The sequence below is a fragment of the Brucella lupini genome, assembly GCF_002252535.1.
Taxonomy (GTDB): domain Bacteria; phylum Pseudomonadota; class Alphaproteobacteria; order Rhizobiales; family Rhizobiaceae; genus Brucella; species Brucella anthropi.
This window is the reverse complement of record NZ_NNRN01000019.1, coordinates 1-50,266: the sequence shown is the minus strand read 5'-3', so window position 1 is coordinate 50,266 and position 50,266 is coordinate 1. Positions and strand designations below refer to the sequence as shown.

Below are 50,266 nucleotides of genomic sequence, written 5' to 3'. Positions count from 1 at the left end.
CGATTTAATGAAATCGCTGTCCGCGAATTCTGAAATACGCAGACGGCGTCGAATCCCATGTCGATCGTGGCGGCAACATCTTCCATGATGCCACGGTTCCAACCGATGAGCCGCACCTCATTCTTCCGCTCCAGCATCTCGTGCAGGGTAGCGAGCTCTTCCCCGCCCATTGCCGGGATGCCGGGTTCGACCCAGCCAACTCCCGCCTCGATAAGCTTGTCGAGAATTTTGAGTTTGGTTTCTTTGGAGAAGGCTACGCCTGGGGCCTGTTCCCCGTCGCGCAACGTCGTGTCCTCAAGAATAATATCATGCCGGATCATTTGAGTGCCTCGCCTCGTTGTGTCATGAAACTGTCACAAACGTTACGTGTGCAGATTTTCCTAGGAAAACGATGAATCCGAACTTCTTAAGTTCCGGAAGGGCTAGAACATTGATAAATCGAGAAAGGTCTAAGGTATTTTTCAATTTTAACGCGTAAGTGATCTCGTTCGTCTCGCTCATATTATCAATCGAGAAGGATAACTTGCGAATTCAAAAACATCTGCCAGCACTATTGTCAGATTGTTGATTGCCACTGAGAACTGACCCGTCGCAGCCGCCGGGTCAGTTCTCAGTGGCAATCAACACTATGGGGACATCCAAGGGGAACCAGACTTGCGGGCCGCGATCGTTGCGCATCTGGCTGTGTCGCGCGGTGTACGGTGCACGGACGAGCAGTTGTTCATTACCGCTGGAACGCAGCAGGCCCTCGATCTCGCCTTTCGCATTCTGGCTTCGCCCGGCGATACCGTCATTGTCGAAGACCCTTGCTACCCACCCGCCCGACAATGTCTCGCGCTCAATGGCGCGAAAAACATCGGTTTGCCGGTAGATCGCGATGGCATCATGACCGAAAGCCTATCGGACAACCAACTGGAGCCGCCGGCGCTGTTTTACCTTACACCCTCAAACCACTTTCCGGTCGGCTCCGTTCTTTCCCTGCCGCGTCGGCTGGAGCTTCTTGCCTATGCGCGCGAGAACGACTGCTGGATCGTCGAAGACGATTACGATAGCGAGTTTCGTTACGAGGGGCATCCGATCGCATCGCTACAAGGGCTCGATCAGGCCAATCGTGTCCTATACACGGGCACGTTCAGCAAGGCGCTACTGCAGAGCCTGCGCCTCGGTTACCTCGTCGTTCCGGTCGAGATTGTGCCGGTGTTCAGAGCAACCCGGCCAGCGCTCGATCGCTGCCCACCGACATTCCAGCGACGTGTCGTCGCCGATTTTCTGAACGAGGGATATTTTCCTGCGCATCTGCGGCGGTTGAGGGAGCGGCTCCGCGCTTCTCGCGATCTGCTTGCCGAACTGCTGAAGGATCGCGTCAACGAGTATCTCGACGTCGCAATACCAGACCAGGGAATTAACCTGACGGCTCGCAGCACAGGCACATGGACGAGCGATACCGCCATCTCACAGGCCGCCTTGAGCAAGGGCGTGGTCGTTATGCCGCTTTCCCGGATGAACGTCACGTCGTCTGATACGTCGCGATTGATGTTCGGCTTCTCCGGACTTTCAGTACAGGAAGCCGACAGGGGAACGCGGCTTCTGGCCGAAGCTTTCAAGATGTAGGGATTCGCAAAAGTCCCAATTAAAGTTTGATTTTTGCTACTGGGTTTTGCGCCGTTGCAGAATATCGATTTTTGCGACAAATCCACATGCGAACGCACCGCCGACTGCTTTATAGGTAAAATGTCCTGTATCATGCCTGCCGTCGTTCTCATGGTCGCCTTCGGTGGAGACCCTTAAGAATAGGACGCTTGACGCAGTCCGTTGGATCTTAGTAGCTGGCTACGTCGATACCTTCTCCACCGCCTTCAGTCGGGCACATCTGATTGCAGATCAATCTCGAGCCCGCGTTCGCCATCGTCCGGTTCCTCGCTGATTGCGATTGGAATATCGCCAGCAATCAGCTTCTCCTTACTGAGGAGACCCGCATCCTCAAGCGCCTCCCTGTCCGGCAGGTCGTGCAGGCTCTGAAGCCCGAACTGGGACAGGAACGTCTTCGTGGTCACCAAGGTGTAGGGCGCGCCCGGTTGCGGACTTCTAGGCCCCGACGCCACAAGCTCCAGCGAGCGCAGATGAGCGATCGTATCGCGGCTGACTTCCTTGCCGGTCATCGTGGAGATTTCGCCGCGGGTGATCGGCTGATGATAGGCAATGATCGATAGCACCAGAAGATCGCCCTGCGACAGCGACCGCCCCATAGGTTCGACCCCCGTAAAGCTTCGGATCGCGGCTGCGAACCTGGGACGCGTGCGGTGCTGCCAGCCGCCAGCGACCGATACCAGATCGTAGGGCCGGTCGCGCAGTTCATCGCGGATGTCATCAATCAAAAGATCGATACTGCAGTCGCGCCCGACGAGCACAGCGAGTGTCTCGCGGGTCACGGGTTCTGCCGTCGCAAAGATCAGCGCCTCGACACGCCCCATCCATTCGCGCCAACGCAGTTCAGGTGGCAGGTCGGAAAGCTCCGCGTCAAGAAGCGGCTCCTGGCGTTTGGTTCGACTCATAATACCCAGTCTGGAATGCAAGCGCCCATTCGTTGTTCTTCCGCGCTCGGTTGATAATTGACGGACCGGATCTGCTGCGGGTGTCGAGCGAGCGCCAAAGCGTGTTGCCTGGCAAACGGAGACGAGAGTTCCGTCCCGCTCTGCAGCCGTTGCGGCGATAGATCGCCAGCGTCCTGCGAAACGAAAGTCGAGACCGTCTCACTGCCACAGGCTAATGCCCGGCTGAAGTCAGCGACACTCGAGGGCTGGGTTATCAATGCAGCGCAGACTATAAACCCGAGAAGTTCCAACCGCTCCCGGCCTGAAGATCGCGACCATCGTTGAGCAATCCGGTCGACGAAGTCCGGCCATGTCATGCCCGTGCGATCCAGGTGCTTGGACTGAGCTGTTCCTCGATTGGCATATTGTTTCTTCATCGCAGTTCCCTCCCTTATCCAAGGTGGTGTGGGTTACAATCCATAAAGCCGGAACGTCGGACGTCCCGTCAGTTCGCGCACGCCTCCGAGTGCAACCAGCCGCTCGAACAGGCGCCGGCTCGAGCGGTCGCTTACTGTCCGGCCGGTCTGAGCTGCCTGTGCATCTTCGCTGATCAGGATCGCCACCATGGCGTCGGCATCCTTGCTGCGCAATTGCGGTGCCAGGGCCAGCAGTCGGTGCGCGCGCCGTGCCAGATCAGCGTAGAGATCGAAAGCCGCTGTCGCCCCTCGCCCGTAGGCAAAGGCACAGGCGGTCTGCCACCGTTGCGGATCGGCACGCGGACCGCCGGCGAAACGCAAGTCATCCCGCTTCAGATGCGCGGCCAGCAGCGGCACGGGAACTGGCCAGTTCAGACGCCGGGCAAGTACCGCATCGGCGAGCCAGAGCGCCAGCGGGCGGCTGTCAGGACGCAGAGTCAGGCTGGTTGCGACCGTCGCGCTCGCCGCCTCGATCGGGTTCCTGGTTCCGACGCTCGCCGCCAGGGCATTGTCGATGGCCTCCTGCGCCGGTGCGTCGATAGTGAGCGACAACAGATCGGCGAAGATCACCAGCCATTCGGCGTTGAGTGATACTGGCCCAAGTGACGATCCCCGTCCCAGCGCCCGCCAGGCCTGCAGGATCCGGCCGGCGGGACCGGGATCGTCGCCGGGCCGGGTCAGGTAGAGATGATCGCGCAGCGCCGCCGCATCTTCCGTGCGGCCCTGCAGGCGGACGACCGCTTCCGCCGATTGAAGCGCCAGACGCTGGCGCCAAAGCTGGCCCAGGGGATGGTGGCCACGGGCGATCTGGTGAATGCTGCCAAGCGCAGCACCGGCGAAAAGCTCGGCGTCTCCGGCGGCTTGGCGGGCGCCGGCGGCGCGCGCCCAGTCCGGCACGGGTGGGAAGGTCGGTGGCAAATCGGGTAAGGTACGGGGTCGTGAAGCCATGTCACACGCTAACTTCAAACGGCGCTTTTGACAACACAGAACTATATAAACCGCCGTGCCCGTCGTCACATAAAAACGTCCGATAATCTTGCATTATCGGACGTTCATGTCATTATAGAGAAATGGCGCAAATCATCGAGCAAAATGCCAATATCCACGTCGAGGAGAGCCCAGCGACGTCTGACAGGACGGCGGCTTCGAATGATATTACGGGGGCGTCGCTGTCGGCCGAACCCGCAGCGCTTGGTGACGCCGACCTGCCCGATATCGTCGATCTCGTGATCGCGATGGGCAAGATGCCGGAAGAGCCTACCCCCTCCCCTCTCTCGGGCTTGGCCACTCCCCGCCTGCCAGCGCATCTCGAGGCCCTCGCCGATCGCGCGCGCGATTATGTCGAGGCGGCGAGTTCCGCCAACACTCGCAAAGCCTACGCTTCCGACTGGAAGCATTATGCTGCCTGGTGCCGGCGGTCCAACCTGGCACCCCTCCCCCCACATCCACAGACCGTTGGCCTGTATATCACGGCGTGCGCCTCCGGAACTGCTGAACGAGGCGCGAAGCCAAACTCCGTTTCGACGATCGAACGCCGCCTCTCCTCGCTTTCGTGGAACTATACGCAACGCGGGCTGACCCTTGATCGCAAGGATCGTACGATCTCCACCGTGATGGCCGGCATCCGCAACAGTCATGCGCGGCCGCCGGTGCAGAAGGAAGCCGTGCTCGCAGAGGATATCATTGCGATGGTGGAAACACTCGACCGCGGATCGCTCCGCGGCCTGCGCGATCGTGCCATGCTGCTGATCGGGTATGCCGGCGGTCTGCGCCGCTCGGAGATCGTCGGCCTTGATCTCAAAGCAGATCAGACGGAAGACGGGCGCGGTTGGATCGAGATCCTCGACAAGGGCATGCTCGTCACCCTGCGCGGCAAGACCGGCTGGCGCGAGGTCGAGATCGGCCGCGGTTCGTCCGACGCCACCTGCCCTGTCCTTGCCGTCGAGACGTGGATCAGGTTCACCAGGCTTGCGCATGGTCCCCTCTTCCGCCGTGTGACGGGGCAAGGCAAAGCTGTTGGGCCTGACCGGCTGAATGACAAGGAAGTGGCGAGGCTGGTGAAACGCGCTGCAATGGCCGCCGGCGTTCGCGGCGATCTTAGCGAGATCGAGCGGGCTTTCAAATTTTCGGGCCACTCACTACGGGCGGGACTCGCCTCATCCGCCGAGATCGATGAGCGCTACATCCAAAAACATCTGGGCCACACTTCCGCCGAGATGACGCGACGGTACCAGCGGCGACGGGACCGATTTCGAGTGAATCTCACCAAAGCAGCAGGGCTCTGATATCGGGAATGGAACATCATTCGCTACCTGTTGCAAAAACCAGGTTTCTGCGCCGTCGCAGAAGTCAGACGCAAAATCGAAGCGCTGGGGATTTTCACTAACGCTGAAAGACATGCGATGTGATGCCTGACGGACATAATCGGTCGACTCCATTTTCCTTTGCAAACCTGTCCCGCTGTCGTGCGTTCGCATGACAAGTCGGGGTGCCCCTCCATGCGAAGCTGCGTGGATGAAGCACCGGGACAGGAGAGAAATCGTGGACATCTACAGTCTCGCCATCACACACATTCGAGCCGAGACTCGACCAGCGTGCATGATTGCTTTGGGCGAGGATCGCTATTACTCAAACCACACGGGCCTGCGCTTCAAAGCAGGGCTGCTTGGGTCGATCGCCACGGCAGCCGCCATGATCGCGATCCTTGGCATCACCCTGCCCTGAGCGGCCCCGTGGAATATGGTTCCGACCGTGCTATGCAAATGCCTGGCATTTTGCGGAGATCATGGATGGACGAACGCGAGGCTGAAAAAGACGCGATCCTGGCAGTGCTCCGCAGCGAGACCGAGGCATGGTTGCAGCGGGACTTCGAAACATTGGCGAACCACTGGGTACAGTCGCCGCAGACGCGGCGAATGGAATATTACGCCTCACTTGGGGTGCGGGTCGATGAAGGCTGGGACGTAATTGCCGCTCGACTTAAGACGATCGTGGAGCGTTTCCCGCAGAGGCGCGCTTTTTCGGAGCATGTTCGGTGGGACAAGATCAACGTCATCGTTGCTGAGAGCATGGCGTGGGTCACTTACGACCAAATCGGGATCGACGGCGGCGATGACCTTAAACGCGAGCTAAAAATTCTGCACAGGATCGATGGGGTCTGGAAGATCAGTTGCGTGGTGATGATGGAAAGTACCATCAAGCAGGCGAACTTCCCGATGATCGAGGTTGACGCAGATATGCGCATTCTGTGGACGAACCGTCTGGCGCAGGAGCGGATACAGGGCCATCAGGGGCTCGCCATCGCTGCTGGTCGACTCCGCGCCAAGCGAAGCGAACACGCCTCCGTGCTCCGTGAAGCTGTCCGCTTGGCTTTTCGTGAGTTGCAGGGGCAGACACGACTAACCTTATCGCCGAAGCAGGCTTGGCCGGTGATCCTTGGCGAGGATGCGGCGGGGGTGCCGATGCACTGCTGGGTCCATCTTGAAGATGGCAAGGCGCTAGTATCATTCGATGATGCGCAGACGATCGCGCGCCGGATTGACCAGGCGCAGGAAATCTATGGTTTGTCGCCGGCGCAGATCAGGCTCGCCCGTCTCATCGTCGATGGACACGATCTGGCGGCCGCCGCCGAACGCCTGAGAGTCAGCACTAATACGCTACGCACTCAACTCCAGCGTATTTTTGACAAAACTGGCGTGCGTAGTCAGGCCGCGTTGGTGCGTTCACTGCTCAGCGTTGAGGCACCCAACAATTGACCGAACCTTGGGGTTGCTTCATTGCTCACTTTCCAACCGCAGACGAGATAGCTGTCGTCGAAATCCTGATTTTTCACGGACGAGGCAGCTCTTCATGCTTGTGTCGCCGGTCTTGGTATGGTGCTCGTGCCGCCGATCCTCACGGCCAGGGAAACACGATCCGGCGCGTTGGTGGCCCCGTCTGGATATGAGCCGGTTGAAATTGGATCACCGGTCAGAACCGAGAGCAGTGCGCAGTTCTGTAGCTGGATGGTCGCCGAAGCCCGCGGCCTCGGATAAGGTGCTGTCGCAGGTCTCGAGAATTTCGCGATAGGAATGGAAACAATATTGGCAATTCGTGTCGAAATAGAACGCCTTCCAAGTGACGATGTGCAACGCTTAATCGACGAGGGTTTGGACATCTTCAACGCGGAAAAGGTGGGCCCGGATAACGCAGAAGATTTGTGGGTTATCGCGCGCGACGGCAATGGAGGCGTTCAAGGAGGCCTGAAGGGACGCACATTTTACTCTTGGCTCTTTATTGACTGGTTATGGTTGTCTCCGGCGGCAAGAGGGCAACATGTAGGGATACAGCTCCTAGGCCGAGCGGAGATGGCAGCGCAGGCACGGGGTTGCATCGGTTCTTACGTCGATACATTCAGCTTTCAAGCCCCCAACTTCTATCGCAAAAACGGCTACGAAGAATTCGGGCGGATCGAGGGCCTTCCTCCTGGCCATGCTTGCATCTGGCTCAAAAAGACATTCGAAGAGCCGCAAAAATCCTAATACTTGCAGCAAGATCGCCAGCTCTGAATTCCCAAGGAAATTTCTATCGCAGATAGCAGGCGCAAGAGTCAGCCCCGCACGACTGAGTTTTGCGATAGACCGAGCGAAGTGCGCGGCTTGCTGAAAACAGCGATTGCGGAACAGACGCCGAGGAACTGCATGGCTACCCCGATTGCTTCGGCTAGCGTTGGGAAGCGCCCCTCGAACGCAAAGCCGTAGGCGAGGCCAAAGACCGTTTCGGCAACGATAAGCTGGGCAGCGAGAGCCAGCGGCAGGCGGCGGGACGCGATCACCCAGCACCACGTCGCAAACCACGAGCCGGCCAGCCCCATCACCAACGCCCATGCGATGAACCGGAAGGTTTCCGCTGTGGATGCCGTATTTCCGAGATCGAACGAAACCAGTGGCAATAGGAGGAGACTCCCGACCGCCGCCCCGATGCCTTGCAATCCCGTCCATTGCAGACCGTCCGGTGCGTCCGTTGACCGCATGACCCCCGCATTCACCAGACCGTAGGCGATCCAGATCGCCAACGCCGCGGAACTGGCGAGAGCACCGAGCAAAATTGACCCTGTATCCGCAACGTCGGCCGCGCCTATCGTCGCGACGTTCACACTTGCCACGCCGATAGCAATTAGCGCCAAGGGCGGCGCGAGAGCCTTCCATGGTGCGCAGCGGTCTCGGATATTGGCGATAATCGCCAGGAACACCGGCATGGTGCCAATGATGACAGGCGGAACGGCTGCCCCGGCGAGTTGGACTGCAAAGGCCGCACTGATGAAGTACCCGACGTATCCGGCGCCGCCGAGTAGCAGCCCGATCAAAAGCCGCGATGGCGCAATACCAGTGGGCCGGAAGCGTCGATCGGCCATCAACAGCAGGCAGGCCAGACCGAAGATGCCATAGCGCGCAATCGTCAAATCCCAAGCCGTGAACGGCCCGATGGCGCGCGGGGCGATGAAAGTCAGTCCCCATAGGGCGCAAGTGGTGAGGCCGGCGATGATCCCGAGCAGCATGGTTTTCTCCTGTTGGAGCAATCATGCAATGCGGTTTGGCTATTTTATATGGAACTTTGAAAGCTGTTTCGGTAAATTAACTACCATGTCGAAAGCAAAGACACCTGAAAACCTTCATATTGGAAAGTCGACGCTGGACGCGACCGACGCGCGGATTCTCTCCGCACTCGATTCCGATGCCCGCTTGTCGATGAGCGAGCTTTCCCGCCTTGTGGGTATGTCCGCGCCGAGCGTATCGGAACGCGTTCGCCGCCTTGAGGCCGCTGGCGTCATCAACGGCTTTACGGTCGATGTCGACACGCGCGCCATCGGGTACCAGATCAGGGCAATGGTGAGGATCAGGCCGCTGCCCGGCAAGCTCCACTTTGTTGAACGGCTCATTCAGGAGCGCCCGGAAGTTGTCGAATGCGACAAGATCACCGGTGATGATCCCTTCTTGGCCCGTCTCGTCGTTCATACGATCGAGCAGATGGACGATGTTCTCGAAGCGCTCTCGGAACACGCCGTCACGAGCACGGCCGTCATAAAGGGAACATCCGTCAAACGACGCTTGCCGCCTCTGTAACAAACGTCAGGGATATCGCGTCCCAAGTCTTCGCTCGGGCAAAAACACGGCCTCAGAACGTTCACACATGTTCCTGTCGATGCCGATCTCGTCGCTCTGGCGACGCAGGCCTGGCTGACCTACGGCAAGGGCCGCCACCCGGCATCCCTAAGTCTTGCTCTTTATGGGCAACGACTTTTCGCAAACCGATATCAAGGCGGCGTGATGCGAAGCGGTGCTCATCTCGACAACGATCGACGCGGTAAACCCACTTCCCCGCCTCGCCACCGGCGGCGCTAGTTCCCGGTCTACCTCCGCAGTTTCAACCGCACGGATCGGGCCCGCACCTATATCGAGGCAGCGAGTTCCGCCGCCACCCGCAAAGCTTTCTCCAGCGAGTGGTACCATTTGGACGCGTGGTGCCGTCGCTCCGGGGCATCTCCCCTCCCCATCCAACCCACACACCACCGGCCTCTACATTACCGCATGTGCCTCCGGCACGGCCGAGCGAAGCGCGCAAAGGCCAATTCCGAGTCGACCATCGAGCGCCGGTCTGTCTTCACTCTTCTGAAGCTTCGCCAGTCCCGCCAATGGAGAACGAAGCGGTAATGGCTGCCGATATCGTCGCTATTGATCGGCCACGCCGGCGGGCTACGGCAGAAACGTCATTTGCGATCGCTTTTGGACGGCTCGATCGGGACCAAGTCCAACTCGACAACGGTATCCTCACAGGTGAAGGTTTGAAAGATGTCATCAATCAATGCGCCAAGACCCGGTTACTCGACACCCCTCAGCCAGCGCTATTTCGGTGTGCAAAAAGTTGCCAGCCGGAAACTTTTCTTACTCGTGGCTATTTATCTCTTTATTTCAATACGTTACCGGAAATTTGCATAATCCGCTTCTTTGAGAAACGGGCGAGGGGGCGGTTCAGCTTACGCCTGATCCCGACCCCGGGCCGCGTTCGTCGCGCGGGGCTATGGGTAGGCTCGGGCTTAAGCAATTACAAAGGTTGAGTGCACGGTCGTCCGGAGGACGTGATCGATGATTTCGTTCCGGCAAAGACAGTCAGTAGCCGTGCCTGCAGAATTAATTCGTTGATACTCTTGCAGGTTCGCTCTGGAGCACGGACAGGATTGGCGCAAGTAGCCTGAACAAAACCATGCCCTCGCTCAAAGTCATTGCGTTGACATTCTCTCCCGCACTCGCCATTCGTCACGTCATCAGCACGAGCATGAGGATTGCAGAATGACCTTCGACGACGAATTCGGAGTCCGTGAGGTAGAATTTGCTGTTCACGCGGCACAGGCCGAAAGGCTCTTCGTCCGGGGCGCGAATGCTCTCAACGACCGGTACTTCGATAATCAGGCGAAGGAGAACCACATCTATGGTGTAAACAACGCACTGAACCAGCTTTTGGGAGACGCGGCCGTATTGGTCGAGGGAGGCGGGCTCTCAAAGACTGCAGAATATTTCATGCGGTTTGGCGTACTGCGGCGCCTCAGGATGCTGATAGCTTCATTTCGCAGCTTCCAAAGTATCATAATGCCCGATCGTGCTGCCCCACTAACACTCGAACAGTCTGACGAAGCGTGCCGCGACCTCAACGCGATCTACATCAACATTCTCGGCCTACTCGATAACTATGCGTGGACGATTGTCCATCAGGCAGGCAGTGCCGGCACGCAAGCCGCAAGACCACTCTCCATCAGTCTTTTCAAGCCTGCCTTCGCTGCAGATCCGAAACTACAACACCTTGCCACCACATTATCTCCGTTTTCTACCTGGGAAGAAGATGTAAAGAAACGGAGAAACCCCGCGGCACACCGCATGCCGTTGTATGTTCCTCCAGCAGCTTATGACTCTGAGGCAGCAGCAGCTCTTGAGGAATACGACAGGCAGATCTCTACAGCGTTAAGGGCTCAGGAGTATGGAACGATGCAAGAGCTGCATCGAAGGCGGGAGCAGCTCGGCATATTCGTTCCAGTTTTTCTCCACGACCCTGAAGAGGAAATATGCGAAATCTATCCTACTTTGCCCCAGGATATTGGACAGATGATCAAGATTGGCCGGGTCTGCCAGTCGTTCATACGGGCAAACCTCCTAACACCTGGCGCGCTCTTTCCTGCTGGCTGACACGAATGCAAAAAGATGGCTGGTCGCTCGACATTGTGAGCTCTCAATCTCGAGGTAGAAGACCCGCGTTTCGAACTGGCTCCTCTAAAGCTTTCTGTTCGTATCCCGCGCCTTGATAAGAGAGCAGCTCAGTGTTTGATGTCGCTATTCTAATATCGCCAGCTCTCACGATTTCAGCAGCCTGTCTTGGAGCGACGGAACCTGGCCTGAATTCCGCAAGATCCTTTTCATTCCCCAGGACCGCAAAACCGTCCGGGAAAATTGCCCCGCCAGCCTGCTTGGCCGCTTCAACGATATCATCACCGAATTCAGGAAGGTTCTCCAGAGAATGTGCTTCGGGCGCTTCCGCTTCGATGTAGGCGAACACGCGCTTTGCGATCTCCAGGTCAATTGCCAGGCCATTGAACCAGCGGAACGTTGTTTGTTTAAACGCGACCCTTCCATCCTTGCCAACCACGAAAGATTCCGGCGCAATTTCTTCACCAAGGATCCAGGTGCGGTCGAGCCAGACAACAGTCGAAAAACTCTGCTCGGACGGACGCCACGCACGCGCGCGCGCAGCCTCTCCAACTTCCGGTCCGAAAAGAAGGGTTAGCACGCCGCAGTAGCTTCCGAACCGCACTCCGGTGGGATCAGATCGCTCTTCGGCAGCTGACCCTTCGACAGTTGTCGGATCGGCTGCATCCGTATGGTGGACGAAGATTTCTGCCCCTTTTACCGGTGTCATCCAGCTTCCGACAGAAAAGCCGTGAGAGGCAATCCAGCTGCCGATCTTGCGACCTAGATAAGGCTCAACCTGATTTTTGTAACCGTCCTCAACGCGTTCATTGAACGCCTTCTTCGAGGTACCCTTTGTTGCCTTGGATTCGGCCAGTGCCACAAAGAAATCATTGCTGCGGCTGAAAATGAAATCGGGAGATCGAGCTGTCGGCTTCTTTCCGTGCACCACATGGCTTTCAAAATGATCGACCCATCGATATCCGTCGCGGGCCATATGAAGATAAGCGATGCCGTCTCCCACCAGCCCCGTCATTGCCTTCCTGACATAGTCTTTCAGATCTCGAGATGAGTCCAGAAGTGCGAAGCGTTCCCCTTTTTCATCAACGTGGCGAGCGATCAGATGCCTGCAAAATGCTACATGAGCTCGCGCTGCTTGCTGGTCCATTCGGCGCCGACTCGAGCATTGGGCCATCGCCCCATACAGTTCTGCTGGCGTAAACGACAACTCCATGCTTCCAGGCTCCCGGCCCATGATCAATCGCGAAGACGTCGGCCGGTGTGCACTGACCTGTTTCACGCTCAAGAGTTTACGCTTTGCTCGCCACATGGAGTGCCCTCGTTAAATTCTCCGGTTCGGCCTTAAGCTGTTGCGATGCATCTTGACCAAGGATCGAAAAGTTGTCAGCCGGAAACTTTCACAATCTATCGCATTTAATGGTTTATAATCAACGGATTAGTCCCCCGCGGCGTTATGATGTCGCTCTCAAGGACTGGTTGTTCGCCCTTAGCAGCGCAAACAGCATCGGGCCAAGCGAAAATTCCCCTCGCCGCGCCTTCGACGTCAAGTCTCGGAGATAACCGCCGGCCGAGTTTATATGTCCTGCACGTTCATAAATGCAGGCGATAGCAATCGCTGCCGCCGCTTGCCCCATGACTTCGCAGGCCTCCTCATATGCCGACGGACTGACGCCGAGCGTCGAACGAGCAGTTACGGCCGCGGCCATCAACTCCCGCCAATTCCCGATCGATCCTCCGGGGCCGAAGTTCCCAATTTCGGGGCATGCCCTCAGAACCATCGACAACGGGAAGGTCTGCGGCTCGTCTTTCAGCTTAGGCCGGCTGTTTGGCTCAGGTCTTTCCCCCGGCTTCTTTTCGAAGCGAGGTTCAAGTTCATGGATAGAGTCGGTATTTGAATTCTGTATGTGGCAACCAGATGCGATGTCATTGCCATCGGTTTTTTTGGATTCTTCTCGTGTTTCCAACATCCTGGACACTTCCTCGTGCAGAAGCGTCATTTCGTCGAGGCTCGATTCCAGGTCGCCAAGCGTTGGCCTCCTCTTAAACCGCCCTACGATGTTGATAAAGGCGTCTTCCGCAGCATGCCAGTCGCCAGCAACGCCTTCCGTTAAGCCGACGGTGATAAGCTTTCGAACATCTCGCCGCACGATCGTCAGCCGATCTTTCACTAAGCGGTAGCGGCGCTGCTCGGCCGCAACCTCCTGGGCCAGCGCAGCGAATTCAGCGGCGCGGCTTACAAGAGGGGCAAGGTTAAACCCATAGGCATCTTCAATTCTGCCCTCATCGTCTTTGCGAGCATATCGCTTTCCATTCGGGCTGTCCTTGCGGATGATGATGCCCGCCTCGACCAAGGCCAAAAGGCATTTACGCAATGTGGTTCCGGCTATGCCGTTTGCGCGCGCGGAGAGCTGGGCGTTGGATGGAAAAACGACGAGGCTGCGATCGGCGCTTAATTCGGTGGCTGGAAAGAACGACAAGAGAGCGTTCAAAACAGCGAGCGCGCGATCATGAATGCCGAGCCTAGAACGAGCGTCCCCGACGTCCCGAAAGACACGCCACTTATCCACCGAGGCTTCCGCCGGGGCCTGTTCAGTTGCCTGTTGACGCCGCACCAGGGCAAGCGTCATCGGCCGCCGCCCAAAGGGCGTCGTTAAATAACCAGTTTCCATGTCCTTCACCTTTCACAAGGCAAAGAAAAGGCTACGCCGGATCGACGTTGACTCTTGACTGTGATTCCAGGAAGTGCGATTCTCTAAGCGACCAAACTGAGAGAGGCCTTCTGGAACACCGTTTCGGAGGGCTTTTTCTTTGCGCTACGGATACCTTTCTTTGTTTCGCTTCATCTACTGCCTCGTCTTTTTGAACGATGCATAGATTTCGGGCAGGGCCGACATCAGGTACTCGCCGAATTCCGGCGCCGCCTTCTTGTCGATCATCAGGGTCAGTGTCTTTTTATCCTGTCTGAAGCTGGCAGCCTTGACGCCATCGTCGGCCTGCCAGACTTCCGTTTTAAACTTAGCGCTTTTCGTTTTCTTCGGCGCCACCGCATCAAAAATACGGGCAAAACGTTCGTCCGAGGCCATGGACATGATTGCTTTGTCAGAAAGCAGTGCACGCGCCGTTTCAAGTGCTCCATCTGCGCTCAGTCGTGAGGACAATTCGTACCAGCGATCACGCCCTGTTTTCGGAGCGGCACCGATGAGGCGAATGACGTCGGCTGGCAACTGGGTCGCCGCTTGGATAAGCCGCGACAGGTTGCTCTTATCAACTGCAAGCGCGGCCATGATAACGGAGCGCTGATATCCATTTGCCTCAAGCTGCGCGGCATAAAGTGCCCGCTCGATGAAGGAGAGATCTTGGCGTGCGCTGTTTTCCTGACCCTGAGCCAGGACAAGCTCGTCGTCCGTCAGAGACCTGATCGCGGCTGTGATCTTGACGCCTGCCGCCTTGACTGCGCGCAAGCGGCGGCGGCCATATGCAATCTGATAACGGCCCTCTATCGTCGGATGAGGGCGGACAAGAATTGGAACCTGCTGCCCGTTCTCACGAATGTTGCGAGCAAACTCTTCGAATTGATCGTCATCTTCGTCGAGCCGATCCGTAACGGCCGGCGCATCGATCAAATCAGGATCGATCTCGGTCAAACCCTGAGACTTCAGAGCCTCAATCGAACGAGATACCGCCCCGATTGCACCCCTTGGGGCGTAATGGGGCGGAGCCGCGACTGTAGAGGTTGACTCACCCGTGTGGTCCGTCGAAGTCAATGAAGCCTTGAGCTCCGAGAGAAGATGTTTTCTAGCCATCAACTTTCCTCTCGCGTTTGGCACAATTGATTGTCTCCGCGCGCCCTAGAAGGGGAGGGGGGGACGAGTTTCCGGCTGGCAACTTGCCGCGAAGGATCGATTTTGCGGTCGGGGCGGGCCTCATTTGCGACCCCACGATGACTGGATAAGCTGCTCAATCTCGCTGTTGACGTTGTCGAGCGACTCCATTGCTCGATCGTAGGTCGCCCTCGTAAACTGATCGCGGCTCACTTCGTAAAGTGTCTGCTTGGTGATGCCAGCGTCAGAAACGGCCGTGCTCTTCAGCATAGGGTGATTTAAGACATGATCGCCGAACATGGTTCGCATAAACGACACCATCTGATTTTGCGGTCCATCACCCGGCTCATACCGGGTGACCAGGTAACGCATCCAGTCATAATTCATGCTGCCCCCGGCATCTGCGACCACGCTTAGAAGCTCGGAGGTCATCAGGAGGAACTGGCACATCGACATGACATCGAGCATCTGCGGATGGACAGTAACAAGAACCGCCGTCGCCGCGCAAAGAGCCGAAATGGTCAGGAAGCCGAGCTGCGGAGGGCAATCAACGACAACGACGTCGTAGTCATCAGCCACGGACGCAATCGCGTCATCCATTCTCGTAAAGAAGATATTCTTCCGATCATTGGAGCTTAGTACCTTTGCGGTATCGTGTTCGAACTCCATCAGCTCGAGATTGCCGGGGACAAGATCCAGATTCGGGAAGTAGGTCTTCTTGACGACGTCCCTCATAGGTCGACGTTCTTCATCATAGCGAACGGCCCCGTAGAGCGTCTCATTGTCCTTGACGTCGAACTCTGGCTGGAACCCGTGAAGCGCGGACATACTCGCCTGCGGATCGAGGTCTATTGCCAAGACCCGATAGCCATTCAGAGCAAGATATTGAGCGAGGTGCGCGGCCGTCGTCGTCTTGCCGCTACCACCCTTGAAATTGACTGCCGTGATAACCTGAAGATGCTCACTACCGGAGCGCCTTGGCGAATAACGGCGGTCACCCTTGCCGTTCTCGTCGAGATACTCGCGCAGCGCCTGAATGGTGTCGACGGAGTAGGAACGGCGATTGTTATTGCCGATCTCAGGCTGAGGCCCTTTTCCTTCGATTGAAAGATGGCGGAGATACCCGTCGTTTACTCCAATGAGCTTCGCCGCCTCGGTTGACGAAAAAGACCGGAGCGTCTTGCGTGCCTCCGGCGGGTACAGCTTGATGCGATGCTCGTGCAATGCGCCAGAGAGGTCTCGCGCGTGGGCCGCTATCAGTTTATGAATAGCTTTTTGAAGCTGGGCGGGATTTTCCACGTCGTCCTCTCGTACACACGGTAATTTTCGTAAACACACCTTTTTGCCGTCGATAGGACAACCCATTCCACCGCGTTTTGCAAGAATTTTAAAGTTAACAAAGTCTTAACGCGATTTGCTGGTTTCGAACGTCTCCCGGACTCATTGTTAGATTCCAGCGGGTTACCGCAAGAAGCGAAGAGTTAACTCTGCAGATCTTTCCTGTGACTCAATCGCCACCGTCCAGCGAAAATAGAGTGTCAGGGGCCGAATCGCAGCAAGCCTGACGGAATCACTTGCACACTACGAGATGCAAATTTGCACCTCGACAATCTGCGATCTTCACGGTCTGTCTCTTCACACACTCAAACGAGGAGACGGTTTCCCCCATGCTTCAATCGCACTCCCGCCTTGTCCGCAAATTGCAGGATGCACTTGGTGAGCGGCTTTGCATTGCCCTTGACGATCCGACCGTCGTTGAAATCATGCTCAATCCGGACGGCAAACTCTTCATCGAACGCCTGGGCCACGGCGTAGCTCCGGCTGGCGAGATGGCCGCGACAGCTGCCGAAACGGTCATTGGTTCGGTGGCGCACGCCCTCCAGTCGGAGGCCGACAGTGACCGCCCGATCATTTCGGGTGAGCTTCCCATCGGAGGTCACCGGTTCGAGGGATTGCTTCCACCAGTGGTCGGCGCGCCGACGTTCACCATCCGTCGTCGCGCGTCGCAGCTCATCCCCCTCGAGGACTATGTGAACACAAAGATCATGACGGACGCGCAAGCAGCGATCATCCGCAGCGCTATCGCCAACCGGCTCAATATCGTTATCGCCGGCGGAACCGGATCTGGGAAAACGACACTTGCAAATGCCGTGATTGCTGAAGTCGTGACCGCCGCACCGGAGGATCGGATTGTGATCCTTGAAGACACCTCCGAAATCCAGTGTGCCGCAGAAAATGCCGTCAGCCTCCACACGAGCGATACCGTCGATATGGCCCGGCTTCTCAAGAGCACAATGCGCCTGCGACCAGATCGCATCATCGTTGGAGAAGTCAGAGATGGTGCAGCTTTGACTTTGCTAAAAGCGTGGAACACCGGCCACCCGGGCGGCGTGACGACAATCCACTCAAACACCGCGATGTCGGCGCTCCGGCGCCTCGAGCAACTGACAGCAGAGGCAAGCCAGCAGCCGATGCAAGCGGTCATCGGCGAAGCGGTCGATCTGGTGATTTCGATCGAGCGCGCCGGCCGGGGGAGGCGGGTGCGGGAGGTCCTTCATGTCGAGGGTTTCAGCGGATCCCGTTATCAGACAGAGCACTATCCGCAAATCGATGAGGACAGCCATGCCGCATAATCGCTCCCTTCGTTTGGGAATAGCCGCCGCGTTCATTTGCGCATCGATTGCCGCTCCGGCGTTTGCGGGTTCAGGAGGGAGCCTCCCGTGGGAGGGCCCACTCGAACAGATCCAGGAATCAATCACCGGGCCGGTCGCGGGCTATATCGCGCTGGCCGCCGTCGCGATCGCTGGTGGCATGTTGATCTTCGGCGGCGAGCTCAATGATTTCGCACGGCGGCTGATGTATGTCGTCCTTGTCGCCGGCATCCTTCTCGGTGCCACCACGATTGTCGGCCTCTTCGGTTCGACGGGCGCCTCGATCGGGATTGGGCAATTCGCAGGCCAACCCACAACGCCGCCCACCAGCGCGGAAGGGGAGGGGGGCAATGGCTGAGCCAAGGGTCAATCTCCACCGCAATCGGGTCCACCGCGCTCTTTCGCGCCCAAACCTCTTGATGGGTGCTGACCGGGAGCTTGTGCTCCTGACCGGGCTTGCGGCGGTGATTTTGATTTTCGTCGTGCTCACAGTCTACTCGGCGCTCTTCGGGATATTGATCTGGATTGTTATCGTCGGCGTCCTGCAAATGATGGCAAAAGCCGACCCAATGATGCGGCAGGTTTATGTGCGCCACATGCGATATCGGCCGCATTACCTGCCAACGTCTTCGCCCTGGCGACAGTTCTGAGGGTTTATGATGGTTGCTTTGCGCTCATTTCGCTCCGCCGGCCCATCGTTCTCGGAACTCGTCCCTTATGCGGGGATCGTCGATAACGGAATAATTCTTCTCAAGGACGGCAGTCTGATGGCGGGTTGGTACTTTGCTGGCCCGGACTCTGAAAGTGCAACCGACTTTGAACGCAATGAGCTGTCCCGGCAGATCAACGCGACCCTGTCGCGGCTGGGTTCGGGCTGGATGATCCAGGTCGAGGCGGTCCGCTTCCCGACTATCGACTATCCTTCGGCTGACCGAAGCCATTTTCCCGACGCCGTTACGCGCATGATCGATGACGAGCGACGCAACCACTTCGCGCGGGAGCAAGGGCATTTCGAAAGCCGGCACGCCCTGATCATGACGTATCGACCGCCGGAACGACGCCGCTCCGGCCTGACCCGCTACATATACTCGGACACCGAAAGCCGCACGGCGAGCTATGCCGATACCGTGCTGGAGACGTTTCGGCGGTCGATTCGCGAGATCGAGCAATACCTTGGAAATTCGGTTTCGATTCAACGCATGCTCACCCGCGAGGTGCCGGAGCGTGGCGGCGCCAGGGTTGCCCGCTATGACGATCTTTTTCAGTTCATCCGTTTCACGATCACTGGCGAAAATCATCCCATTCGGCTGCCTGAAATCCCCATGTATCTCGACTGGCTGGTAACAGCGGAGATGGAGCACGGCCTCACTCCGCGGGTTGAGAATCGTTTCCTCGGCGTCGTGGCGATTGATGGACTACCGGCGGAGAGCTGGCCGGGTATCCTCAACAGCCTCGACCTGATGCCTCTGACCTATAGGTGGTCGTCACGCTTCATCTTCCTCGACGCCGAAGAAGCAAAGCAGCGGCTGGAGCGCACGCGCAAGAAATGGCAGCAGAAGGTTCGACCGTTTTTTGACCAGTTATTCCAAACGCAGTCCCGCTCGATTGATCAGGACGCAATGGCGATGGTCATGGAAACAGAGGACGCGATTGCCGAAGCGTCCTCACAGCTCGTGGCGTACGGCTACTATACGCCAGTGGTCATTCTCTTCGACGAGAGACTGGAGGCTCTGCAGGAGAAGGCTGAAGCTGTCCGCCGCCTCATCCAGGCCGAAGGATTTGGTGCGCGCATCGAAACCCTGAACGCGACCGACGCCTTTCTCGGAAGCCTGCCGGGGAACTGGTACTGCAACATTCGGGAGCCCTTGATCAACACCCGTAATCTGGCAGACCTCATCCCACTCAACTCGGTCTGGTCGGGAAGTCCGACGGCGCCATGCCCGTTTTATCCGCACGATGCGCCGCCGCTGATGCAGGTAGCGTCTGGTTCGACGCCGTTTCGGCTGAACCTGCATGTCAACGACGTCGGCCACAGTCTGATTTTCGGTCCGACCGGCTCGGGCAAGTCCACCCTTCTTGCGCTGATCGCAGCGCAGTTTTGCCGCTATGAGCAAGCCCAGGTCTTCGCCTTTGACAAGGGTAACTCAATGCTGCCTCTAACGCTCGCTGTCGAGGGCGACCACTACGCGATCGGCGCCGAGGACGGGGAGGGTGCTAAACTCGCCTTCTGCCCGCTTTCGGATCTGTCGAGCGATGGGGATCGCGCCTGGGCATCCGAGTGGATCGAAACTCTCGTGGCCTTGCAGGGTGTTACGATCAATCCGGACCATCGCAACGCCATTTCCAGGCAGATCGGCTTGATGGCCGCAGCGCCCGGCCGATCGCTTTCCGATTTCGTCAGTGGCGTCCAGGCGCGCGACATCAAGGACGCGCTTCATCACTATACGGTCGACGGGCCAATGGGACAGCTGCTCGACGCAGAGCATGATGGCCTGGCGCTCGGCCGCTTCCAATGTTTCGAGATCGAACAGCTTATGAACATGGGTGAGCGAAACCTCGTGCCGGTCCTGACCTATCTGTTCCGCCGCATCGAGAAGCGCCTGGACGGTTCGCCGAGCCTGATCATCCTCGATGAGGCTTGGCTGATGCTGGGTCATCCGGTTTTCCGGGACAAGATCAGGGAGTGGCTCAAGGTTCTGAGAAAGGCCAATTGCGCCGTCATTCTCGCGACGCAATCGATCTCAGACGCCGAGCGTTCAGGCATTATCGACGTCCTGAAGGAATCCTGCCCGACCAAGATTTGCCTCCCAAATGGTGCTGCCCGGGAAACCGGTACACGGGAGTTTTATGAGCGGATCGGCTTCAACGAACGGCAGATCGACATCGTCGCGAACGCCATCCCCAAGCGGGAATATTATGTGACCTCGCCAGACGGCCGCCGGCTTTTCGACATGTCACTTGGTCCGGTTACGCTGTCTTTCGTCGGCGCGTCCGGGAAATCCGACCTTGCCCGCATCCGGGCGCTTCAATCCGCCCATGGCAAGGAGTGGCCGGGGCAATGGCTCATCGAAAGGGGGATCAATCGCTATGCGTAATGGCAGCCGGTTTCAAAAAACGCTTAGGGCAATCGCCACTGTCTCCATAAACCTCGGCCTCGCATTGTCACCGACTCTATCCTTCGCCGGCTCCGCGGCCGGCGGCGCTACAGAGTGGACGCAGCTTCTCAATAATGGCGAGCTGATCTCGCTGGTCGGCCAATCCGGTACCCAGATCGAAAACCAGATCAAGCAGATCACCCAGCTTGCCGAGCAGATTCAGAACCAGCTCAACATTTACCAGAACATGCTGCAGAACACTGCGCAGCTTCCAAACCATATCTGGGGAGAGGTCGAGAACGACCTCGATCAGCTGCGAGACCTCGTAGATCAAGGTCAAGGCATCGCGTTTCAAATGAGTAACGCGGACGACCTGCTGAAGCAGCGGTTCAAAAGCTACGCTGATCTAAAGACGAGCCTGCCTAATGCTGAGAGCTTCTCGTCGACCTATCAAACCTGGTCGACCACGAACCGGGATACGATTTCGAGTACTCTCAAAGCCGCAAGCCTGACCGCTGATCAGTTTGACAGCGAAGAAGAGACGATGAGCGCGTTGCGCTCAATGTCGCAATCGGCCGACGGCCAGATGAAGGCCCTGCAGGTTGGCCATCAGATTGCTGCCCAACAGGTGGCCCAAATGCAGAAGCTTCGGGGGATTGTCTCGCAGCAGACGACAATGATGGGAACCTGGCTGCAAAGCGAACAGACCGACAAGGATCTTGCCCAGGCTCGCCGCGAGAATTTCTTCAATGCCGATGTCCAGTCGGTCCCGACCGGGCAAAAAATGGAGCCGCGCTGGTGACCAGAACCGTTCTGATCGTTTCCGTCCTTGCAGGCGGCTGCGCCCTCGTCGCTGTATCTGCCGTAATCTTTGCCCAAAACAGGACCACCGCTGCGCCTGAGATGAGCGGAGAGCAGCGCGCCGCACGTGAGAAGTTCTTCGGGACAGGCAAGGATCTGTCCCCGATTGAAAAGGGGCAGGAGATGCGGCCGAGATGGTGAGGCGTGATTTGACGCGGATCTTCCTGCTTGCCGGCGCGACCTGCATTTTCTTGGCGGCACCGGCCATTGCACAGCAAGGTCAAGTCCTCACGGAATTGGAGAACCAGGTTTCCACGGCCGCAAAAGGCTGGGAAACCACCATTATGGATGCAGCACAGTCGCTGTTCTGGATCCTCGCCGGGATCGAAGTTGGCATCGCGGCGGTGTGGCTCGCGACGCAGGCCGCCTCTCTCGACAGCTGGTTTGCCGAACTTGTCCGCCGCATCATGTTCATCGGCTTCTTCGCGTTCGTCCTGACCCAGGGGCCAACCTTTGCCAAGGCGGTTGTCGATAGCCTCTTTCAGATCGGCGCTGGCGGCGGATCCGCATCGCCCGCCGAAGTCTTCGACGCCGGGATCCGCGTTGCATCCCAGATGTCGGAGCAGGCGAAATTCGGGGTCTTCGAAGACAATGCGCTTGCAATCGCAGCTGTGCTCGCGATGGGCATCGTCGTTATCTGCTTCTCGCTCGTGGCTGCGATTTTCGTATCCGTTATGGTCGAGATGTATGTGGGGCTTCTCGCCGGCATGATCATGCTTGGACTGGGTGGATCGTCGTTCACCAAGGACTTCGCCATTCGGTATCTTGTCTATGCCTTTGGCGTCGGCATGAAGCTGATGGCGCTCGTGATGATCGCCAAGATCGGCTCAAATGTTCTTCTTGGTCTCGCGCAGGCACCGACGGCCGAATCCGATCAATTCATCACAACGCTGGCGATTGCCGGAATCTCCGTCGTTGTTTTCATAATCGCTCTGTATGTTCCCAACATCATTCAGGGCGTGGTGCAGGGGGCCTCCGTGTCCGGTGGGATGGAGACGATCCGCCACGGCGGCCAGGCCGCTTCGTTTGCGGCGGGCGGAGCCTTCCTCGGTGCTGGTGCCGTCGGAGCAGGGTTTGCGGCGGCGCAGGCTGCGAGGGCCGGAGGGGCCTCCGCATCGGGCGCGGCTCTTCGAGGCATGGGAGCCGGCTTCACATCCGGCGCAATGGCGGCCGGATCAGCAGCTAAGGATAAGGCGATCGGCTCTCCCGGCGCTTATGCCGGATCGATCTTGGGCCTCGCGAACGCCAAGCTTGATCAGGCTCGCGGCAAATCATCGTCCTCCACTCCGCCGCCAGAACGGCCGGATAAATCTTAACAATCAGACAGGAAACGAGCATGGCAGCGCAACGCGCACCGGATAATCCATATCTTGCGGCGAGACAGGAATGGTCTGAGCGGTATGGCTCCTACGTGAGAGCCGCCTCTGCATGGAGGGCTGTCGGAATCTTGAGCCTGGCTATGGCCGTCATAGGTTTCGGCTATGCGCTGTATCTGAGCACGCAAGTGAAACTTGTGCCCTACATCGTCGAGGTCGACAAGCTCGGCAACACAGTGTCGGGAGGTTTCCCGCAACAGATCGAATATGCCGACGCCCGGGTCGTGCGCGCCACGCTGGGGAATTTCGTTGCAAGCTTTCGCTCCATTACACCCGATGCGGTGGTTCAAAAGCAATATATCGACCGCACTTACGCACTGCTGCGGACAAGTGATCCCTCGACGCAAAAGGTCAATGCCTGGTTCCGCGGAAACTCGCCTTTTGAAAAGGCCGTGAATGCGACCATTGCGATTGAGGTGAACAACATCGTCGCACTCTCCAACCAGACTTATCAGATCGACTGGACAGAATACGAGCGTGACCGGAAGGGCAAGGAAGTCGCAACTCGCCGGTTCCGCGGCATCGCCACCGTCGCGATCACTTCACCGCAGGACGAAGCAACAATCCGGCTCAACCCGATCGGGGTGTACGTGACCGACTTCGACTGGACCGCACAACTCTAAGGGCAGGGAAATGCAATGGGGACCCTATACGGATATGCAGCGGTTGGCTGCTTGCTTGCACTGGGCGTAACGGCCGGCGCACCGACGCCGGCGCTTTCGCAAAGCCTGACCAACAACGAGGTGAAAGGCACCAATCTGTCCGGAAAATGGCGCGGTCAGGCGGGATTGGTCACGCGCGGCCCAGATGGGAAGGTGATCTTCCTCTTCGGCGAGACCCAACCGTCTGTCGTATGTTCACCTCTTCAAGTCTGCGATATCGAGCTACAAGGTGGGGAGATCGTCCGCGATGTTCTGGTTGGCGATACTGTTCGATGGAAGGTCGAGCCGGCTACATCGGGCGCCGCGACCGGGCAAGCAATCCATCTGATCGTCAAGCCCTCCGAACCCGGCCTGGTAACCTCGATGGTCGTCACGACATCTCGGCGGACGTATCATATCCAGCTGAAATCGCATCCCAGCCAATACATGGCACGCGTCGGCTTCGAATATCCGGAGGATGCGTCGACCAAGCTTTCGGACATCAATGCCAGGATCCAGTCGATGAGTGGACCGGGCGGCGGCGTACCGCCGGAACAGCTGGCGTTTTCCTACTCATTGAGCGGCAGCGCGCCTTGGCGACCAAAGCGGGTCTATTCCGATGGCCAGAAGACCTACATCCAGTTCCCGCGCGCAATTTCCGGTCAGGACGCGCCCGTTCTCTTCGTCGTTTCGGGAGGACAAAACCGCATCGTCAACTACCGGCTGAAGAATGACATGATGATCGTCGACTACAATATCGACAAGGCCGTGCTGTTATCGGGAGTTGGCTGGAGGCAGCAGAAAATCACCATCCGGCGGGGAGGCTGAAACATGTTGCGTCGCTGCCTTCTGCCGATTGCCTTTTGCCTGAGCCTTGCGGGTTGTCAAAGCGCAACCGACGGTCTGACCACAAGCGCCGCCTCCGTTGACGTTACGGAGCCGGCAGCGAGCGCGATTGCCGGTGATATGGCGGGGCGCTTTGCCGAGCAGGCCGGATCGACCGCTACGCCGATCAGGCTCAAGAAGGATAGTTCCGATTTTGCCGTCTCACTGGAATCTGCGCTGAAGGGATGGGGGTTCTCCATCATTGGCGACGAAAAGGCCACAAGCGCGAAAGACGGGCCCAAGCCTGTCGAGGTGGCTTATTCGATTGTCGCCTCCGATGGACAGGTCCTCGTCAGGTTGTCGACGGACACGCTTGAGCTCGGGCGTGCGTACTCCGTCACCAACGGCGTCGCGACGCCTGCAAGCCCGCTTTCTTTGATGAAGCGCAACTGAGGCGGAAACGATCATGGTCCAATCTCTTCAGTTGGGAACAAACGGCTCTGCCGACACCCAGGGGATGAAGCGCCTCAATCGCGTCCCACTCTTTCTCGGTATCGGCATCGCGGTCGTTTTTCTTGCAGTGCTCGTGTACGGGCTCTCCTCCCGTGGGCTTCGCTTCGGTCATGACCTTCCGAATGAAGCCGGATCGAATAGTCCGGCGTCCAGTTTTGCGGAACAGATGAAGCGGGGTGTGAAGGATGGTATTATCGGTGATCAGGAGGAACAGCCTGTCTTCCAGCCCACCCCCGACACGAGCAGGACGGTCGTCAACCAACCTGTTGAAGCCGAAGCTAAAGAGGAACCTCGCGACACCCGACGGCCACGCATGGAATCGGATGAGGAATGGAACGCCCGCATGCTGCGCGAGCAGCGAGAACAGATCGCGCGCGAGCAGCAGCGACAGCGCATGGCGAGCCTTCAGGCAAAAGGCGCCGCCATCGACTCGCCGTTGAAGGTCGACATATCGGACATTGCCGCAAAGGGAGGCCATGCCGACAGCACGACTGAGCGCACACAGGGAACGACGGGTCCAAGCGGTGCCTCAGATCTTTATGCTGCAGCGTTGAGAGGGGGCATAGCTGGACAAGCCGGGGATCCCAACGGCCAGGCTTCGAAAGAGGATTTCTTCAATGCTGACATCAAAGAGCTTGGCTACCTGCCCAATCAGGTCGTGCTGCAGCAGTCTCGATACGAATTGAAGCGTGGCTCAGTCATTCCCGCTACCTTGATCACCGGCATCAATTCGGACCTACCTGGCCGGATCACTGCCCAGGTGAGCCAGAATGTCTATGACAGCGCGACGGGTCACTTCCTGCTGGTGCCGCAGGGGACGAAACTCTTTGGACGCTATGACAGCAAGGTTTCCTTTGGCCAGAGTCGAGTCCTCGTGGTCTGGACCGACATCATCTTCCCGAATGGGTCTACGCTGCAGATCGGCGGCATGGCAGGGACCGACTCTGAGGGGTATAGCGGCTTCCGCGATAAGGTGGACAATCATTATCTGCGGACATTCGGCTCCGCTGCGCTCGTCGCTCTCATCGGGACAGGCATCGACATGGCGGTACCGGAAAGCTCGACACTTGCCACTCAGGATACGGCGTCGGATGCAGCCCGGCGAAATTTCGCGGAAACTTTTGGTCGGGTTGCCGAGCAAACGATCTCTAAAAACCTGAATGTGCAGCCGACGATCAACATTAGGCCGGGCTACCGGTTCAACGTGATCGTAGATCAGGACGTCATTTTCCCGAACCTTTATTCGAACTAAAAATGACTGGCCAGCCTCCGGCCTCGTTGCGCTTCACTCAATTTACCGAGTCAAATGGGAACCGTGTTAATTGAGGTGCAGATTTTGGTACGGCTGCCAAATCATTACCTTTGATATTGTCGTTCGCTCCAGGATTCATAAATGCTTGACTTGCGCATAAACCTGTTGCCAAATTGTGATTGGCAACAGGTTTATGTAGCAGAACATGTTAATCGGCTACGCGCGGATTTCGAAGAACGACGGCCAGGAGGCGGCAACCCAGATAGAGGCGCTCTGGGAAGCCGGTTGCGAACGTGTATTTGATGAAAAGGCATCAGGTGCTCGATGGGATCGGCCTGAGCTTCATCGGTTGCTTGACCAGCTGCGCGACGGAGACACCCTCGTCGTCTGGAAACTCGACCGACTCTCCCGTTCGCTGAAGGATCTTCTCCATATCCTGGACAAGGTGGAAGCAGCCGGCGCCAGCTTCCGGTCGTTGACCGAAGCCGTGGACACTTCGGGCCCGGCGGGTCGCATGATGATGAAGATGCTCGGGGCATTTGCCGAATTCGAGCGCGCCATGGTACGCGAAAGAACTCGCGCGGGATTGAATTCTGCTCGTGAACAAGGCCGCGTTGGAGGCCGACCGCCGAAATTCAATGATGAACAGCGCGCAGAAATCATCGACATGCTCGAGGCCGGCCGGAAACCGGCCGATGTGGCACGGCTGTTTCGTGTGCATCGAGCAACCATTGCGCGGCTGACGGCAGCGATGAAGTTTGAACAGGATGAAGATTCGGACGAGGCGCGTACGGTCGGGGTTTCCTTGCTGTCGCCCAAATCCAGCGCGGACAGGAGACCTCCCCATGTTAAATGAGCGAGCCAGCATCGAAGAAATCAGAGGGTTTTATGCCCGCCTCATGGCGGCGGCCAGCAGATCGTCTGATCCGCGGCTTGAGAGAGCTTTCGAGGCTGTCCCTCGCGAAGCTTTTTTCCCTCCCGGCCCTTGGAAAGTCATGGTTAACCTCCGGTACTTTGAGACGCCGAGCGCTGATCCAGTCTACCTCTATCAAAATGCCCTCGTGGCGCTGGATGCACAAAAGGGGATCAATAACGGCGAACCTTCGCTTCATGCGGCATGGATAGGAGCGGTAGCGCCACAGCGCGGGGAGGCCGTCACGCATGTCGGCGCAGGAACCGGGTATTACACCGCGATCCTGTCAATGCTCGTCTTGCCCACAGGCAAGGTTACCGCATTCGAAATCGACGGGAACCTGGCCGGAGAGGCCACGCAGAACCTCGAACCGTTTGAAGGCGTAGATGTCATCACGGGTGATGCTACGAGGAAGCGGTTGCCGCTGTCGGACGTGATCTACGTGAACGCCGGCGTGGCCGCACCGCCGACCGAGTGGTTAAGGGCGCTGAAGCCCGGCGGACGGATGATCTTTCCGTGGCGACCGAGCGAGGAGGTCGCGCTGACATTGCTGGTGCGGGCAGAAAACGGGGGCTTTAGCGTCACACCCCTGATGCCTGCCTGGTTTATTCCATGCGTGGGCGCGTCGAGGGAGGTCACTGCTTCCATGTTGCCAGCCAGTTTTCCGGAAGCTCGGTCCATTCGCTCGCTGTGGAGAACGGCCGATCGCGCCCCTGACGAAAGCGCGATAGCCATCTATCCCGACGTTTGGTTCTCCACCGAGCCTGCCAGTGCGATCCATTGAAGTTAACTTTGGCAATCTCCTGGAGCCAACTTGGGAAATGACCCTCGCCCGGTGGGTAATGCGCTGCGCAAAGTTCCGGAAGATATCCTCGCGGGTATTTTTCCGTCCCGAAATCGTCGCGGTCGCTATCATCTTGCGCTAATAGCACCGATACCATTTCACATCCTTCCGTGAAACCGAGCCTTGCGGCCGATCCTCCATCATCTGGCAGCAATCGGCCCGGCCTCGTGTCGTTTCGCTTTCTTCGGCGAGTTCCTCGTAGGATGACACTAACCGGGATGGCTCCCCTCGTCTTCGCTGGTCTGATCCACGTTTTCCCGGAATGTCTGGTCGCAGCCTTCGCGATCTGTTGGCAAAGTTTACCACTCGCTGCCAGTGAGAGTTCATCCGTTGCAATTCTGTAGTGGCGTGGTAGAGCCGCAAGCGCTATAAGCCCTCTCGAGGTAGTACGCGCTATCTCGCGGGCTTAGTAACCCGAGCATGTCGGTTTGGCGTCCGCCGTTAGGACGTCGAATTCCTCGACCTATGGTCGGGGAGCCATGGACTCATGTCCAGGTTCCTCGGAACTAAAGGTCCATGGGCCGGCACATGCTCGGTTACTAACTCCCCGATCGCCAGGGGTCAGGAACAATGCGGGGGCGTACCGCGCATTCGTTTGGGAGGAGCCATGTCCAAAGAGGAAAATGGCACGATTGAAGACGTAGACCTTCGTCCACTCGTCGGGTTGCTGGCAGGTGTACCTGAACGGATAATAGAGGGACTAACCGTCGAAGCGATCAAAAAGCACCGTGATCTGGTGGAAAAGGCTGAGATACTGTTTCAGAACTTACCGACTAACGCGCAAGGCGGCATCGACGGGAATGACGCGGCTCAGATTGACTATTTCGCAGCGGCCATCGAAATGCACGCCCAGATGTCCGCTCTGACGACACTCTTGAAGATCCTCGGTCGGACACCGAAAGTCTGACCGCACCTGATCAAATCAACCCACGGCGTATCGCCAAGGCAACCAGTTGCGTGTTATTGCACAGATCGTAACGTCGCCGCGCGTCCGCCAGGGCTATCCGAACGGTGTTGTACTTGACGTTCTCGATATCTGCCGCGTCTTCAACCGTTTTACCCTGTTCAAGCCACCGGACGTAAGTGGCCTCTTTCGGGCTAAGGTAGACAGTTTCCTCGATCGAGGGCTGCACTTTAAGCTGGTCAATACGAGCGTGTAATTGCGCTACCGCTGAAGCGGCCACTATCGCATCAATGTCGTTCTCAGTAGACAGGTTGGCCTTGGAAGACGCAAAAGTGAGCATTGAAATCGCACCGTTGGGTGTCGCCACCGGGATCGAGACGCCGGACCGGATATCATATTCGCTCGCATCTGCGAAAAATCGCCGCTCCTCTTTGCTCAGCGAGGCCTTTTCTGATTCTCCGGACCACGCGAACGCGCGACGCCATTTCTGGGCCTGGCGCACGACCGGGTCCAGGTGCCTGAAATTTTCCTGGTAATATCGCTCTTGCCATTCCGCCTGATAGTTTGAAACTGCAAAAGAATGACCGGGTCGGAGGTTGACGAACGCATATCCGGAGAAGTCGAACCGATCGGCAAGCTGCGAGAGTGCCGCTTCGAGGGTACTTTGATCTCGAGCGATCGCAGTAATGTCCAATAGTCTTTCGAGCCAATGGGCCATCGACAACCTCACTGTATTTTTAGCACTGCAACCCCACTTCGCCCGACCGCGAAGCGCTGGCTTGCAGCGCGCGCTAACAGTGATGAGCGACCAGGCGGCGCATCGCAAGTTGCATTGAGTGACCGATTATCAGATACAATGAGACGGTTGTAGCGCGAGAATGTACGATTGCAAAGATTTAAAATGGCGTCCTGCTAGGCGAAATTCTATACGCTTATCTGCCACGAGCAGCTGGTCTATTGGCCGTCCCAGAACGCCGGATATGCGATTATTTCTGTCCGCCGATTCGCGACAGGTCAATTCTGATCCCAGCGTCGGCCGCGCTAGCGGGGTTGGATGTCGACGCAGCTGTCTGACCACCAGGATCGGACTCAGGCTCGTCCGGCGGGCGGCCGGTTTTGGGGATTGCTTCGAAGAAGGTAGGACCGCCAGGGTCATCTGCCCTGAACACATTGCTCCCTTCAAAACTGCCGGTCCTCCAGGCATAGATGGCGTCATCCAGCATTTGCGGTAGAAGTTCCGTGTTGGTCGGGTGCCCATACCATTTGGTAACGATCCGGGCAATTTTTGCAAACATGGCCGTGCCGGTCCGAAGGTTCTCGCAGGTGTCGAAGATGATCGCCCTTAGTTGCGACGCATCGCTTGCTCCGATCCCCGCCGGAAACTGCGTCAGGCCGACCCGCACGACTGCATGACCCACATATTCCTTCACGACTTCGAGCGCCTCGTCCGCCGAGCGAGGCCTCGGTATCAGTACGAGACGGCCGTTCTCTTTGACGGTGATAGCAAGTGGATCGTCGCTCCCGACAGCCGCCACAAACTGCTCGACAATCGCCGGGGGGAGGGCAGGATCCGCACACGTATCGATGAAACCGGCATCCATGGTTTGCTCCAAATCACGTGTTGAAAGACATCACGAGCGGCTTGCCGAACAAGCGAGCCCAAGCCTCAGCGCTGGCGCGTTGGATTGAGACGATACTTGTCCCCTTGGTCCACCATCCGTTTCCGACCGCGACTATGAGGTCGGGATCGTGCAACATCGACTGGAGAACGGGCCAAACGATCAGCTGCTCGTAGCAAATGAGCGGTGCAACCCGATATCCGAGCACCTCGGCCACCGGATTTGCGAAGAAATGTGCCCGGGCGCCGCTGCCTTTGCCGATCAGCGGAAGCCACGGCTGCCACATCGAGCCTGGGACCGGCATTCGCTCACGATAGAGAATTTCGCTGCTCTCGGCCGAGATCCGTACGAGGATATTGTCGTATCCTTCGGCGTTGATCATCGCTGCGCCTGCGACGACTGTAAGGCCGGTTCCCGATAGCTGCTGGCGCCACAAACGATCCACCGAGGATGTCCATAAGCCTAGTGCGCTCTCGGGCAACACCACGATGGAACGGCCGGAAACGTGTTGATCGAAGACTGTCGCGGCGAGATCACGATGGCGAGAAAGACTTCCATCCCGGCCGAGACTGCTACCGAGCTGCAGGTCGACTGCTTGCCAGCTTTTGGGCCAATCTTCCCGGTCTGTCGCCAATGCAGCCGGTCCAAGCCATAGGCCTGCGAAGGCGAAGGCCGCAGCTGGCCAGCATCGTGTCGACATAATCACGAGGCCGGCCGCCATTGACACAAGCCCGCCCCAGCCCCACCCGGGGAACAGGATGCCTGCGGCCGTGATCGGATGGGCCCATCCGACGATGCCGAAAGGGGGCACAGCCATCAGCAATATGGCCGCGAAGTACCGTAGGGCCCTCCGCCACCCAGCGTGTGGCGTCCACACGACTGTATGGACAAACACGAACCCGGTGGAAGCGGCAATCCAAAGGATCAAACCCGGCCAGAGATCCGACTGGTAGAATGCGGCGACGCCCTGTGGCAGTCCGCGCGATGCGGCGAGGAAGTAGGCTGTGGATACAGCTGCCGCGCAATGCCGTCTTGGCGCCAATGACCAGATTAGCGGAAAGGCCGCTGACAAAGGAAGTGCCGAGGCCTGGCCGCTCCAGGCGATGAAACCGACAGCTCCTGACGCAACGATGAGGGCGAGAGCGAGCTGGCATTCATGGCGCAAAGGTCAGCACCTCGCTCGCCAGACCGAGAATGCCCTCTTCGGGAATCGGCCCGAAATATCGCGAGTCCCAGGACCCTGAGAAAGCCGAATGGAGAAAGATCGAGCGGGCCGGAACCACGCCGCCTTCATACGGTCGTAGCGGACGGCCTCGACCGTCGCGGGCTAGAGGTCGCGACGAGGGAATGACGCGTCCATCCACGCTCACGCCGGAGGCGACATCAACCTGCTGGCCGCCAACAGCTATGATGGTTTTGATCAGCGGGCCGAAGCCACCCGGACATAGCCCTGGTCGCAGATAGCCTCTGGTCTTCCCGTCCATGACGGTTGCGGTTGTGGGAAGGCAAACGAATACGGTGTCGCCGACCTGAGCGGCACGATCAAGCAACACGATTCGCCAGATTCCAAGCGGCTCGCTTGGCGTGGTGTTAACCCGCAGCCGGCCGGCGAGCCCGCCCACAGACACGATGAGTATGAAGCCCGCGAACGCAGCAAGGAGGAGGAGAGCCCCACGTTGTTGACGTTGGTAAGTCGTGGTTTCGATCATTTCAGCGACAGCCCCTTTGACTGGGTCTGGCGAAGCGTTTCCGCATGCTTCAAGGCGACGGCCGATCGCTCGTGGGCGGCGAGTTGCTGAACCGTCCGCATTGTGTCCCAGGCTGATCTAAGCTCGCTCTTTTGCGCTTGCTGCATCCCCACGGACAAAGATTTGAACGCTTTTCCGTCAGCGGTCTTGGCAGCAAGAGGAAGGAAGGCTCGCTCCCCAAAGCGCTCCGCCACGATCTTGGCGAACCCTTCCAGTTCAGCTTTTACCATTTTATCGGCAAGGGCGTATTCGAGGCCGGCTGGCAGGTCGTTTCGATCGATTGCATCGCGCACCCGCTCGAGAACCTGGTGCGCCGAGGCAGACAAGGCAGGAATATCGAGCGAGAGCTTGCTGCGAAGAGCCCGTTCCTCGGCTTCGTATCGGGTTGCGGCTTCCGACCGCTTTGAAATAAAACTCTCAAGATCGCGGGCAAGCGCGGGAGCATTGATGAGGGCGTTGTCTCGCGCCTGTCGATCGGCGCGGCCGGCAAACAAGCCGGTCTTTCCTTTCAGCGATCCGAAGCTTTCAGGCTGCTCGGCGATCTTGATGATCGTTGCCTTCGCGGCGGCCCCATCGACCAGCATGGCGTCGACGTTGACTGCTTTGAACGCTGCCTGCGGGTCGGCATAGATATGATGGAAGCGCGCGGAGACCTCTTGCCAATCCGCCTTCAGGGCAGGGTCGGCTGAAAGCTTGTCTTCGATCGCCTGACCGATCGAATGCGGGAAGATCGTCGTACCGGACACCATGGGCTTTCCCTCCTTGATCGCGGCTGAGGTGGATGGGTCGAGCTTTGTTGTCCCCAAACCGAGTTTGGCGGCCACAGCAGCAAGACGAACGCCAAGCTCGGCGAGCCTCGACGATTGGCGAATGGTCCATCGGAGCTGGTCGTGCGCGATCGTGCGGGCGATATTGACGAGGTGGAGACCGCGGGCTTCGGCAAAGCGAAGCGCCTGGGCGTAGAACCGGCCAGCGGCATAGTCCAGCGTCGTTTCCTTCGCATTGGAGCGGGACAGGATCGGCACGAGACCGCCAGCCTTGGCGAAGGATCTCCGCCCATAATAGACTGCGAGATCCTCGCGGTGGCGCGTCATCGCCACATAGGTCAGATGACGATCAAGCGAGAGGGAAGCTAGCACCTTGACGTGATCGACGGTGGCGCCCTGGCTTTTGTGGACGGTCGTGGCATAGCCATGATCGATGTTGTTGTAGAAGCGCTGCTCGACGGTGACCAGCCGAGGGTTTCCAGCACCACCGATCTGCACGACGAGGCGACCCGGGGCGGCATCCACGACTTTCGCCAACATGCCATTCTTGACGCCAAGCGAACCCTCATTCTTGAGGAATACGACCTGATCACCGGCGGCAAAATTTCGGTTCCCGTCCGCAGTTTTGAACGAGTGGCCGATATCAATAATCCCCCTGTCGACCAGTTTCCCCCGTGCCAGCTGGTTCAGCATCCGGATATCGCGACGCAGATGGGCAAGGATTAGTGAAGACTTGGTCGGATCGTAATCGCGGCTCCAGTCGGAGATCAAATTGATGACGGCATCCGTCTTCAGCTCTGAGCCCATCAGCTTTCCATTGGCGCGATAGGCATCGACCGCTTTTCCGACCCTGCCTCGGGCGAGATCGAGTGACGCGTCGCGCATCCATCGCTCGCGCTGGCGATAGATGGTCTCCAGTTCGGCGTAACCGATGCGGTCGGCGATCGCGCGGAAGGCCGCACCCGCTTCGATCGGCTGGAGCTGTTCTGGATCTCCGACCAGGACAAGCTTCGCGCCGGCCTTTGTTGCAACTTCAACGAAGAGCGCCATCTGCCGGGACGAAACCATTCCGGCCTCGTCGAGGACGAAGACGGTTCTGTCGTCGAGTTGGCTGCGACCTTGGCTCCAGCGCAATTGCCAGGACGATAAGGTGCGCGAGGCAATCCCCGCTTCGCTCGAAAGTCCTTCGGCCGCCTTTCCGGCGAGGGCACCGCCGACGACGCGATAACCGGCGCTTTCCCAGGCCTCGCGGGCCGCCTTCATCATCGTCGTCTTGCCCGCACCTGCGCGACCGATCACAGCCGCGATCCTCTCGTGTCCTGCCACATGCTCGATCGCTGTTCTCTGCTCGTCCGACAGGCGCTCATGGCGGGCGAAGACGGACTTGAGAACCAGGTCCCTGACGCGGTGAGACGAGCGCTGCGACAGCCAGATCGCCCGGTTTGCCATCTCGGCTTCGATCCGGATCAGCTCGCGCGTCGTGTATTTTGCCGGTGCTTTCACACCCGTCACGAGGTCCATGCGCTCGCGATCCAGCCGGAGCGTCTGCGGGCTTTGCAGGATCCGCACCATCAGGGTTTGAAAAAGCGCGACATCGTCGATATAGCGATAGAGGATCTTGGCGATATCGCGTTCGTCGAAGACGCTTTTTTCTCGTGTGACCAGGTCGAGCACGATCTCTGGATGGCGTTGAATCCGCCGGGCGTTCTGCGCCCGCCGCTCCTCCTGCAGCTCAAGCCGTTCCAAGGCAAGGCCGATCTTGGCATCCTGCGCTTTCCGTTCGATCGCTTTGGTTCCGACGCCGAGATGAATCGTCGGCGTGAGCTCGATACCCTGCTTTTCGAAGGAGCGCCCGTCTATGCGGATGTCCATTCCGGCAAGCGCCAGATGCCGGTTATGGCAGGCGAACCATCCGTCCCGAAACACGTTGAAATCGTCGGCACTGCCGGCCCAAAGTTCGTAAACGATCTTGCCGGCGTCGTTTCGAACCGGCTTGCCATCCGGCCCGATAACCGCCACCTTTTTAGCTCCGAAACCATCTTCCGTCAGGGGCCGCAGTGTTGTCATCAGGTGGATATGCGGATTGCCGGGCGCGTCGTGGAAAACCCAGTCGGCGACCATGCCCTTGGCGGTGACATGCCGTTCGACGAAATCGCGGACAAGGGCGATGTTCTGGTCCGCGGTAAGTTCGATCGGGAGAGCGATCGTGACGTCCTTGGCGAGCTGCGCATCAGCACGTTTCTCAAAAGCCTCGACCTTGTTCCAGAACACTTCGGAGGCGCCCGATATCGATCGGTCCGCAATCATCGCCCGCACCCATGCTGGAGCATCCTCGGGAATGACGAACTCCTCGTGGATGAGGCCAAGCTTGCGGGTGTAGTCGATCGTCCGTGCTTCGCGCTCGAACTCCATCTTGGCGCAGTGCCGATAAGCCGCCGACAGCACGGCACTGCGGCCCGAGCCGCGTGCGACGATGCTGACTGAGAAATGCGGAACGGCCACGGCGCGAAGTCCTTTTTATCGCGAGTAAAATCAAGGCGTTCTCTCAGAGGCGCGGCCCCGCCGGGGCATCTTCAACAGCACGTCGCGGCAGCGACGTATAATTGCGCCCTTTGATCCGCTCCTTCGGAACGGCGGGATCATTCGCCAAAAGCTGACGCTTTGGCGAGGTGCAAAATTGCACCTTTCCAGCGGAAGAAGACTTGGTGCAGGCTTCGGCCTCATCAGACCAGCAGTTGAGAGGAAGCGAACGCCTATGAAAAAGCCTACAGCGAAAATCCGTGAAGAAATCGCGCGCCTGCAGGAGCAGCTCAAGCTGGCAGAAACGCGCGACGCCGAACGCATCGGCCGTATCGCCTTGCGCGCGGGCCTTGGCGAGATCGAGGTCGAGGAGGGGGAGCTTGTTGCAGCGCTCGAAGAGGTAGCGGCGCGGTTTCGGCGCGAGACGAAATCCGCTCACGGGCGAAAAGGTCCCGCCACGCCGCCGAACGGCACTGGCGATGCTGCGGGCCAGTCTTCTGAGGGCTGAACGGATGCAGCGGATGACCACAGTCGAAGCCCGAAAAAAAGACGCGCGGGAGAAGATCGAGCTTGGCGGACTGATCGTCAAGGCGGGCTTGCGATACGAGAAGAGAGCGCTTCTGCTTGGCCTGTTGATCGACGCTGGCCAACGGATCAAGGCGGACGAGGGGGAGCGGTCTCGCCTGACGGAGATCGGAGCAAAGGCTTTCACTGATGACGCCTAAAAAGATCTTCCTCGCCGCCGCTCCCGCCGTCGCGATGCTTGCTGTTGTCTTCGCAGTACCAGGTATCGAGCACTGGGTTGCGGGTTTCGGCACGACCAGCGAGGGGCAGGTAATGCTTGGCCGGATCGGACTTGCGCTACCTTATGCGCTCGCGGCTGCTTGCGGTGTCATCTTCTTGTTCGGAGCGAGGGGATCGATCGACATCAGGACCGCAGGATGGAGCGTGGCCACCGGGGGGCTGGGCGTCGTTCTTGTCGGGGCGTTCAGGGAGGGAGCGCGGCTGCTGAGCTTTGCAAGTCAGGTGCCCGCAGGACAGTCAGCGATGTCCTATGCGGACCCGTCGACAGTCCTGGGCGGGGGGCTTGCGATCCTCGCAACATTCTTTGCGCTGCGCGTCGTCAGAATGGGGAACGCCGCTTTTGCGCGGAGCGAACCGAAGCGCATTCGGGGGAGACGCGCGCTCCATGGGGAGGCTGACTGGATGTCGATGCAGGAAGCGGAAAAACTGCTTCCTGAAACGGGTGGCATCGTCATCGGCGAACGATATCGCGTTGACCGCGATAGTCCGGCCGCCGTCTCTTTCCGTGCGGCCGAGCCGGCCACCTGGGGCAGAGGCGGGTCGGCGCCTCTTCTGTGCTTCGACGGTTCCTTTGGTTCGTCGCACGGGATCGTGTTTGCCGGGTCTGGTGGCTTCAAGACCACTTCGGTGACTGTGCCGACCGCGCTCAAATGGGGCGGCTCACTTGTCGTGCTCGACCCGTCGAACGAGGTGGCGCCGATGGTCATGGATCACCGGCGCAAGTCAGGTCGGCGCGTGATCGTGCTCGACCCGAAGATTGCCGGTTCCGGATTCAACGCACTTGATTGGATCGGCCGCCACGGCGGCACCCGGGAAGAGGATATTGCGGCTGTCGCATCCTGGATCATGAGTGATAGCGGCCGCGCGACAGGTGTTCGCGATGATTTTTTCCGTGCATCCGGTCTCCAACTGTTGACGGCGATGATCGCCGACGTCTGCCTCTCCGGTCATACGGATGAAAAGGACCAGACATTGCGGCAGGTCAGAGCCAACCTGTCCGAGCCGGAGCCGAAGCTGCGTGCCCGGCTGCAGGAGATTTACGACAATTCCGCCTCCGACTTCGTGAAGGAGAATGTCGCGGCATTCGTGAACATGACACCTGAAACCTTCTCTGGCGTTTATGCGAACGCGATCAAAGAGACGCACTGGCTGAGCTACACGAATTTCGGCGCGTTAGTGTCCGGCTCCAACTTTTCAACCGATGCTCTGGCGAACGGCGATACGGACGTCTTCATAAACATCGACCTCAAGACCTTGGAGACGCATGCCGGCCTGGCACGCGTTGTGATCGGCTCGTTCCTCAACGCTATCTACAACCGCAATGGTGCTATGAAGAGCCGAACATTGTTCCTCCTTGATGAGGCCGCAAGGCTCGGCTACATGCGGGTGCTTGAAACGGCCCGCGATGCCGGCCGGAAATACGGTATCACCCTCACCATGATCTACCAGTCGATTGGCCAGCTGCGCGAAACATATGGCGGACGCGATGCGTCAAGCAAGTGGTTCGAGAGCGCCAGCTGGATCTCGTTTGCAGCGATCAACGACCCCGAGACGGCCGATTACATTTCGCGTCGCTGCGGCACGACCACGGTCGAGATTGACCAGGTCAGCCGCAGTTTTCAGTCGCGCGGCTCATCGCGGACGCGTTCGAAGCAACTCGCATCACGGCCTCTCATCCAGCCGCACGAGGTCTTGAGAATGCGCGCCGACGAGCAGATCGTATTCACTGCCGGCAATGCGCCATTGCGGTGCGGTCGGGCGATCTGGTTTCGGCGGAACGATATGAAAACCTGTGTAATGCAAAACCCTTTCCATCGTCCGGCTGCTTTGCCGCATGGGGTGTTCGATCAACGCCAGGCAGATCAAGAGTAATGACCAGGAACGTAACCAATGCTGTGTTCGCGGTTACCTTGGCGATGATCTTCGGAACGATCGCCGCGCGGGGTGAAGCGCAGACGCGCTCTTCAGACAGCATGTCTGCCACCTTCACGATTTGCGGAGAAGGGCGACGCGTGAGCTGCGTGGTCGACGGAGATACGTTCTGGTTTCAGCGCCAGAAAATCAGGATCGCGGATATCGACGCGCCTGAACTGAGCCCGCCCCGTTGCCCTTACGAACGGGAGAATGGTGAAGCAGCCAAGCAGCGTCTTCTATCACTTCTCAATCAAGGCAGTTTTTCATTAGCGACGGTAGACCGGGATGAGGATCAATACGGACGAAGACTTCGCCTTGTCACAAGGGCAGGACGGTCCATCGGCGATATCTTGATCGATGAAGGCCTAGCCCGCCCATGGGGAGGGCCGCGGCAAAGCTGGTGCGAGCGAACCGAAGGTTAAAGTCGGTCGCCCCATTTGGCCCTTGGCGATAGTCCTGCTGTCCGAGACCCGGCATATGCGCTACTGGTTTGAGGCGGCGTGGCAACGGGGGGAAGCACATGACGAAACGTAATGGAGAAACGGGCCCAACTGTTGTCGACGCGGTCCAGCTCGGCCGCATCGAAGCGACGCATCGCGGTTTTTTGTATCAGCATCTTTATGTTGCAGCGGTTCTTCTGCGCGCCGCCGAGTTCAAGGTTTCGTCTGTGCTGGTCGAGAGCGATGAGGATCTGGAGATCCTGTCCGACACAGGCCACATCTATGTGCAAGTTAAGCTCCGCGCGGATATCCTGGGCTGGTCGGATATTTCGGATGCGATGGATCGCTTTGCTTCCTATCGTGCCCTGCATGAGGACGGCACGCGCGCCGGATCCGCGCGTTTTGTCATTGCAAGCAGCGCACCACCGCGACCTTCGCTGATCGAACAGATGAACGACCCGGGCTGGCCAGCTGATGTCACGATCGAGTGGCCGGACGGGCGATCCCGGTCCGACAATGTGCTCCCCTGGCCAAGGCCGAATGTGATCGACATGGCCGACCATGTCAGAGCCTTGGCCGAACGGCTGCCATTTGCGGTTCTGACACCTGACACGCTGATGTGGAAGCTTGCCGGAGTCGTCACGCTCGCAGCGGCAGGCCAGCCACCAAGAACCGATCACCAGTTCCGCTCCACCGAGCTGCCGAAACTCTTCGAGCAGTTGGTGATCCAGCTTCAGGACTTTCCAGCCCCTCCGAGCCCATACCGCGAGCAGGAAGACGAGCCATCTCTGACGGGGCATGGACCGATCAGAATGATTACGGGATATTCCGGTTCGGGCAAAACATCGTGGGCAGCGAATGCGGCCCTGCATACGGCAGGCACATTCATCTATTTCGACGCGCAGGACATTCCAGGGGGAGGCCTGGCTGCGGGGCTTGCACGAGAAGTTGCCGCCCGAATCTATCAGGAGAGCGGAGGCCTGGGTGAGGTGCTTCTGCCCGGCGCGTCCGGCGCGGAGATCCTTCAGTCGATCGGAAGGGAGCAGACAGCCGACGAGCCCGTCACGATCGTTTTTGACAATGCACACAAGCCGCCGGCGGCTGATGTGGCGGCATGCATTCGCGCGGCAAAGGGGTTCGGTTTTGTTCTTCTTGGCCAGCCCGGCCGGAACACACAGGAACTCGCCGCGCTCCTTCAGATCGGCGAAGAAACGCTTGTAGGTTGGTCGGTGGATACGATCGCGGCGGAAGCTGCATCAAATTCGTGTGTCGCAGATCCGGCATCCTGCCAGATGCTGCTCGACCAGACTGGAGGACTGCCGCTCTACATTCAGAACGCCGTCGAGATCGCGAGAACAGAACATGCGGGATCGCTCGCAGAATTCTGCAACAAGCTGGCAGGTCTTGTCCACACAGTCGAGACGGCGCAAGAATTCATTCTTGCTCACGTAATCGACGCTCTTCCAGAGACGGCAGGCCGTCTGCTGGCAATTCTCAGCCTGAGCGACATTGCATTGTCCCGTGACGAGGTTGCGGCTTACGCCAACGCCGTGTTCGGCACGAACCCGACAGAACTTGCCGCCAGCCTCCGGCGCCTGCGGACAGCAGGTTTGGTGCAGACGTTCGGAAGTGATGCGCTCAAGGCCCACGATGCGGCGAGACTCGTGGGCCGTAGCCGGCTCCAGGAACTGGGCGATGTCAAAGCTCACACCGCCCGCGTGGCGCTTAAGGATGTTCTCGCAGGTTCGATCCGGAAGCGATGGGAATACAGAAAGGTCGCACTTTACATCCGGATGCTGGGCGAGGCGGGCGAGATAAAGACGCTCGTGCAGTTCGGAACCGATGAAGTCTTTCACGAAATGGGCTTGTGGCCAATCATCGAGCCGCATCTGATGGCAGCGGCATTCGCTGACGATGTTGACGCTGAGTCCAGGTTCTGGGCACTGGATGGCATCGTTTTCAACGAAATGCGCAAACACACAGGCAACCCTCGAAAACACATAGACGAGATGAAGCGCCTGACTGAGCAGTTCGAGCTTGGTGGTGACGAGCGCTTGGCTGTGGGAATGAAGGAAATGACACTTCTTGCGCAGGAGGGAGATGCGGAAGGCGCGAAAAGATTGATGAACAGCGTGCGGGCTGGCCTTCGAAACACACCCGCCCACAGCCGGATCTTTCGTTACAACGTCGCATCTTCAATGTTCTTTCTGGGCGAATACGACGTTGCAGAATCTCAGATCCTGCAGGTTATGGACGAATATTTCAAACTGCTGGGCATCAGGCCGGAGACGGTTGTCGGTCTCAACCCTCCGCAGCTATATCCCCTCCTGACCAAGACGCCTACTGTCGAGGACGACATCAAGCACCTCGCCGACTGCCTGGATCTTCTGGCAAAAATCAAGACGGCGCAGGGTCAGATCTCGCCCTTCGCTCGCCTGCACGCCATAAAATTTTATGCGATGGCGAACTCGCCCGAATCGTTGATCCGGGTCGGCCAGGACCTCGTCGACGAGTTTATGAACAGACATGACTATATTGGTGCGCGTGAGATAATTGAAACAAATCTTCTGCCCAATTTGCTGGAACTGAAACTCGCAAGCTACATGATTCCGGTTCGCTCGCACTACGCGGTTGTGCTCGCCTATTGTGGCGACTTTCCCCGGGCCGACTTGGAAATGGAGAGACTGGCGCCGTACGAAGCCGGTCTCTCCCCACAAGGACGGGCCGAACTCACCGAGCAACGGCGCATTATCGCGCAGTTAAAGCGCTTCGGGCCTCCGCCCCAGCTGCAGCTTCCCGATAATCTCCAGCAGCGCATGGCGGCCTTTCGAGACTCCATCACCAACAATGCCCCGCAAGGCCAACGGACGCGAATTGGCCGAAACGAGCCTTGCCCCTGTGGTTCAGGAAAGAAATACAAGAAATGCCATGGAGGTGGCGGATAGTCCGCGCATCCATGCTAGGGAAACAGCAGGTCCGACTTCGCCATATCCGTCAGACTCATAACGCGGTGTGCCAACGCCCTGTTCTCCGCTGCTGCGCGCGCGAGATGAGCGCCAAGTTTTGCGAGGTTCGACTTTTGCCGTTCATCGAGAGCAGTCACATCATTTCGGATCTTGGCCGTGTCGGTGAGAACGAGATAATTGAAGAATTTTCCCAGCAGACCGGCGGTGATATCCGACAGTTGTATCATGGGCTCAAGCTTGGAATCGGAAAATCGAAACGTAATATTGGAAGGAAGAGGGAACGACTGAAACTTCTCGCGCACCACCTCTTCTACATCGAGGACATGGTCGGACTTTCCCAGGATCGTCAGGCGATGACGGAAGAAGATGTCAAAACCTTCGATGAGAACATGTCCGTCTTCCGGCGTGCCTTCGATGAATGGAAACTCGTCGCCTTCGGCAGCTGCTTCAAAAAGACCATCCAGCATCTGACCATAAACAGGATGGAGATGGCGAGCCTGTCGCTGAAGGATTGTTCTCAGGGCTTCGTAAAATCGCGGTCCTTCCTTCGGATCGATGGCCGGGTAATTGAAGGCTCGAAACAGTGACAGCGTGGTGTTGAAGTCGCGGCGGAGCGCGATGTTCAACATATCCTTCAATGGCGGGAGGACGGGAGCCAAGTCGAACCGGTCCGCTGCCGAAATCGCGCTGTCGACGATATCGACGATCGACCAGTAGAGTTGGTCGAGGCATTGGTAGTGGATGAAGAGGCCTTTTGCCTCAATCCAGTCGAGAAAGTCACCAAGACGTTGGGAGCGCAAGACCTGAATGAAGTCCCCCTTGGCCACGTGGGTGAGCTTGATCTCTGCGGTCGTCGGTTGCAGGTAGAGAACACGCCTTAACTCCTCAATGTCCGGTACGGCAACGCCGCCGGGGATTGCCACACCCGCCAGCACGAAACAGCCAGGATCTTTGACATTCAAGCCGTTCGCGGTGAAATGCAGCTTTCGATGATTGTTGGTCTCATCATAATAGAGCGTGTAGACGACATCGGCCCGTTCCAGGCCGTGCATGCGAATTTCCAGATCGCGAAGATCGTCTACGTCTGTCATTCCGTCAAAACCCCTGTTGCCCGCCGAGCTTGGCGGTCGGCTGCTAGTTTGGCAAGTGCTTTGCACTCGGCGAGAGGATCGTCACCCGAATGGGCGAGACCGCTTGCGGCTTCGGGCCGCAATGCGGCTAGAGCCGTGCGCCCGCGGCGTCTCGCCCAGATCACGTCAACGAAATGAATCACTTGCGCTCTTTCGATTCAAAACTCTCATTGGACGCGAAGTGAAGAATTTCGGATTCTGCGATCATGATCACGCAGCCCTATCGTCTTCATATTGAACGCGTCGACGCCACGAAAAACATGGCGCGGTACTATACGCTGGAAATTACGACGACATTGTTTGGAGAGGCGTGCCTGGTACGCTCGTGGGGGCGCATCGGAAAAAATGGGCAGAGTAAGAAGCACCATTTCGACCGGGAAGAAGACGCCGTCGACCTCTTCCTCGCCCTTGCCCGGCAAAAACGTGCAAGGGGTTATCGACTACGCCACCGTCTGGAAGACTGACTTCCTATAGCTGGCGCCCGCACGCCTTGGTCACAAGCTCCGACTTTTTTGTCTGAGTTTTCCGACGGAAATTTCCTTAGTGATTTAACGCCTAGGATTTCCTCGCGGACCTTAGGGATTATCGCGACAAATGCGACAGCAGAAAATGGGCCGCGCGCTGGTGAGCTGCGCTAGCGTTCCGGGTTCCCGATCTCAAGAAAAAGTCGTGCGCGCCGCCCTCATAAACGTCAAGCGTAACTGGCCCGCCAAGCTGCTGCGCCGACCTTTGCAGCTCCCGGCCGATCGACACGGGAAAAGTCTGGTCGGCGTTGCCCCAAATCAAAAGGAGGGGCGGCAATGAGCGGACAGGCTGCGAATAGCCATTCGGGAAACCGCCATCGACCAGCACCAGAGCGTCAATGTCGCTTCGCCCGGCCGAAGCCGCAGAAGCAATTTGCGCGCCAAGGGAGATTCCAAGAACGCCGATCTTACCGCCGTGGCGCGATTGCCCCTCAAGATGGGCGGCTACACCTTGAACGGCGGAAATCCAGTCCGGCAACCGCTGCGCATAATAGGCGATGCGCCCTCGCGCGCTGCCCGCTTTCGCGATGGCGTCGACGTCGGTCGGAGACAGGACATGAACCAAGTAGGGATTCAAGCCCGCCGCCCGGAACGTCTGGCCGATCTCGTCATAAACGGGTGCTCCAAACCCTCTGCTGCCGCTCAAGATCAGAACGGCCGGGCAGATTGCGCTCGCGCAACCTCCGACGCTCTCGACCAGAACCGCGCCGCTGGCTGTCGGCACAGTGAATTGCTGTCGAGTTGTTTGAGCGTTGGCCCCGACTGGAAGAAGTGAAAGGGCCAGGGCCGCGATAATAATGTTGAATGGACGCATGAACCTGTCTTGTGTGCAATCGCCGCAAAATCCTCGTTTTGAGCGACATTTGTTTTAGTGCTATTGCAAGTCGCAGAATAGGTAGATTTGCAACAACAGCAATCGGTAGGTCAGCCCAAGTCGGCCTCGGAAAATGATAATCAGCGTCGCAACTCCCGATCGGCGAACGTCCTCGGAGCTCCAGAAGGTCACCGCGTGTCAGAGGTCGAAACACTACCATTCCATCCCGCTACCGCAACGAATGGCGATCCCGCAACGTAACAAGATTGCAATTTCGAGAGCGTGAATCAAACAAAAGAGATGGAACCGTAGCTCCTTGTATGTTGATGCGAGACCCCAACGGAACGAAATGGTGAGAAGCATCGTGCTCTCATCGCATCGGCTGAAAAATAACGCTAAAGTTTAGGCAGCTATCCCGACACAAACAAGGAATTGAATTTCAGCGTAGTTCGGCATATAAATCTTGTGTCCAGCTCCCATATTGTGAGCTTCGACCATCGCTGAACGCTCTTTGCAATCCTTGGACCTGGAAAGGGGATCGGGTTGAATAGCGCTGACCATCATGTGTATCTCTCCATTAGAGAGCAAATCTTCGATGGCAGACTTCCAGCAAACTCGTTCATCCACATTCAGAGCTTAGCCACATTCCATAAAGTTAGCGCGCTTCCAGTCAGAGAAGCGTTAATCCGTCTCTCGGCGGAAGACCTGGTGGAATACAACAGATCGAGAGGCTTTATGCCCTCCCTGATTAGCTTGAATACGCTGGTCGACAGTTATGACATAATTTACCACATCTATCAGCTCAATTTGAGAATAAATATAGCAACGAAGCCGGCAGACAATCTACCCGATGATGAAATTATCATGAGCATCGCCGAAGACGAAAACATTACGGCTAGATCTGTTGATGAAGCTTTGGAGCTTTTTGCGTCTCGACTGCTGAGGGAGCACTTCTATGGTTGCTTTCTTAGAGAGCTGAGGCGCACCCGGCCCTTTCGATTCCAAACTTTTCAACTGAGGGACGATATCGCTTTGATCGCGGAATATATCCGCGACATGAAGGCGATGGTTATAAATCGCGAGTACGCAAAGATATACAGAACAAACAGAGATTTTCAAAGGGCCAATATTTCCAAACTGAAAGATAGATACCACTTATTTGTAGAAAACACCCGGAAGAGCCAAGTATATAATACAATTATATCATGATTATATTTGTTTAATTTCATTAAAATATAGGGATGGCGCTTCTTCCTCTGAGAATCGTGTGTCAAAATCTCCTAGCCACTGAAAAGGTCAGTGAAAAGGAGGAAAGATATGACCCAGACGCAAATCCCGGGCGAGCAGGCTGTTGCCATGCCACCCCCATCAACCGTTACCTCCCCGGAGAAAGTCAGTTCCGGAGCAATCGCCAGCGGCCATGCACAGGTTGTTCCCGGTTACGTCGAAGATGCAAGGCGGCGCGCCGAAATGGCAGATCGCTTCACGCTCGAACCGATCCTCGCCCGCTATTGCAAGGAAGAAGGGCTTTCGATGGAGATCGCGAAGGATCATCGACGCGAAATGTTGCGCTTTCTCGCGCTTTGCGGGACAGCGACACAGCACGGCAAATTCTACGGGATGACCGGCGCTGTCGACGAACTTTGGCATACCTTCGTCATCTTCACCCGTGAATATGCTGCTTTCTGCGATGCCGTGGCGGGGAGGTTCCTGCATCACGTGCCGGAGGTCGAGGGCCAGATGTCCGCAAACACCTTCGAGCATTACCTCGCCTTCCTCGCCGACTACGAGGCGGTGTTCAATGAGCCGGCTCCTGCCGCCTACTGGCCGCGGCCCGAGGGCGATCCAGAGTCGGTCGCCTGTAAGGGTTGCAGCGCCTGCAGTAGCTGCGGTGGCGGAGGCTCCTGCACCGTACACTGACGACCCCATCGAGTTGAACAAATTAGGAGATGAAACGATGCTTCAAGAAGCGATCGAAGACCGCAATGCTGTCGCCAGCGCCCCGGCTGGAATGCAACCTGCTGACGCCGATGCGGCGACAAAGCAAACAGTCGGATATGCTTCAACCATCCCCGACTTTATCAAAGACGCTCGTCGGCGGACCAAAGTTGCCGAGAGCTTCGCTCTTGAGCCGATCCTTGCTCGCTATTGCAAGGAAGAAGGGCTTTCGATGGAGATCGCGAAGGATCATCGACGCGAAATGTTGCGCTTTCTCGCGCTTTGCGGGACAGCGACACAGCACGGTAAATTCTACGGAATGACCGGCGCAGTCGACGAACTGTGGCATACCTTCGTCATCTTCACTCGAGAATATGCCGCTTTCTGCGATGCCGTGGCGGGCCGGTTCCTGCACCATGTGCCGGAGGTCGAAGGCCAGATGTCAGAAGGAACCTTCGAGCACTACCTCGCCTTTCTTACTGACTACGAGGAGGTGTTCAACGAGCCGGCTCCTGCCGCCTACTGGCCGCGGCCCGACGGCGACCCGGAATCGGTAGCCTGCAGAGGGTGCAGCGGTTGCAATAGTTGCTCCGGCCAGAGCTGCACCGTCCATTAATCGCCGATGCATTCGCCGAAAGTCCACCTCGGGCGGATAGCCGAGGTGGATCGGCTGAGGAGGTTTCAAATGCATGTTCTTCTTTTTGGAAAAATTCCACCCATTCAAGGGGGAGTTTCTCGCAGCACGTGGCTAGCCGCCTGTGACTTTCTGGACGCCGGACACTCCATCGACGTCATCACCAATGCGGAGGCGATGGAATATGGGTTTCGCCAGATGACAATGGAAGCTGACGACGAGATAGAAGTCTTTCAGCAGCGAGGCGGCACAATTCATAATGTCGAGAGCATTCCAACCCAATCATATATCCCCTGGGCGCCTCCGTTTTTAACCCAGATGCTTGGTGCGGGCCTTGAAAGCATCAAGCGCAAAGTCCCTGATATAATCATCGGCTGGTACTTCGAACCTTACGGCGTCGCGGCATCATTGCTCGGAAGGATGTATAATGTCCCGGTAGTTCTGCGGCATGCAGGTAGCGATCTGGGCCGACTGCGGAATGTCTCAACCCTGGGCATCGCATATGATGCATTTCTATCGGAGGCCGCGGCCGTGATAACGGGAAAGAGCGCCCAAACCGAGACTATTTTGAAACAAGCCGGCGTCAGGGACGATGCCGTATTCAGGGCCAAGGGTAGGGCCCTGCACAGATCGTTTTGCGATCCTTCACAAGTTTTCGACTTGCCCGAGCTCGTCGCCCGGTCGGAGGAGTGGTTCTCGAATTACGGCTTCGATGACGACACCTATCAAAAGCTGATCGCATGGAATCGCGCAGGCCTGGAAAGTGATGACCCTGCGATCGGCTCATATGGGAAAATCGCGGAAGTTAAAGGCACTTACAACCTCATCGACGCAATCGACGCTCTCGCAAGCAAGGGGATCAAGGTATCTTATCGGGCATTATGGAGCGCGACGCCAAAGAGGTTCGCCCATGCGTTCAAATATCTGTCCGAAAGACAGAACATGCGAGGCCGCTCCATTGTCTTGCCGCCAGTAGCTCCATGGCGGGTGCCAGGATTTATCCGGTCGTGCTCGGCGGTGGCGTTTCTGGAAAATCGTTTCCCAATAACATTTCACACTCCACAAGTCCCGCGCGAGGTAATAGCCTGCGGATCCCCCTTAATCCTCAGTGGGGAAATCTATGAGAAGGTGTATTTTGGAAGCCAACTCGTGGATCGGGTCAACGTCCTGAAGATCGATGATCCGCAAGACGTCGCGCAATTGGAAAAAGGAATCGCCGATCTGATCGCGAGCTCCGAATTGCGGCAGTGCCTGATCCATCACAGCAAGGCGCTTTCGCGGGTCCTTGAAGCGCGAGCCCCCATTGGAGATCCTATCGTTGAAATTGCTGAAGGATTGGTTGGCAATGAATATCGCTCAGCGGCCGTCGGCTAGTTTATCAGGCTTCGATGAATCTCCAGGGCAAGTCGATCAGAAAGCGGCGGCCAAGGCATTGTTGCGTTCCATTGTGGCGCTTCAAAGCAGCCGAACGATATTCGTGTTCCTGTTTCTGAGCATTGTGCTTTCTTTCCTTGCTAGCGTCCTGCTGGCGATCTCGCCGGTTCTTTTTTCAAAAGCCGTTGACGCGCTCTCGTCGGAAAGCACGGTAACTTCGGGAGCGTTGATTTTTGTCCTGCTCTCCCTAATCGCGCTCGGCATCTCCAAATTCCTTACCGAGCAGCGCTGGCTCATCTATCAGCCCGCCGAGAACCGAATACTAAATTCGGTCCGTGAAACCTACCTTCAGCATTTGCTGAATCTTCCGGTCAGCTTTCATGTCAACCGCTCGATGGGGCGACTTGATTCAATTGTCGGCCAAGGTCTGGCCGGGATTCAAACACTCAGCGGAATGGTGTTTACCCAGCTTTCTCCGCTAATATTTGAAATCCTCATCACATCGGCCGCTGTCTTCACATTTGTTGATGCTGACATATCCGCAATAATCCTCGCTACGATTGTGTTCTACGTTCTCACACTTGTCATTGGTGCCGAATGGGCGAGCAGACGACTAAAAATGGCGTTGAATGTCTCGATTGAGGCCCAAGGCGCGGCCGGCGATGCAATATTGAACGCCGAAGGGATAAAGACACTTGTCATCGAAGATGAGATCGTCAGATCATATCGCGAACGATTGCATGATGTTCATCTGCGCTTCCGAAAATTCTACTTCAGTCGCGGCTTTCTTGGCATCACCCTATCTGCCGTTCTGCTTTGTGGATTTGCTGCCGCCCTGTGGCTGTCAGCTACGCGGGCTGTATTAGGCGAGTTGTCCGTCGGCGCTCTCGTCCTGACGAACACCTACATATTGCAGCTTTTCCGAACGATGGAAGGATTTAGTTTTTCGTACCGTGACACCAGGCAGTCCTTTGAATCTGTTAAACGGTTTCTGGAAGTTTTTGCTGAGGATAGGGATGCGGATCAGCGTTCTCTCGGTCCAGTTGATGCTCTCTCGGCGATTGACATCGACAAAGTGAGCTACAAATATCCTGATGGTCGATGGGCGCTCCGTAATGCCAGCTTGCGGGTCGAAAAAGGCAAGATTACTGCTTTGCTTGGGAAATCTGGCAGCGGAAAATCAACGCTAGTCCGTCTCGTTTTGAAGTCGTTGCCCCTAAGCGAAGGCAATATCCGCGCCAATGGCGTGGATATCAACGAGCTCAACGGTCTTGAACTTCGTCGAAAGATCGCCGTCGTCCCGCAGGATGCGGTAATGTTTCGCGAAAGCCTTGGTTTCAATATCAGCCTTTCGTCCAACCCCGATCAGAGGAAGATGGAAGCAGCCGTCAGAGCAGCCGAAATTGCCGATCTTGTTTTGGGCCTCCCTGATGGTTACGACACCGAAATAGGGGAGCGGGGTTTCAAACTATCAGGCGGCGAACGCCAACGGCTGGCGATAGCAAGAGCGATTTATCGCGACGCGGACATACTCATTTTTGACGAAGCCACCTCTGCACTGGACGAAAGAACGAAGGCTGAGATTTTGAACTTGATCAGGTCGCTGTCCGTCAGCCGGGGGATATTGCTGATAACCCATGATCAGGCGGTGGCGGCAATAGCCGACACCATAGTGGCGCTTGATCGTGAGAAGGATCAAAACAGCCTGCCGACCTGACGCGATCTCTCAATGATCCGCGTAAGTTATGCTCGCGTCAGCTCGAGCGCCTCAAGGCAGCGGGTTGCGAAATTATTCAATCCGAAACAGTCTTTGGCGCATTGCGAGACGGGCGCACTGAACTGGAAACCGTTCTCCAGTTTCTCCGCACGGGTGACGAGCTTGTCGTTTTACGTCTCGACATCCTCGGGCGATCAACGCGCGACGTGCTCAATCGGCTCCACGAACTGGACTGCAAGGGTGCGTCACTGCGGGTTCTTGAGCCGCAAGTCTCAACGGCCGGAGATGGCGGACAGCTCGTTATCACGATCCTTGGCATGGTCGCGGATATGGAGCTGCGGTTCATGAAGGATCGGCAACGACGTTGAAAGGAGCGGGCTCGACGCCCTTTACCGGCTTTCTCAAGGCGACCGGTTGGCCCCG

Annotated in this window: 48 protein-coding genes and 4 pseudogenes; 36 read left to right on the top strand and 16 right to left on the bottom strand. The window is 57.7% G+C overall.

Features of this window, described 5'->3' with window-relative positions; translation table 11 throughout:
• A pseudogene (locus tag CES86_RS01575) lies at positions 1-320 on the bottom strand (hypothetical protein); the annotation flags it as partial.
• Between the two features lie 307 nt (positions 321-627).
• On the opposite strand from CES86_RS01575, the pseudogene CES86_RS01570 reads away from it, so the two are divergent.
• A pseudogene (locus CES86_RS01570) lies at positions 628-1,611 on the top strand (aminotransferase-like domain-containing protein); the annotation flags it as partial.
• A gap of 245 nt (positions 1,612-1,856) precedes the next feature.
• Here the strand turns inward: CES86_RS01570 and scpB are convergent.
• Genes scpB through CES86_RS01555 form a run of 3 tightly spaced genes read right to left on the bottom strand, consistent with a single transcriptional unit; the run spans position 1,857 to position 3,955 of the window.
• Positions 1,857-2,552 carry an SMC-Scp complex subunit ScpB gene (scpB, locus tag CES86_RS01565; protein ID WP_080823911.1) on the bottom strand — a complete coding sequence of 232 codons (696 nt, stop codon included), beginning with the start codon at positions 2,550-2,552 and terminating at the stop codon, positions 1,857-1,859.
• Entirely contained in the window at positions 2,549-2,968 is a 420-nt protein-coding gene (locus CES86_RS01560) for a hypothetical protein (RefSeq protein ID WP_080823910.1), read from the bottom strand. Before CES86_RS01560 ends, scpB begins: the two co-directional genes overlap by 4 nt.
• A gap of 33 nt (positions 2,969-3,001) precedes the next feature.
• Complete coding sequence (locus CES86_RS01555; RefSeq protein ID WP_080823909.1) at positions 3,002-3,955, bottom strand: DUF1403 family protein; 954 nt, start codon at positions 3,953-3,955, stop codon at positions 3,002-3,004.
• Positions 3,956-4,077: 122 nt separating this feature from the next.
• Between CES86_RS01555 and CES86_RS01550 the strand changes: the two genes are divergently transcribed.
• From CES86_RS01550 to CES86_RS01530, 4 genes are all read left to right on the top strand, one after another.
• Entirely contained in the window at positions 4,078-5,292 is a 1,215-nt protein-coding gene (locus CES86_RS01550) for a site-specific integrase (protein ID WP_080823908.1), read from the top strand.
• Positions 5,293-5,548: 256 nt separating this feature from the next.
• Complete coding sequence (locus tag CES86_RS01545; RefSeq protein WP_136883662.1) at positions 5,549-5,731, top strand: hypothetical protein; 183 nt, start codon at positions 5,549-5,551, stop codon at positions 5,729-5,731.
• Between the two features lie 65 nt (positions 5,732-5,796).
• The gene (locus tag CES86_RS01540; protein WP_169692224.1) at positions 5,797-6,762 is read left to right on the top strand and encodes a helix-turn-helix transcriptional regulator; all 966 of its coding nucleotides are present in this window, start codon (positions 5,797-5,799) and stop codon (positions 6,760-6,762) included.
• 327 nt (positions 6,763-7,089) lie between these two features.
• The gene (locus CES86_RS01530; protein ID WP_234825410.1) at positions 7,090-7,527 is read left to right on the top strand and encodes a GNAT family N-acetyltransferase; all 438 of its coding nucleotides are present in this window, start codon (positions 7,090-7,092) and stop codon (positions 7,525-7,527) included.
• A gap of 68 nt (positions 7,528-7,595) precedes the next feature.
• On the opposite strand, the gene CES86_RS01525 is transcribed toward CES86_RS01530, so the two are convergent.
• On the bottom strand, positions 7,596-8,543 hold the full coding sequence (locus tag CES86_RS01525; RefSeq protein ID WP_080823905.1) for a DMT family transporter: 948 nt from the start codon (positions 8,541-8,543) through the stop codon (positions 7,596-7,598).
• Positions 8,544-8,628: 85 nt separating this feature from the next.
• Here CES86_RS01525 and CES86_RS01520 point away from each other — a divergent pair, with 85 nt between their 5' ends.
• From CES86_RS01520 to CES86_RS01500, 5 genes and pseudogenes are all read left to right on the top strand, one after another.
• Positions 8,629-9,108, top strand: a complete 480-nt coding sequence (locus tag CES86_RS01520; RefSeq protein WP_080823904.1) for an Lrp/AsnC family transcriptional regulator — start codon at positions 8,629-8,631, stop codon at positions 9,106-9,108.
• 69 nt (positions 9,109-9,177) lie between these two features.
• Positions 9,178-9,313: pseudogene (locus CES86_RS27780) on the top strand (type II toxin-antitoxin system VapC family toxin); the annotation flags it as partial.
• 104 nt (positions 9,314-9,417) lie between these two features.
• A pseudogene (locus CES86_RS27775) lies at positions 9,418-9,639 on the top strand (integrase); the annotation flags it as partial.
• A gap of 56 nt (positions 9,640-9,695) precedes the next feature.
• Entirely contained in the window at positions 9,696-10,100 is a 405-nt protein-coding gene (locus CES86_RS01505; RefSeq protein WP_094513383.1) for a hypothetical protein, read from the top strand.
• A gap of 232 nt (positions 10,101-10,332) precedes the next feature.
• The gene (locus tag CES86_RS01500; RefSeq protein WP_080823902.1) at positions 10,333-11,220 is read left to right on the top strand and encodes a hypothetical protein; all 888 of its coding nucleotides are present in this window, start codon (positions 10,333-10,335) and stop codon (positions 11,218-11,220) included.
• A 43-nt stretch (positions 11,221-11,263) separates the two neighbouring features.
• Here the strand turns inward: CES86_RS01500 and CES86_RS01495 are convergent, their stop codons facing one another.
• The 4 genes from CES86_RS01495 to repA form a co-directional block, all read right to left on the bottom strand.
• The gene (locus CES86_RS01495; RefSeq protein ID WP_234882109.1) at positions 11,264-12,385 is read right to left on the bottom strand and encodes a hypothetical protein; all 1,122 of its coding nucleotides are present in this window, start codon (positions 12,383-12,385) and stop codon (positions 11,264-11,266) included.
• A 304-nt stretch (positions 12,386-12,689) separates the two neighbouring features.
• Positions 12,690-13,907, bottom strand: coding sequence for a plasmid replication protein RepC (repC, locus tag CES86_RS01490; RefSeq protein ID WP_080823900.1), 1,218 nt, complete (start codon positions 13,905-13,907; stop codon positions 12,690-12,692).
• A gap of 174 nt (positions 13,908-14,081) precedes the next feature.
• Complete coding sequence (gene repB, locus CES86_RS01485; protein ID WP_080823899.1) at positions 14,082-15,041, bottom strand: plasmid partitioning protein RepB; 960 nt, start codon at positions 15,039-15,041, stop codon at positions 14,082-14,084.
• A 120-nt stretch (positions 15,042-15,161) separates the two neighbouring features.
• Positions 15,162-16,358, bottom strand: coding sequence for a plasmid partitioning protein RepA (gene repA, locus CES86_RS01480; protein ID WP_003501703.1), 1,197 nt, complete (start codon positions 16,356-16,358; stop codon positions 15,162-15,164).
• Between the two features lie 368 nt (positions 16,359-16,726).
• Between repA and trbB the strand changes: the two genes are divergently transcribed.
• The 14 genes from trbB (at position 16,727) to CES86_RS01410 (ending at position 28,937) form a co-directional block, all read left to right on the top strand.
• Positions 16,727-17,692, top strand: coding sequence for a P-type conjugative transfer ATPase TrbB (gene trbB, locus CES86_RS01475; protein ID WP_080823898.1), 966 nt, complete (start codon positions 16,727-16,729; stop codon positions 17,690-17,692).
• Positions 17,682-18,068, top strand: coding sequence for a TrbC/VirB2 family protein (locus tag CES86_RS01470; protein ID WP_035243728.1), 387 nt, complete (start codon positions 17,682-17,684; stop codon positions 18,066-18,068). The genes trbB and CES86_RS01470 overlap by 11 nt, the downstream gene beginning before the upstream one ends.
• Positions 18,061-18,360 (top strand): conjugal transfer protein TrbD, encoded by a 300-nt coding sequence (locus tag CES86_RS01465; RefSeq protein ID WP_080823897.1) that lies wholly within the window; start codon positions 18,061-18,063, stop codon positions 18,358-18,360. The genes CES86_RS01470 and CES86_RS01465 overlap by 8 nt, the downstream gene beginning before the upstream one ends.
• Positions 18,361-18,369: 9 nt before the next feature.
• Positions 18,370-20,805, top strand: coding sequence for a conjugal transfer protein TrbE (locus CES86_RS01460; RefSeq protein ID WP_092938694.1), 2,436 nt, complete (start codon positions 18,370-18,372; stop codon positions 20,803-20,805).
• Positions 20,798-21,607 carry a P-type conjugative transfer protein TrbJ gene (gene trbJ / locus CES86_RS01455; protein ID WP_080823896.1) on the top strand — a complete coding sequence of 270 codons (810 nt, stop codon included), beginning with the start codon at positions 20,798-20,800 and terminating at the stop codon, positions 21,605-21,607. The genes CES86_RS01460 and trbJ overlap by 8 nt, the downstream gene beginning before the upstream one ends.
• Complete coding sequence (trbK, locus tag CES86_RS01450) at positions 21,604-21,807, top strand: entry exclusion protein TrbK (protein ID WP_080823895.1); 204 nt, start codon at positions 21,604-21,606, stop codon at positions 21,805-21,807. The genes trbJ and trbK overlap by 4 nt, the downstream gene beginning before the upstream one ends.
• Positions 21,801-22,982: a P-type conjugative transfer protein TrbL gene (trbL, locus tag CES86_RS01445; RefSeq protein ID WP_080823894.1), complete on the top strand. Its 1,182-nt coding sequence runs from the start codon at positions 21,801-21,803 to the stop codon at positions 22,980-22,982. Before trbK ends, trbL begins: the two co-directional genes overlap by 7 nt.
• Positions 22,983-23,002: 20 nt before the next feature.
• Positions 23,003-23,665, top strand: coding sequence for a conjugal transfer protein TrbF (locus CES86_RS01440; protein WP_003501718.1), 663 nt, complete (start codon positions 23,003-23,005; stop codon positions 23,663-23,665).
• A 15-nt stretch (positions 23,666-23,680) separates the two neighbouring features.
• Positions 23,681-24,511 carry a P-type conjugative transfer protein TrbG gene (gene trbG / locus CES86_RS01435; protein ID WP_003501721.1) on the top strand — a complete coding sequence of 277 codons (831 nt, stop codon included), beginning with the start codon at positions 23,681-23,683 and terminating at the stop codon, positions 24,509-24,511.
• Positions 24,512-24,514: 3 nt separating this feature from the next.
• Positions 24,515-24,961, top strand: coding sequence for a conjugal transfer protein TrbH (trbH, locus tag CES86_RS01430; protein ID WP_080823893.1), 447 nt, complete (start codon positions 24,515-24,517; stop codon positions 24,959-24,961).
• Between the two features lie 13 nt (positions 24,962-24,974).
• The gene (trbI, locus tag CES86_RS01425; RefSeq protein ID WP_080823892.1) at positions 24,975-26,273 is read left to right on the top strand and encodes an IncP-type conjugal transfer protein TrbI; all 1,299 of its coding nucleotides are present in this window, start codon (positions 24,975-24,977) and stop codon (positions 26,271-26,273) included.
• A 205-nt stretch (positions 26,274-26,478) separates the two neighbouring features.
• Positions 26,479-27,129 (top strand): recombinase family protein, encoded by a 651-nt coding sequence (locus CES86_RS01420; RefSeq protein ID WP_080823891.1) that lies wholly within the window; start codon positions 26,479-26,481, stop codon positions 27,127-27,129.
• The gene (locus CES86_RS01415) at positions 27,119-27,970 is read left to right on the top strand and encodes a protein-L-isoaspartate O-methyltransferase family protein (RefSeq protein WP_080823890.1); all 852 of its coding nucleotides are present in this window, start codon (positions 27,119-27,121) and stop codon (positions 27,968-27,970) included. The genes CES86_RS01420 and CES86_RS01415 overlap by 11 nt, the downstream gene beginning before the upstream one ends.
• A 667-nt stretch (positions 27,971-28,637) precedes the next feature.
• The gene (locus CES86_RS01410) at positions 28,638-28,937 is read left to right on the top strand and encodes a transcriptional repressor TraM (protein WP_080823889.1); all 300 of its coding nucleotides are present in this window, start codon (positions 28,638-28,640) and stop codon (positions 28,935-28,937) included.
• A 10-nt stretch (positions 28,938-28,947) separates the two neighbouring features.
• Here CES86_RS01410 and traR read toward each other — a convergent pair whose 3' ends face one another.
• The 5 genes from traR to traA form a co-directional block, all read right to left on the bottom strand.
• Positions 28,948-29,652: an autoinducer-binding transcriptional regulator TraR gene (gene traR, locus CES86_RS01405; protein ID WP_003501732.1), complete on the bottom strand. Its 705-nt coding sequence runs from the start codon at positions 29,650-29,652 to the stop codon at positions 28,948-28,950.
• 268 nt (positions 29,653-29,920) lie between these two features.
• A complete protein-coding gene (locus CES86_RS01400) occupies positions 29,921-30,535 on the bottom strand; it encodes a TraH family protein (RefSeq protein WP_080823888.1) in 615 nt (204 codons plus the stop codon).
• A gap of 13 nt (positions 30,536-30,548) precedes the next feature.
• On the bottom strand, positions 30,549-31,718 hold the full coding sequence (locus tag CES86_RS01395) for a conjugal transfer protein TraB (RefSeq protein ID WP_080823887.1): 1,170 nt from the start codon (positions 31,716-31,718) through the stop codon (positions 30,549-30,551).
• Positions 31,708-32,262 carry a conjugative transfer signal peptidase TraF gene (traF, locus tag CES86_RS01390; protein ID WP_080823886.1) on the bottom strand — a complete coding sequence of 185 codons (555 nt, stop codon included), beginning with the start codon at positions 32,260-32,262 and terminating at the stop codon, positions 31,708-31,710. The genes CES86_RS01395 and traF overlap by 11 nt, the downstream gene beginning before the upstream one ends.
• Positions 32,259-35,570: a Ti-type conjugative transfer relaxase TraA gene (gene traA / locus CES86_RS01385; RefSeq protein ID WP_080823885.1), complete on the bottom strand. Its 3,312-nt coding sequence runs from the start codon at positions 35,568-35,570 to the stop codon at positions 32,259-32,261. Before traA ends, traF begins: the two co-directional genes overlap by 4 nt.
• Before the next feature lie 253 nt (positions 35,571-35,823).
• On the opposite strand from traA, the gene traC reads away from it, so the two are divergent.
• The 5 genes from traC (at position 35,824) to CES86_RS01360 (ending at position 41,691) form a co-directional block, all read left to right on the top strand.
• Positions 35,824-36,096 carry a conjugal transfer protein TraC gene (traC, locus tag CES86_RS01380; RefSeq protein WP_003501743.1) on the top strand — a complete coding sequence of 91 codons (273 nt, stop codon included), beginning with the start codon at positions 35,824-35,826 and terminating at the stop codon, positions 36,094-36,096.
• A gap of 4 nt (positions 36,097-36,100) precedes the next feature.
• Positions 36,101-36,313, top strand: a complete 213-nt coding sequence (gene traD / locus CES86_RS01375; protein WP_080823884.1) for a type IV conjugative transfer system coupling protein TraD — start codon at positions 36,101-36,103, stop codon at positions 36,311-36,313.
• Complete coding sequence (traG, locus tag CES86_RS01370; RefSeq protein WP_080823883.1) at positions 36,303-38,264, top strand: Ti-type conjugative transfer system protein TraG; 1,962 nt, start codon at positions 36,303-36,305, stop codon at positions 38,262-38,264. Before traD ends, traG begins: the two co-directional genes overlap by 11 nt.
• Before the next feature lie 44 nt (positions 38,265-38,308).
• Complete coding sequence (locus tag CES86_RS01365) at positions 38,309-38,728, top strand: thermonuclease family protein (RefSeq protein WP_234899600.1); 420 nt, start codon at positions 38,309-38,311, stop codon at positions 38,726-38,728.
• Positions 38,729-38,826: 98 nt separating this feature from the next.
• Positions 38,827-41,691 carry an SEC-C metal-binding domain-containing protein gene (locus tag CES86_RS01360; RefSeq protein ID WP_080823881.1) on the top strand — a complete coding sequence of 955 codons (2,865 nt, stop codon included), beginning with the start codon at positions 38,827-38,829 and terminating at the stop codon, positions 41,689-41,691.
• 14 nt (positions 41,692-41,705) lie between these two features.
• On the opposite strand, the gene CES86_RS01355 is transcribed toward CES86_RS01360, so the two are convergent.
• On the bottom strand, positions 41,706-42,803 hold the full coding sequence (locus CES86_RS01355; RefSeq protein ID WP_080823880.1) for a DUF3800 domain-containing protein: 1,098 nt from the start codon (positions 42,801-42,803) through the stop codon (positions 41,706-41,708).
• A 245-nt stretch (positions 42,804-43,048) separates the two neighbouring features.
• Between CES86_RS01355 and CES86_RS01350 the strand changes: the two genes are divergently transcribed.
• Positions 43,049-43,306: a WGR domain-containing protein gene (locus CES86_RS01350; protein WP_080823879.1), complete on the top strand. Its 258-nt coding sequence runs from the start codon at positions 43,049-43,051 to the stop codon at positions 43,304-43,306.
• Positions 43,307-43,424: 118 nt separating this feature from the next.
• Here CES86_RS01350 and CES86_RS01345 read toward each other — a convergent pair whose 3' ends face one another.
• Positions 43,425-44,090, bottom strand: coding sequence for a dienelactone hydrolase family protein (locus CES86_RS01345; RefSeq protein ID WP_234899601.1), 666 nt, complete (start codon positions 44,088-44,090; stop codon positions 43,425-43,427).
• A 633-nt stretch (positions 44,091-44,723) separates the two neighbouring features.
• On the opposite strand from CES86_RS01345, the gene CES86_RS01340 reads away from it, so the two are divergent.
• The 6 genes from CES86_RS01340 (at position 44,724) to CES86_RS01315 (ending at position 50,211) form a co-directional block, all read left to right on the top strand.
• A complete protein-coding gene (locus CES86_RS01340; RefSeq protein ID WP_167378264.1) occupies positions 44,724-45,389 on the top strand; it encodes a GntR family transcriptional regulator in 666 nt (221 codons plus the stop codon).
• A gap of 108 nt (positions 45,390-45,497) precedes the next feature.
• Positions 45,498-46,100 carry a glycine-rich domain-containing protein gene (locus CES86_RS01335; protein WP_080823876.1) on the top strand — a complete coding sequence of 201 codons (603 nt, stop codon included), beginning with the start codon at positions 45,498-45,500 and terminating at the stop codon, positions 46,098-46,100.
• A gap of 37 nt (positions 46,101-46,137) precedes the next feature.
• Positions 46,138-46,734: a glycine-rich domain-containing protein gene (locus tag CES86_RS01330; protein ID WP_080823875.1), complete on the top strand. Its 597-nt coding sequence runs from the start codon at positions 46,138-46,140 to the stop codon at positions 46,732-46,734.
• Between the two features lie 69 nt (positions 46,735-46,803).
• On the top strand, positions 46,804-48,126 hold the full coding sequence (locus tag CES86_RS01325) for a glycosyltransferase family protein (protein WP_092938665.1): 1,323 nt from the start codon (positions 46,804-46,806) through the stop codon (positions 48,124-48,126).
• Positions 48,071-49,843, top strand: a complete 1,773-nt coding sequence (locus CES86_RS01320) for an ABC transporter ATP-binding protein (RefSeq protein ID WP_137040031.1) — start codon at positions 48,071-48,073, stop codon at positions 49,841-49,843. The genes CES86_RS01325 and CES86_RS01320 overlap by 56 nt, the downstream gene beginning before the upstream one ends.
• On the top strand, positions 49,840-50,211 hold the full coding sequence (locus CES86_RS01315; protein WP_137040062.1) for a recombinase family protein: 372 nt from the start codon (positions 49,840-49,842) through the stop codon (positions 50,209-50,211). The genes CES86_RS01320 and CES86_RS01315 overlap by 4 nt, the downstream gene beginning before the upstream one ends.
• The last annotated feature ends 55 nt before the right edge of the window (positions 50,212-50,266 follow it).

Bases quoted from the DNA above. Each gene is read 5' to 3' on its own strand.
- CES86_RS01520 (WP_080823904.1), top strand. From the start codon at position 8,629: ATGTCGAAAGCAAAGACACCTGAAAACCTTCATATTGGAAAGTCGACG.
- CES86_RS01420 (WP_080823891.1), top strand. From the start codon at position 26,479: ATGTTAATCGGCTACGCGCGGATTTCGAAGAACGACGGCCAGGAGGCG.
- CES86_RS01440 (WP_003501718.1), top strand. From the start codon at position 23,003: ATGGCAGCGCAACGCGCACCGGATAATCCATATCTTGCGGCGAGACAG.
- CES86_RS01350 (WP_080823879.1), top strand. From the start codon at position 43,049: ATGATCACGCAGCCCTATCGTCTTCATATTGAACGCGTCGACGCCACG.
- repB (WP_080823899.1), bottom strand. From the start codon at position 15,041: ATGGCTAGAAAACATCTTCTCTCGGAGCTCAAGGCTTCATTGACTTCG.
- CES86_RS01465 (WP_080823897.1), top strand. From the start codon at position 18,061: ATGGCTGAGCCAAGGGTCAATCTCCACCGCAATCGGGTCCACCGCGCT.
- trbI (WP_080823892.1), top strand. From the start codon at position 24,975: ATGGTCCAATCTCTTCAGTTGGGAACAAACGGCTCTGCCGACACCCAG.
- traF (WP_080823886.1), bottom strand. From the start codon at position 32,262: ATGATCGAAACCACGACTTACCAACGTCAACAACGTGGGGCTCTCCTC.
- CES86_RS01505 (WP_094513383.1), top strand. From the start codon at position 9,696: ATGGCTGCCGATATCGTCGCTATTGATCGGCCACGCCGGCGGGCTACG.
- scpB (WP_080823911.1), bottom strand. From the start codon at position 2,552: ATGAGTCGAACCAAACGCCAGGAGCCGCTTCTTGACGCGGAGCTTTCC.
- repC (WP_080823900.1), bottom strand. From the start codon at position 13,907: ATGGAAACTGGTTATTTAACGACGCCCTTTGGGCGGCGGCCGATGACG.
- CES86_RS01495 (WP_234882109.1), bottom strand. From the start codon at position 12,385: ATGGACCAGCAAGCAGCGCGAGCTCATGTAGCATTTTGCAGGCATCTG.
- CES86_RS01410 (WP_080823889.1), top strand. From the start codon at position 28,638: ATGTCCAAAGAGGAAAATGGCACGATTGAAGACGTAGACCTTCGTCCA.
- trbB (WP_080823898.1), top strand. From the start codon at position 16,727: ATGCTTCAATCGCACTCCCGCCTTGTCCGCAAATTGCAGGATGCACTT.
- CES86_RS01500 (WP_080823902.1), top strand. From the start codon at position 10,333: ATGACCTTCGACGACGAATTCGGAGTCCGTGAGGTAGAATTTGCTGTT.
- trbL (WP_080823894.1), top strand. From the start codon at position 21,801: ATGGTGAGGCGTGATTTGACGCGGATCTTCCTGCTTGCCGGCGCGACC.
- CES86_RS01400 (WP_080823888.1), bottom strand. From the start codon at position 30,535: ATGGATGCCGGTTTCATCGATACGTGTGCGGATCCTGCCCTCCCCCCG.
- CES86_RS01550 (WP_080823908.1), top strand. From the start codon at position 4,078: ATGGCGCAAATCATCGAGCAAAATGCCAATATCCACGTCGAGGAGAGC.
- CES86_RS01415 (WP_080823890.1), top strand. From the start codon at position 27,119: ATGTTAAATGAGCGAGCCAGCATCGAAGAAATCAGAGGGTTTTATGCC.
- CES86_RS01360 (WP_080823881.1), top strand. From the start codon at position 38,827: ATGACGAAACGTAATGGAGAAACGGGCCCAACTGTTGTCGACGCGGTC.
- traR (WP_003501732.1), bottom strand. From the start codon at position 29,652: ATGGCCCATTGGCTCGAAAGACTATTGGACATTACTGCGATCGCTCGA.
- trbH (WP_080823893.1), top strand. From the start codon at position 24,515: ATGTTGCGTCGCTGCCTTCTGCCGATTGCCTTTTGCCTGAGCCTTGCG.
- CES86_RS01560 (WP_080823910.1), bottom strand. From the start codon at position 2,968: ATGAAGAAACAATATGCCAATCGAGGAACAGCTCAGTCCAAGCACCTG.
- CES86_RS01330 (WP_080823875.1), top strand. From the start codon at position 46,138: ATGCTTCAAGAAGCGATCGAAGACCGCAATGCTGTCGCCAGCGCCCCG.
- CES86_RS01555 (WP_080823909.1), bottom strand. From the start codon at position 3,955: ATGGCTTCACGACCCCGTACCTTACCCGATTTGCCACCGACCTTCCCA.
- trbJ (WP_080823896.1), top strand. From the start codon at position 20,798: ATGCGTAATGGCAGCCGGTTTCAAAAAACGCTTAGGGCAATCGCCACT.
- CES86_RS01540 (WP_169692224.1), top strand. From the start codon at position 5,797: ATGGACGAACGCGAGGCTGAAAAAGACGCGATCCTGGCAGTGCTCCGC.
- CES86_RS01355 (WP_080823880.1), bottom strand. From the start codon at position 42,803: ATGACAGACGTAGACGATCTTCGCGATCTGGAAATTCGCATGCACGGC.
- CES86_RS01460 (WP_092938694.1), top strand. From the start codon at position 18,370: ATGGTTGCTTTGCGCTCATTTCGCTCCGCCGGCCCATCGTTCTCGGAA.
- trbG (WP_003501721.1), top strand. From the start codon at position 23,681: ATGGGGACCCTATACGGATATGCAGCGGTTGGCTGCTTGCTTGCACTG.
- CES86_RS01365 (WP_234899600.1), top strand. From the start codon at position 38,309: ATGATCTTCGGAACGATCGCCGCGCGGGGTGAAGCGCAGACGCGCTCT.
- CES86_RS01335 (WP_080823876.1), top strand. From the start codon at position 45,498: ATGACCCAGACGCAAATCCCGGGCGAGCAGGCTGTTGCCATGCCACCC.
- traG (WP_080823883.1), top strand. From the start codon at position 36,303: ATGACGCCTAAAAAGATCTTCCTCGCCGCCGCTCCCGCCGTCGCGATG.
- CES86_RS01525 (WP_080823905.1), bottom strand. From the start codon at position 8,543: ATGCTGCTCGGGATCATCGCCGGCCTCACCACTTGCGCCCTATGGGGA.
- CES86_RS01470 (WP_035243728.1), top strand. From the start codon at position 17,682: ATGCCGCATAATCGCTCCCTTCGTTTGGGAATAGCCGCCGCGTTCATT.
- traC (WP_003501743.1), top strand. From the start codon at position 35,824: ATGAAAAAGCCTACAGCGAAAATCCGTGAAGAAATCGCGCGCCTGCAG.
- traD (WP_080823884.1), top strand. From the start codon at position 36,101: ATGCAGCGGATGACCACAGTCGAAGCCCGAAAAAAAGACGCGCGGGAG.
- CES86_RS01325 (WP_092938665.1), top strand. From the start codon at position 46,804: ATGCATGTTCTTCTTTTTGGAAAAATTCCACCCATTCAAGGGGGAGTT.